This window comes from Archangium sp., assembly GCF_036277355.1.
GTDB lineage: Bacteria > Myxococcota > Myxococcia > Myxococcales > Myxococcaceae > Archangium.
Genome location: NZ_DASUNC010000097.1, coordinates 1 through 53,975 on the forward strand (window position 1 = coordinate 1; position 53,975 = coordinate 53,975).

The following is a 53,975-nucleotide window of genomic DNA, read 5'->3' on the forward strand; positions in this document are numbered from 1 at the left end:
CGTAGGCGATGGCCCTGTCACGGAGCGCCGTGGCCACCGTGGTGGAGAAGAGCGAGCGGTGGTAGCCGTGGGACATGGCGCCGTGGACGCGGCCCAGGGGCACGGTGTCCCCGGTGGGCGTGGCGCGGCGCTCGATCTTCATGCCGAGCCGTGACGCCTGCCTGTACACGTTGGTCTCATCGATGCCCGAGCCGTGGTTCCACAGCACGGTGAGGTAGTGGTTGGCCGGGCTGCGCTGGATACCCCAGGTGAAGAAGTCGATGGCGCACTGGGGATCTCCGGTGTTCGTCTCGCCGATCTCCTCGACGATGTCCTGATCGGCCGTGGTCCCCTTGCGGACGTGGTAGCGGCGCGTCTGCTGGTCGCCCATCCTGTCGAGCTGGACGAGGATGTCCACGTCATCCGTCGAGCCCACCTGTTTGAGCTCCTGGAGATCATCCAGGGCCGCGTCCTCGAGATTGTTGTCGCCGGCCATCCAGACCATGACCGTCCATTGCTTCTTCTGTGGCGCTGGCATGTGCATCCCCCTTGTCCGTGAGTCCAATGGGAAGGTGGAGTCCGGGGGGCTCCCCCGGACAGGGGCCCGGAGTGCCAGGAGGCGGTGGGGCCGGAACCGGCCGGGAGGAGGAAGGCCGGGGGAGCGGGGGCCTCGTTCCGAGCCGGGCCCCCATTCCTACCGCGTGGGGGAGGCCGGGGCCTCTTCCCGCCTCGAGGACTCGAGCAGCCGCAGCACCTCGTCGTCGGAGACCTGGGTGAAGTCCTCGTACCAATCGCCGATGGCCCAGAGCGCGGGCGAGGCCTCCACGCACACCACCTCGTCGGCCTCGGGCGCTATCTCCTCCAGGCTCTGGCTCGCGGCCACCGGCACGGCGAGGATGAGCTCCCCCGGGTGGTGCTCACGAAGGGAACGGATGGCGGCCCGGACGGTTCCTCCCGTGGCGATCCCATCATCCACGAGGATGACGGTCCGTCCGCGCAGCTCGGGAGGAGGCCCCCCGTGCCGGAACCGCAGGGCCCGCCTCGCCACCTCCCGGGCCTCCCGTTGGGCCGCGCCGGCGAGATCCTCCTCCTCCAGGCCGAGCCGCCTCATGAGGGGGCGGTTGAGGTACATGGCGCCGCCTTCCGCCACCGCTCCCACGCCCAGCTCCGGCCGGCCGGGCGTGCCAATCTTCCGGGACACCCAGACGTCGAGGGGCGCGCCGAGCGCCCGCGCGACTTCATGGGCCACGGGGATGCCTCCGCGGGGGAGTCCCAGCACCAGGGGATTCCGCCCGGCGTAGTGCCCCAGGAGCGACGCCAGCTGTCTGCCCGCATCCGTGCGATCGATGAACCTCATGTGCATCCTCCCCGAGGAATGCCGCGCACCCTCGCGCGGACGTGACACCCCGGGCGTCGTGGAGGCCGGCCATGGACAGGCCCCCGGCGAGCGGGGCTACACCGGGACGGTGCGGCGCGAGGCCCGCGTGCGGCGGGGCGGTGGGCGCTCGGACTGGCCGGTGCGGCCGTGCTGGCTCCACACGTCGGTCATCAGGGCGAGCACCAGCCCCACGATGGGCCAGCGCGTCCACTGCCCGCCGAACCAGTGCTGCACGGCCGAGTACCAGAGCAGCGTGGTGGGCAGGAAGATGAAGCCGAGGATGGGCCAGAGCAGCGTGTCGAACATGCCCCGGAACCAGCTGGTGAAGAACCACAGGACGAGCATCAACAACCGGGGGACGGCGAGGGCGAAGAGCGCGAACAGGACGGGCATGTTGGCCTCCTGGCTACAACCTGCGCAAGCACCCGGGAGCCCGCCAGGAGCCGGGCTCGGGGCCGTAGGCTAGGCGGGCAGCTCCTGCTGCGGGCGCTCCTTGGCGGCCTTCTCGCCGGGACGCACCGTCGAGCGGATGACGACGATCTTGTTGAGGATGTCGAACCAGAAGGGCGCGCCCAGGGAGACGGCGAGGCCCGTCAGCAACAGCCCGAGCACCTTCAGGACCCACCCCCCGAACGTCCCCGGCGGCTGGCGGATGTCGGCGAGCGAGGGCATGGACGTTTCCTGGGGCTCCTTGGGGGTGTCCTTGTGGAAGCTCCAGCCCAGCGGCAGCCCGATATCACCGAGCACGGTCAGTTGCGCTTCGAGCTGCTGCTCGGCCGCCATCAGGTCCTCCCCCCGCGACACGCCGGCCGGCCGCGCGTTCTCGGCGGCGGAGACCACGGCGGCGCGCAGGGTGTCATTGCGCGAGAGCTGGTTGACGACCTGGATGGTGTCGATGTTGTAGGCGGCGGCGAACAGCAGACCGATACAGAAGGCGATGACCTGGCTGCGGCGCTTGTACCAACCGGAGAGCCGCTCCATGGAGGCGTTGAACCAGTCGCCGACACCCGTCTGGAGTTTGCGGAGGTTCCCATCCGAGTCGGCGAGCAGCGCCTGGAGGGCCTGCTGGAAGCGAGCGGCCTGCGGGGGCAGCGAGGCGACCGTCCGCTCGAGATCCTCCACGGTGCCCCGGGCGCCCCGGTGCAGCACGCCCTCGAGCAGGGCGACCACGAAGGTCTGCGTGGGGATGTAGGAAGGCAGACGGCCTCCTTCCTTGTGGAGCGCCCGGATGAGCGCGTGCGAGTAGAAGTTGTCGGCGCCCTCGTTTCCCAGCATGCCCCGGATGGTTTCGTGGAGCGCCGACGCGCGCTTCTTGAGGAGGATCTCGATCACCTCCACCGCCGCCGAGCAGATGAGGCTCATCAGCAGGAAGATGAAGGTGACGCCGAGCAAGACATTCAGCATGCTGAACATGGTCTGTCCTTTCCTTCAAGGAAGGAGCATCCAGCCGTCATTGTGACAGCCCATGCCCCTGGAAATCTGTCCGCGCCTCGAGCCAACTCCAGTGCTCGCGGGATGGAGTGGCTGGTTCAGCAGCGCACAGAGGGATGCGCACGGCTGGAGTGCGGGCGAGTGCGGCTCACCCCGGATCGCTTTTCACGGCGACGAGGCCCGGAGCTCCACCTCCCTCCCCCACCACAACCAGTCGCCGCTCATCGGAACGCGCCCTCGATGTCCGTCTGCTGGGGCGGGAAGAGCTTGTCCACGAGCGCTTCACCTCCCTTGCGGCCCAGCCATCCCACGCCGATGGCACCGCCCACCCCGCCGATGAACGCGCCGATGGCCGCACCCGGTATCGCTCCCGCCCCGCCGAACCATGTGCCGATGCCCGCGCCAATCGCGCCGACAAGCTTCGCTCCCGCCCAGCCGCCCGCCGCCGCTCCGGCGACCCCGAGTCCCTCCTGGAGCGCCACCCGTGGCCACTCCACTCCCGCGGTCGCCACCCGGTAGGACGCGATGCCGATGTCGATGGCGATCAGGATCCGCCCCGCGATCCGAAGCCGGCCCACCCACTTGTTCACCTTGAGATTGGCCCTGGCCGCGCTCTCGATGATCTGCTTGTCCGTTTTGGGCGTGATGCCCCGAGCGTCTCCCGTGCGCAGTTTCTCGTAGGAGGGGCCGACCGGGTTCTCGTACTTGCGGAGGTTGCGCTGCTCGGCGAGCAGGCGGAGCACGTCGAGATCCCAGCGGCGGATCCTGACCTTGGCCTCGTTGCGAGCCGCGTTCGCCCAGCGCGCGACTTCCTCCACCGGCCGTCCCTCGGCGATCAGCCGCTGGGCCGTCTGGGAGATGGCCTGGTCCGCCTCGTCATAGAGGGCGCGCAGCAATCCCTCCACCTCGAGCACCGTCCCCCCTCCCGCCGTCACATCCGCCGGCTCGGGGCCGGCGTCCCGCTTCGCGAGGGAGGTGGAGCCGCTGGCCTGCTCCCGCACGCGGAAGGGCTCGCCCCGCAGGACGGCCTCGGAGGCCTGATCGGCTTCCCGCTCGTGGACTCCGCCCTGGCCAGGCGCGGACAGCTGCGGGGTGGGCGCGCTTCGTTGTTGCTGCACGACATGGGCGGCCTCGTGCGCCATCAGGCCGAGGTCGGTGGTCCGTTCACCCGGGCCCAGGAAGATATGACTCCCATGGGTCACGGCCCGGGCGGACAGACTCCTCGCCATGCTTCGCGCAGGGGTCTCCGTGTGCACGCGGACGGATTTCAGGTCCAGCTGGAGGCTTTGCCCGATGGCCGCCTGGACGGGCAGGGGAAGGGGTTCTCCGCCACGGGCGGCCGACGGAGCGCTCGCCACTGCCGGCTTCCCGTTACTCACCGCTCCCTGGTGGAGATTCTCCAGCAGCTTGCGGAAGCGGGGGTCCTGCTGGGGATTGCCTCCGAGCTTCACTCCCGTGCTCACCGGGGGCATCGCGAGTTGCCCCGGGCTCTTCCCGGCGGCTGGCGTTCTCTGGAGGGCCCTGGCTCGGGTGCTCACCCGCTCGCGCTCGGAGACCCGGGCAGAGGAGCGCGGTGGTGGTGTCCTGAGCAGGAGCGGTGCGGCCATGTCCCCATCCTCCAGTCCCACCCCTCACGTTGCGGCGCGCCGTTACCCCGCGCAACAGAGCGGCACCCACCGGCTCGCGCGTGCATCCGGACGCGGGCCGTGGGGCTGTTCGATGGAAAAGGGGGAGAGGGCATGCGACCGCTGGCCATAGCAGGCGCGTGCTCGACACGCTGTCCTCGGTTCTCCACAACTCCTGGCCGTGCTGCCGTGGATCGTCGAGCTCCAGGTTGTCCCAGGCGGCGAACAGGACCGTGTCATCCACCGCGAACAGCTCCGGGATGGACCCCTCGTCACCGAAGGTGAGCCGCTCGGTCAGGATGCCTTGTAGACCATGCTCTTGGAGCCTGTCCGCGCACCGGGTCGGCTCCAGTGCTCGTGGGGTGGAGCGGCCGGTTCAGCAGCGCACAGAGGGATTCGCACGGCTGGGGGGGAGCGAGCTGGGCTGTCGGACTCCGTTACATTAGGAACGGACCGTCACATTAGGAACGGAGACGACACGTCTTCAGCCGTCCCTGACACTGGGAGCGACATACGAACATCGTCATGACTCGAACCGTGGCGAATTCTCATCTGCGCGGAGCGAGGATATGAACGAGGCGAAATCACTGGCCAGGAAGTGGAGGTTTTTCTCGCTCGCGCCAGCATGGCCATCCCAGTAGAAGATTTCGCCCGACCGCTCACCCGAAACCGCCAAACAAATCTTGTCGACGCCTTCCGTCGTTGCGATCGGAAGCATGGTGTCGGGAATGCGATCTCCAAACACATCCAGGTTCCAATCGAGGTTACACGACTCGACAGGATCATTTAATCCAAAGAAAAAATGGATTCGGCCGAATGGGTTATTTGCAAGGCCTGTGATCGCAAATAGATCTCGTTCAGGCCGTCCTCCATTGGTTGTCAACAAGAAGGCCTTGTAGGCAACAGGGAATGTAAAGCCATTCTTTATTTCAAATGACCTGAGTTCCTCCTCATTGAGGGGAGGTCCTCCTTCGGTAGTATGAAGCAAGTAGCTCATTGTTATCGACCTCCAGAGAAGCCGCCGGTGTGTCCCGTTTTAGCGTGGATGTCTGTAGGGACAAGTTGCATGGTCTTTCTGTCTTGGTGATGATGCCATGTCTTGCCCTTGGGTGTCTCTTTGAGTCCAGCCTTTTTGTTTGCGGCGGTGAAATCACTAGACCGGGAGCCAGTGTATGTAATCTCTACTTCTTTTTCAACTTTACCAGCAGCCCTGAAATCGGGGTAGCCCTGGCTGTCGAACGGGACACCGGTAATCGGATGCTTTTTTCCCGCGAGATGGAAGTTCCGGATTGGAGGAGTGTCTGAATATCCAGCGGTACTCTCATCAGTTGGTTTGGTCTCTTTGTTGGTCTTCTTGCTACCCTTCGGATTGAGCTGACCTTCGATCCACCAAACGCCGTCCTGTTCTACCGGCCGAAGTGCCTGGAATCCGTATCTAACTCGTACGGCTCCAAGTACACCGTCGATTACGGGCGCTGCAACCCTCCCGCGAAGGGCATTGACCGCTGTGGCAGCGGCATTCAGTCCGAGCCGTAGCCGTTCGTTCGGATCCTGCGGCACTCCGGCTTGTGCAATGAACCGTCCCAGCCGCTTTGCCTGCGCGACGATCCAGTCCACCACCCGATCCAGCGCCTTTTCGACCGCCGCGCGGACGCGGTTGACCACGTTGAGCACCGCATCGCTCACGCGGCCCAGTCCGGCGATGCGCGCCAGGAAGCTGATCACCAGCGTCAGCATCCCGGCCATCGTCTGCTCGACTCGGGTCGCCGCGGCTGCGATGACGCCGCCCGCGATGGTGGGCAGGGACTCGAGGAAGGAGAGTGCCACCTGCTTGATCTGCTGCAACCTCTCCACGAAGAACATCACCGTGTTGTAGATGCCGATGATCGCCTGGATGAACGCGCCCACCGGGTTGAGGCTCGTCACCAGCCGCATGATGGCCGCCTGCACTACCCGGTCTCTCACGAAGGTCATGATCTGCTCCATGACCATGTCGCGCAGATTGCCGAGGCTCTCCTTGATCTTCTCCCACGCGGCGGCCGGCCCCTGGGTGACCAGCGTCTTGACGAGCTCGAAACCCGTCTCGAGCGCTTGCACGGTCTTCTCGCCGACCACCCGCACCAGCTTCTGGCGGAGGAACTGCCAGGTCACGCGCATCACGCTCAGGACGAACTTGACGATCTCGCGCAGCTCGAGCGCCTGCGGGATGTAGATGCCGGCACCGCTCATCGCTCCCATGAGCCAGTCGATCAGCGATTTTCTCAGGTGGGTGAGGAACCTGCCCGCGAACTGTTGCAGCCCCTGGATGCCCGCGCGCACCAGCTTGCCGGCGAAGCCGATCGGATCGCGCAGGATCGCCCGGAAGGCTCCCGCGGCGCGGCGCAGGTAAGGCATCACGCCCGGCGCCACCACCGAGAAGATGATCTCCAGGAGGCCCCAGACCGTGTTGCCCGCCCAGCTCGTGAAGCGGCCCATGAAGTTGCCGAAGGCGCCCGCCACCTTGGCGAACGCTCGCGGCAGCAGCACCAGGTCGGCGATCTCCAGTGAGCGCAGGGTTCGCATGAAGAGCCCTGGAATCTCCTGGACGAAGCCGAGCAGCTCGCCCAGCGCTCCCTGGAACCACGCCCAGGCCTTGCCCACCGCGTTGGCCTTCTTGAGGTTGTTCCAGACCTCCTCCTGGCCGATCAGCTTCATGAAGCCGCCGATCAGGGTCTCGGCATTGCGCGGGACCGCTTCGCCCGTGATCGGATCCCTGCCCAGTACCGCCTTGAGCAGGTCATAGCCGCGGGTGCCCTCCGCCAGCTTCGCCAAGGGCTTCAGGATGGCGTCCTTGACGATGTCGGTGATGCCGCCCACCAGCCCGCGCACGAAGCGGGTGATGCGGCCAATGGGCTCGGTGAAGATGCCCTGGGCACGCTCCCACACACCGCCCAGGTTGAAGATGTCCTTCCAACTCAGCGTGTCGAGGAAGCGGTTGAGCGCCTCCCGGAACGTGCCCGCGGCCATCCCGAGCGAGCGGAGCTGCTCTTCCACCCACCCGCCCACGCGCTCGAAGATTCCATGGTTCTCGAGCGCCTGGGTGATGAGCCCACCCCCGGGGATGAACTCCACCACCGCCTTCATGACATTGGCGGCGCTGCGCTCCACCCGGCTCATGTTGATGGGGTTCACCCCCAGGACGAGGGTGAGCAGCCGGAAGCCGGGCAGCGCATTCGCCTTGTCCGCGAAGAAGTTGAGCGCATCCCCGATACCCAGCCGCTGCATCCGCGAGCCGCTGGTCCGCTCGCGCACGGTGAAGGACTCGCCCCGCAGGACGGCCTCGGAGGCACGGTGTGCTTCCGCCTCGTGGGCCCCTCCCTGGCCCGGTGCCCACCGCTGCGGTGTGGGCGCGCCTTTCTGTTGCACGACGTGGGCGGCCTCGTGCGCCATCAGCCCCAGGTCGGTGCTCCGCTCTCCCGGGCCCAGGAAGATCTGGCTCCCGTACGTCACGGCCCGCGCGGACAGGCTCTTCACCGCGCTCTGCGCGCGAGTGTCCGTGTGCACGCGGACGCCTCCCAGGTTCACCTGGAGGCTTCGCCCGAGGGTCTCCTGGACTCGTGGAGGCAGGGGCTCTCCGCCACCAGGGGCCGCCGGAGGGGTCAGTGGAGGCGCCGCCGCTCCCTTGCTGAGGTTCTCGACGAGCCTCTGGAAGCGGGGGTCCGTCTGGGCATCTCCCCCGAGCTTCACTCCAGTGCCCACCGAGGGCACGGCCCCCACGGGTCCTGGACTCGCCGTGGGTGCCGGGGCCCTCCCGTAGCTCAGGGGCCTCGCCGGTGTCGTGCTTCGAGCACCCACCAGACCCCGCTCGGAGGCTGGCGCTGGAGGACGCTGTGGTGGCGTTCTGGATCGGAATGGTGCGGCCATGTGCTCACCCCCTCGGCGACTGCGTCCCCACGCGCCGCAGCGGGCACACCGCGCCCAGCTTGCGGTACTCCCGCTGCACCCCGGCCTCCACGTGCCCGAATCCCACCGTCCCTCCGTCCTCCAGCGCCAGCATCGTCGCGTGCAGCACCGCGTTGCGGATCTGCCCCCCGCTCAGGTTGCAGCGCGCCGCCACCTCGCGCAGCTGCTCCTCGTCCACCGCGTGCCTCTCCGGCAGGTGCAGCTTCCAGATGCTCCAGCGCTCCGCCGGCTCCGGCGCCCGGAAGTCCACCACCACGTCCATCCGCCGATGGAACGCCGGATCGATCGCCTCCGGCGCGTTCGTCGTCACCACCACGATTCCCTCGTACGACTCCACCCGCTGCAGCAGGTAGTTCGTCTCCAGGTTCGCGTACCGATCGTTCGAGCTGCCCACGCCCGTGCGCTGCGTGAAGAGCGCGTCCCCCTCGTCGAACAGCAGGATGACGTCCAGCTCCTCGGCCAGCGCGAACAGCCGGCTCAGGTTCTTCTCCGTCTCGCCGATGTACTTGTTCACCACCGCCGACAGCTCCACCCGGTACATGTCCATCCGCAGCGCCGTCGCCAGCATCCTCGCCGCCAGCGTCTTCCCCGTGCCGCTCGGCCCCTGGAAGATCGTCCGCACCCCCGGCGTCAGCTGTCTCCTCAGCGCCTCGCCCACGTGCCCCGCCAGGTGCTCGCGGTGCCGGCACCGTGTCTCCAGGTTGCGCAACTCCCTCAGGGTCTCCGCCCCCACCGCCAGCTGGCTCCAGTCCCCCCCGCCCGTCAGCCTCACCGCCAGCGTGTCCAGCGTCTGCCGGTGCAGCGCACGGCTCGCCTGTCTCACGTCCTCGGGCTCCACCTGGCTCCGGCCCGCCAGCGCCGCGTGCGCCCTCGCCAGCTTCGCCGCCCTTCGCAGGTTGCCGCTCGTCATCCGGAAGCTCGCCGTGAGCGTGTCCAGTCCGGGCACGGCCCTCCCGAGCCCCCGCTCCCAGTGGCTCCGCCGCTCCTCGGGCCCCGGCACCCCCAGCTCCAGCGTCAGCGATTGCTCCACCCCCGCGCCCCCCACGCCTCCCTGCCGGCCCAGCACCACGCCCAGTGGCGCGTCCCCGCCCTCCAGCTCCGGGAGCTCCACCGTCTCGCCCGGGCCTGGATCCAGCACCACCACCGGCATCGCGTGCAGCAGCGTGGCCAGTGCGCCCACGCCCCGCCACCGGGACTCGTCTCCCGGGCCCCGGCCCTCCACCTCCAGCACGCTCCGCCCGAGCTCCCTCGCCACCGCGCGCAGCAGCGTGCGGCGGCCGTTGTGTCTCGGGCCTCGCACGATGAGCGCTCGCGCCTCGCCGGACTCGAGCAGCTCCGGCACCCGCGACAGCGCCTCCTTCGAGCCCTCCGGCAGGATGAGGGGCTCGTCCGTCCGCAGCGTCTCCCACGTGAAGTGCCGCAGGCCCGGCGCCAGGTGCTCGTGGGCCTCGCCCCTCAGCGCGTCCCAGAGTGGGCCGGGCACGTGCAGCGCCCGCTCGGTGCGCGGTGCCTGCGCATCCACCACCTCCACGAGTCCCAGCTCGCCCAGCCGGCGCAGCCTCGCGCGCACCTCGCCCCGGTCCTCCGCCGGGCGCCACCAGGCGTTGAGCAGCCCCTGCGTGGGCCGGTGCAGTCCCGGTGTCCCCTGCATGGCCGCGAAGAAGGGGCCGAAGCGCGCGTCCTCCTCCACCAGCCCCACCGCCATCAGCAGGGTCAGCGCGTCGTGGTCCAGCGCCGCCGCCTCCCGCAGCGCCCGCAGCGGCAGGTGGGCCGGTGCGTCCTCCTCCCAGGCGGCGATGGCCTCGCTCCAGGCTCCCGCTCCCGCCTCCGCGTCCAGCGCGTCCAGGCCCAGCCGCCCCAGCTCGTCCCGGTATTCCGCCGCGAAGGGGAAGCGGGTGAGCAGCGCTTCCCTCGACTCCAGTGCCCGCACCGCCTGCGCCAGCAGCCGCGAGAGGGCCGCGAAGAGGTAGAGCTTGAAGTGCTGGAAGGAGTCGGACATGGGGCCTTCCTTCAGTCGAAATGGAACAGCACGTGCCGGCCGGCCGCCGGTATCCAGCCGATGTCCCGGTCCAGGCCGGCGAAGCGCACGGGCAGCGGCAGCGACGCGAGCGGGAAGACGACGTCCACGTGGCTCTCCGTCACGTGCACGCGGGCCTCGTGCTCCAGCAGCACCCGGGACAGCTCCTCCGGCCCCTCCGTGCCGAGCGCCCGCGCCAGCCGCGCTCGCACGTACGGGACGAGCCAGCCGAGCCAGCGCTCCAGGGGCGAAGGTTCGGCCTCCCCGGGGGCCCGGGTTTCCGGAGCCAGTGAGAAGGGGGTGGAGCCGGCATGGGGCCCGGTCTCGCGGTGGAGCTGTGCCTCCGGCTCCTCTTGCGTCCGCGCCACGTCCAGCACGAGGAAGCCGGCGGGGTGCCGCACGTGGAGCCGCTCGACGGAGGATTGCCGCACCGTGCTCCAGTGCCAGGTGCCCGGCTCACGGAAGGCCTTCAACCACGCGGGGGAGAGCCGCCACTCGGAGGGTGGCTCGAAACCGTCTCCGGCGGGGGTGCCGGGCGGACGCCCCGCGAGTCTGGCCAGGAGCGTCCAGAGGGGATCCTCCGGAGAGGGCTTGGCCAGCAGTTCGTCTCCGAGCAGCGTGAGGAAGTCCCAGACGGGCAGGCGCAGTCCGGGAAAGGCCGGTTGGGTGAAGTCCCCGTAGAGCTCGAGGGCCAGGGCCAGGTTGAGCAGGTAGAAGGTTCCTCCGAGCCGGGTGTGGATGGGCTCTCCCGTCCAGGAGAAGGGCTCGGGAAGCGGTGGGGCGGGGATGCGCGCTCCGGCGGCGGAGGTGGGCTCCCCGGTGCCAGGGGGGGCGGCGCTCCCGGCCGCCAGCGAGGTGGGCAGGGGAAGGCGCGCGGGCTGTTCCCCGATGGGAGTGGACGAGGGGTGTTCGGCGCGTGGCTCCTCCGTGGGTGAAGGGGAGGGCGCTCGCGTGTGCGAGCTGGCTGCGACCCATGCCTCCGCTGGCGTGTGGATGTCTGTCTCCGGGGCCGTGCCGGTGGGGGGGGGCCGAGCGTGTGCCGTGCCCTCTGAAGCGAGGGCATCTGTCTCGTGGGGGGCCGCGTGAGGCGGACGCGCGGCAGGGGCGTCCGTCGCGGCGTGGGGCACCGCATCGAAAGAGGCAGCGGTGTGGTCGTGCCGAGCGTGGTCGATGTCCGATGGAACGGCGTGGGTGTCTGTCTTTGGGGCTGTCCCGGTGGGGGAATGCTGGGAGTGTGCCGTGCCCTCTGGAGCGAGGGTGATGCCCGCTACCTCGGCGTGGGTGTCTGTCTTTGGGGCTGTCCCGCTGGGTGGATGCCAGGCACGAGGCGTGCGCGCTGGAGCGAGGGCCTCCGCCTCGTGAGTGGCCGCATGAGGCGGACGCGCGGACGGGGTGTCCGCTGAAGCGAGGGGGACTGTCTTGATGGGAGCAGCGGGAGCCCGTGAGCGGGTGATGTTCTCCGCTCCGGTGCGGGTGTCCGCCTCCGCGGCTGTCGTGGTGGGGAGCCGCGGGGGTGTTCCCGCTGGTGCGTGGGCCCTGGCCTCGCGAGTGGCCGCACGAGGCGGATGCGCGGAAGTGGCGTCCGCTGGCGCGTGGGTCTTCGTCTCCATGACGAGCGTGTCAGGGAGATGTTGGGAAGGGGCGGCGCCCGTTGGGTCAGGTGAGCCATCCGGCCGCGAGCTGTTCCAACTGGTCCGACCATCGGACCAGTTGCTCGAGTCCGCGCCCGGAAGGTCCCCCGTGTGGTCATGTCCTGGCTCGAGTGCATGCACCGGGAGCGGATTGCCGCGAAGCGCCGGGCCAGCACGTCCTCCCGAGGGCACGGCCGCTCCGCGCTGGCGCATCCGCTCCCGCCACCTGGCCACCGCCGTCGCGGTACGGGGCAGGTCCACCACCCCGGGCGCACGCCGGATCATCAACGCCACCCCGAGCAGGGTCCGCGGCTCGAGCCCCAGCGCCGCCGCGTCCGCCTCGGGGAGCCAGCTCGCCCAGGGAGGCGCCTCCTCCCCGGGCTCCACCGCGTGCGTGCGCTGCTCCGCCAGTGCGCGCTCCAGGGCCCCCAGGCCGAAGCGCCGGTTCACTCCCGCCAGGAGCTCTCGCGCCTCCCGCTCTCCCATGCGCCGCAGGAAGGCCTCCGCACGGCCCCAGCGCGCCAGCAACTCCAGCGAGGCCGGGACGTACTCCGGCGCCCGGTTCCACTCCGTCAGCAAGGCCCGGTACGGGTCCGCTCCGAGGAAGCGGCCCGTCCACCACCAGCGCGAGGTGGCCACTCCGGAGCCCACGTCGTTCGCGAGGCACGCGTACAGCTCCGCCGGATCCGCGAAGACGACCGCCCCGGCCCCCTCGGGAACAACGCCCCGGGCGGGCCGCGCGGCACGGGAGATCCGGGCCCTCAGCGACTCCCGGAAGGCCCGCTCCCATTCGGCGGGAGGGCGGAGCTCATACCGGTGCAGGCGCAGCGTGCGGGGCCTGGGATCCTCCAGCTTCTGGATGCAGACGATGGCCGAGGGCGGCAGGCCCCCGGGGAAGAAGTCCAGGCAGCCCAGGAGCCCCTCCAGCCGCAGCCGGGCGGAGAGCGGCTCGCAAGCGCTGCTCCGCACGCGCAACTGGCCGATGAGGGCTCCGTCCGCCCGGCCTCCCTCACGCCTTGGCATTGCCCTTCCCCCGCTTGAGGAGGCCGAACACGAGCGCCCCCAGCGCCGCGACGATGGCGGCCACGATGCCCAGGAGCCCTCCACCACCGCCGCCGCCGTTGCCCCCCTGCGCGAAGCGCACCTCCCGGGTGGCGCTCCGGCGGGTGATGTACGTGCCCGAGCCCGGACTCGCGTCCAGCTCCACGAGCACCACCTGCTTCGGCTGCCGCGCGTAGACGCCCTGCTGCGCCTCCGTCAGCGTCCATTCGCCGGTGGCCAGGGTCTCCGTCGCCTCGGCCGGGAGGGTCATCGGCGCCGTGGGGTTGCCCGGCGCCGGGAAGATCTGCCAGCGCTCGTAATCCGGGTCGGTGATGCCCTCGTTGGAGATGCGGAACGTGGCGGAGAGCCCCTCGGCGGCGGCGGCGATCCTCGCGGCGTCCACCGACTTGTTCTGCACGGTGGCGGTGAACCGGTTGGACTGCTCCTGGCTGACCTGGGCGCTGGCCTCGGTTCCGACCAGGAGGCGGAGGCCGTCCGCGGCCAGGGTCACGCCGCCGCAGTCCTCTTCGCGGAGATAGGCCCGGCCCCAGGTGGTGGAGGGCGGGGTGCTGGTCAGCGGATTGTCGATGTCCGGAGCCGGTGCGCCCCGGGGCCAGACGAGTGCCGTCCCCTTCGAGCCCGGGGTGCCCGTCATCGCCACGAACGCGGCGACGTAGAAGTCGAGCTCCTCCACCCCGGAGAGCGTCAAGCCCTCCTGGGACGCGCGGGGCAGACGCACCTCGACGTTCCAGGCCTTGCGCGCCGTCTCCGCTCCGGACGTGGCCGTGCGCACCTGGAGCCACGGGGGATTGGCGCTGGCGGTGGTCTGGCTCCAGTCCACCGAGGGGGTGGTGCTCGTCGCCTTCCAGGCCAGCACCTCTTGGGGCGCGCTGTTGGTGGCGTCCCCCACGCCGGGAGGCAGGGGTCTGATGTGGATGCGCCAGTACTGATCCGAGCCCACGGCATGGAGGGCCAGGACGACGGTGTCGTCCTCGTCGAAGCCCGTGTCGCCGTTCACCTCGATGGAGAGGAAGAAGTCGGAGGGGGTCCGCAGCCCCTGCAGGGCGCCGTGGGGTCCCGGGGAGGCGTTCTCGAAGACATAGCGGAAGGCGCTGCTCCACCCCATGTCTCCTTGCACCTTCCCGTCCACGGTGGGCGTGGCCGGCTCGCCGGGGAGCGCGGTGGCCTCCGGGAAGCAGAGGCGTTGTTGCGCGAGTGCGCGTTCCGGGAGCAGCGCGAGCCCCACCACCAACAGCAGCGCCGCCCGTTTCATCGAAGCCCGCGTCGAAGCCTGTGTCGAAACCTTCATGGAGGTGTCTCCTTCCTGTGGGGGCTGGGGGCTGCCTCACTCCAGCCGGATGCGGTGGGACACCTCGCCCGCGACGCCGGGGCGGGTCTCCGAGACGATGCGCAGCACCAGCTCCGCCCGGGTGGCCATGTTGTCGGCGGACAGCCGGGTATCGATGGTGACGAAGCCGGGCTGCTCCACGCGGATGCGATCGCCGAGGCCCACGGTGAACGTCCAGTGTCCACCCGGATCCCCCTTCACGGACGGCTCGAAGCGGTAGTCCCCCTTCTCGAGGAACTGCGCCTGGTAGCGCAGCCGGGCGACGCGCTTCGTGGCGTCCACCACCACCTCGCTGCCCGCCACGGTGGCCCCGTCGCGCGCGGACGCCAGGGTGAGCTGGAAGTCCGAGTGCACGGGGGGCGGGCTGCCCACGGTGACGAGCTGCTCGCCCGAGGAGCCCTTGAGCTCCGGATTGCGCCGCGAGGTGGCGATCAGCCGCAGCCGCGCCGAGGTGTTCTCGGGCAGGTTGGGCGGGATGGCCAGCCGGACGCGCACCTCCTTGAAGGTGCCCTCCGGTGCCTTGCCTCGCGGCAGCAGCAGCTCGGCCGGCTTCAGCGCATGGCCCTCGGCATCCACCACCTCCACCGTCCACGCCGGCTCCACCACGGGCGTGAGGGTGAAGGTCTCGTCCATGTTGGTGAGGACGGTGAGCGTGTAGGTGAAGTCGTAGCTCTGGCCCGCCTTCAGCGTGGGCGCCTTGGGCGCGCCGGTGAGGCTGATCATCACCTGGCCCGTGGGCAGGGCGGGCGCCGGGGGCGAGACGATGACGGTGGCGGAGGCGAAGCCCAGCGGATTGCTCACCGTGAGCGTCACCGGCCGCGTCTGCTCGGACTCACCGGGAAGCGGTGGCACGTCGAAGAGCAACTGTGTGTCGCTGCTGCCGGGCTTGAACTGATCCACCCGGACGCCCGCCACCGTGACGACGTTGTTCATCGGCAGGCCGAAGTTGCGGCCCACCAGGCGCAGCTCGTCGCCTACCCGGACAGGGCCGGAGGGGAAGAGGGCGGTGATGGCCACCCCGGCCTTGCCGCCGGGCAACGCGGACTCCAGTTGCCCCAGGCGCTTCTCGTGCTCCTCCAGCCGCTCGAGGATGCCGTTGAGCAGCTCGGCGGTGATGAGGCTGCCAGGGAGCACCCTGGGAGATGATGGTGACATGCTCGGCTCCTTCCTGCGCGGTGGGTGGCGCTCCTCAGGGCGTGGGCGGCTCCTCGCCGGGCCTGGGGAGGGCAAGGTGGGCGAACTCCACGCGTCCGACGTCCAGCCGTGCGTCGCCCTGGTAGGGGAGGTGTCCGCTCGTGAAGACCAGGTAGGGCTGGGCCTTCCGGGGGCCGGTCAGCGCCTGCTGGTTCTCGCGGATGAGGTAGACCCAGAGCATCTCGCGCTCGGCCAGCTCGATGGGCGGGTAGGCCAGGGACTGGCGCAGCAGCGGCTCCAGGCGGGCCCCTTCGATCACGTGCTTGCGCCAGGTGAGGCCCTCGAGGAAGCGCTCGGCGCTGAAGCCGCGCAGGGAGCCCAGCTCGAGCGGCACCACGCCGGCCGGCGGCAGGTAGTCGAAGTGGTCCGTGGCCCTCACCTCTTGCGGCTTGTCCCCGCGCAGCAGCGCCTCGAGGTGCTCCTGGAACTGGAGCAGCACGGCCTCGGCCTCACTGGCGCGCCGGGCGCCCAGCCACGGGGCCCAGCGCCCGGCGTGCGGCGGCGGCGTGGGGTGGCGGCGCACCGAGCCCATGTCCACGAAGCGCAGGCCGGTGAGCTCCCGCCAGTGCAGCAGGGCCAGGGGCACCTCCTGATCCGTGAGCCGATCCGGCCGGAGCCCGTCCAACAACCCGTAGCGCTCCAGGGGTTGCCCGAAGGGGTGGACGAGCGCCTCGCGCCAGCGCGGCTCCCCCGTGCCGAAGCACAGGTGGGCCACGCGGTTGCGCAGGCGGGTGTCGTCCTCCTGCAGCCCGGCCTCGTCGAGCGGCACGCGGAGCAGCCGGAAGCGGACGCCCTCCACGACGTGCCGGAAGTTGCAGGCCGCCGTGTTGGGGCCCAGGCCGCTCACCGGCGCGCGCCCCGTCAGGTCCTCCACCGGGGCGAGCGTCAGCAGGTAGAGCCCCGTGCCCGTGATGGGGACGCTCGGGGGCTGGAGGCAGTCATGGAAGCCTCCCGAGCCCGGGGCGGCCTGTGTCCGGGGCTTGTCGGCCCGGGCCAGCGACACCTCCACCACCTGGTGCAGCTCGAGCGTCTGGCCCTGGCGGTTGAGCGCCAGCCCGGGAGCCACCGTCACGGTGGGCTCCGTCGCCGAGCTGCCTCCGAGGGTGGCGTTCACCTCCAGCCCGTGGACGATGCCCTCGCCGAGCGCCCGGCCGAACCGGGTGAGCCACGCGCGGCGGGCCTCCTGCTCCTGGCGCAGATCCTCTCCGGACAGCAGCCGTCCGTTGAAGAAGTGGGTGGAGCGGATGCCGTCGTCGAAGTACGGCGTGTCGAGCATGAGGCTCATGGCTTGCCTCCGAGCGGGAACCAGCTCACCTCGATGACGAAGCGGAGCTTCTGGATGACCTCCGCTTCCACCGGCACGCCCTGGTGATCGAAGACGTAGACGGAGAAGCCCTTCGCCTCGAAGCCGCCGAAGACGACGGTGGGCACGCGGACCTGCTCGATGCTCATCGGCAGCACCTTCACGACGTAGCCGGACTGCCGGAACTGCGGATCCACGTAGCCGTCGAAGGTGAAGAGGACCTCGCCCTTCCCGGCCCGGAGGGCGCGCAGGTTGCCGAACGTGTCCTCCATGCCGGGCTCGTCCACGCCCTTCACGACGCCCGCGGCGACGACCTGGTAGACGGCGGGCTGGGGCGGCGGAGGCTCCGGCGGCTGCGGGCTCGTGGTGGCCGCCGGGGTGGAGATGCCACGCACCAGCCACTCCTGGAGCAGCCTCTGGCTCAGGAGGAAGGGCCGCTGCTCCTCGTCGACGCGGATGTTGCCGGGCTCCGTGGTGGCGAGCTCCCAGGCGGCCTGCTCGCTGGCGCGGGTGAGGGGCAGCCACAGCGCGGCGAGCAGCACCCCGTCCTCGGCCTGCTTCTCGCCGGGCTTCGGGTCGTGCCAGTCCGGGCGCAGCTTCGTCACCCAGAGGCGGAACGCCGCGCGCAGGTACCGGGGCAGCTCCTCCGGAGGAATCACCTGCGGGGGCGCGGTGTGGGGCGATCTCCCGGCCCCCTCCGGGGTCGGCCACTGCTTCCGGGCCTCGGGCCACTCCGTGCGCAGCCGCTCGAGGAAGGCCTGGAGGGTGGCGTCGTCGGTACCGCCCGCGAAGGGCGTGGGGTCGAGGTTGTTCTTCAACCAGAGGATGAGCTCGCGTACCGCCAGCTCCTCGCCCGTGGGAGGCGGCTCCAGGCGCAGCTCCAGGTGGAAGCTGTCGGCGATGCGCGACTCGGGGTGGGCCTCCTCCTCGGAGCGGCAGGGCTCGCCGGGGATGGGGATCGGATCCGTCCGCTGCTCCTGGTAGCCGAGCACCACGTGGAGGGGCAGGTGGGCCTTGTTGGCCGCGCCCACGTCCTTCAGCTTCTCCTTCAGTGCGTCCGCGTGGTTGGCCACCCAGCCGGGGAGGGAGGCGCACTGGGCGGGTTGCACGTGGATGAACTGGCCGCTGGGGCTCACCGCCATGCCCGGGGCCACCTCCACCTCGAGGCCCCCCTTGCCCGTCCGGGTGCTCACGGCGAGCCCCCACGCCGTGCCGTAGCCGAGCAGCTCGCGCACCACCCGGCGATCCCTCTCGGACAGGTAGGCGAACTCCTGGGTGAAGTCTTCCGCGCCCAGGATCATGCCCAGCACGTAGTTGACGTGTTTGGTGGGATCCGCCGGCTTCTGTGGCACGGATGTGGATGCGGGTCCGAATGCGGTGCTCATCGGATGTCCCCTCCGGGGGTGGAATGGTGGGTGAGGCGATCCCTCCCGATGCACCAGCGCTCGGTGGCGGCCCGTGCGGGGTTGGGAGTGAGGAAGGCCTCGGCCAGGTACGCGCTGCCCAGCACCAGCGCGCTCCGGGCTTCCGGTGCGCGGGCGCCCAGGCTGACGTGCGTGTCCACGCCCAGGCGGGCCTCGCCCACGCGGAACATGGCCCAGTAGAAGCGCACGTCGAATACGGTGTGCGCCGGCTTCTCCTGCTCCACCAGGCGCCGGGCCTGCTCCAGGCGCGTGCCGAGCTGCGCGGCGTGCGTCCCCCGGGGCACGGGAAGGAAGACGGTGAAGCGGTGGGCCGCGCCAGGCCTGTCCTGGGCGCCCTGGGCCGAGCGGAAGTGCTCGATGATGCGGATGGACGCGCGGAGCGGATCCTCCTCCTCCTGGAAGAGGGCGTCGCCGGGCGGCTCGTCGAGCACCAGGCGCAGCGCCATGCGCAGACCGCGAGGGGTGCCGCGCCAGCGGAAGAAGTCGGCGGCGTGGCGCAGGAGGAGCCGGCGGCGCTGCTCGTCCCAGGAAGGATCCAACGCCAGGCCGAACCAGCTGGCCAGCCACTCCAGGGCCTCGGCGGGGGCGGTGCGCGCGTCGAGCAACACCTGCGCCGCGGCGATGCGATCCTCCACGTGGGTGTAGAAGCCCTCCATGTTGGCGAGGAAGCGCTCCAGGAAGCTGGCCGAGGCGGGCTCCTGCCGGTAGATGGCGGGCAGGTAGCGCTCGGGGTACGAGGGGCGTGGGTAGTACGCGCGCAGGGCGTGGAGGCGCGGCGTGGCGCCGCCCGGGCCGCGCAGGGTGAGCTCGAGCTGGAGGTAGCGGCCGCGGGGGTGCTGGAAGAGCAGCTCCCAGGTGCCGCGGTGCTCGCCGGAGGGGCGGGGCGTGAAGGGCAGCTCCGAGCCGCTCGTGCGCAGGTAGGGCTCCGGCTCGAGCTGGAAGGGGGTGCGCTCCACCTCCTGGGGCGTATCGGCCGCGCGGCTGCGCACCTGGACGCGAGTGCCCTCGGGGATGTGGGCGTCGAGGAAGAGGCGGTGCCAGACGCAGCCGGGCAGGCGGCTGTCGAAGCACTCGGTGAGGAGCACGGCCTCGGGCTCGTAGCGGGGCAGCCGCTGGGCGACGAGCGGGATGTAGCCATCGGCCAGGTCGTAGAAGAGCCGTCCCTGGCCCGTCACCAGCCCCCGGCCGCTGAACAGCCGCATGGGCAGGTACTCGGAGAGCGGCGAGAGCCCGGGCACGCCGTCCTTCACCTTCAGACGGAAGATGAAGGTCTGGTTGCCATCGGCGGAGACCACGTAGAGGCGGCCGGCCACCTCGGACGTCCCCTCCGGCACGAAGGCGGCATCGTGGGCGCGCAACGTGAAACGGTGGGACTCCTCCTGCTCCTCGAGGATGCCGCTCACGGACAGGGGGAGGGCGTCGCCCCGGGGGACGCCGTCGCGGTACAGACGGAGGTGGCTCGCCTCCGGCTCCGCGCGGCGGTCGAGCACGAGGACCTGCCCGTCCGGGAGCGCCTCCACGGCGATCGGATCCACCTCCTCGAGCAGAAAGGCATCCTCCTCCGAGAGCTCCGGGACGATGGGGGAGGGCGCGTCCTGCGTGCCGACGGGCTCCGGCCCCACGGGGTGGAAGAGCGCCTCGCGCGGTGGCGGCCTGGCCCGGGTGCCGGTGCGCACCACGCGGAAGGTGGCGTCCAGCGTCCAGCAGCGGCGGTGCTCCCGGTCGAGCACCAGCACTCCGCCCTCCGGCGTGGGCGACAGATCGAACGGGACGAAGGCCACTCCGGAAGGCCAGAGGAACCGCAGGGGTGGGCTGCCCGTGTGCAGATCGAAGACGAGCAGCCCGGCGGGCTCCAGGGAGCCGGCCACCAGGTAGTGGAGCGGGGTGACGGCGAGCCCGCTCAGCAGCTGGCGCGAGGTGGATTGCCGGACGGGCACCGGGCCGAAGTCACCGGTGGTGGCGCGAGGGAGCGGGGGAGCTTCGAGGGACCAGAAGGTGCTGCTCTTCCCCGTGCCGCTGGACTGCACCCGGATGGACGTCCGGCTCTCGTCCACCCAGTAGATGTTGCCGTATTGATCCCTCCCGGCACCGCGGCGCTCGTCCACGTCCAGCGCGGGGGCGGACACGGGCGCGGTGAACCGGAACAGGAGCGGCCGCAGGGTGAGCGCGGCCCGTTCGTCATCCCAGCGCACCGGGGTCCGCTGCTCGCGCTCCTTCCAGCGCTCGTCGAGCGCCTGGCCTTCCTGGCGGCAACGCCCCCAGTCGTCGCGCCCGAGCAGCAGGTGGTAGCGGGTGCCGTTGACGTCCACGTTACAGGTCCTCCTCGGGGTCGACGGGGACGGCGAGGGTGGAACGCGCGGGGGCGGGAGCGGTGGTGCCTCGCAGCTCGTTCACCGGGGCCGGCTCTCCCACGGCCACGCCGATGCCGGCCACGCTCGGCAGCTGCAGGCCCTTCATGGGCACCTCGTCCTGCTCGGCGCTGGTGCCCTGGGCCAGCCGCACCTTGCCGAAGGCCACGCCCTCCACGCGGCTGACCACGGCCGCCAGCTCCAGCGCGAGCACGGACTTGCGCAGCGGCCAGCCCCGGCGCGCACCGGGCTTGTCCGTGTCCTCCTCGGGCAGGGGCGAGAGGAAGTCGCGCAGCGCCTGCTTCACCCGCTCGGTCACGGCGACGAGCTGCATGCCGGCCACCACGGTGATGCCCACGGACACCCAGAGGGGGACGTAGCGCGGCCGCCGGATGAAGAGCTCCGTGGTGACGAGCCGCCGGGGCCCGAGCCAGCAGGCGATGGTGTCCAGGAAGGCGTCGGGCGCGCCCGGCGCGGGGGGCTCCTGCTCGGTGCGGGGGATGACGAGCACGGTGACGGCGCCGGGCGCATCCCCGGGCGCGTCGGTGGAAGTGCCCGGGTGGAAGGCGGGGAGCACCTCCACGCGGCCCACGTCCACGCCGGGCGTGCGCCGGGTGAGCGTCTCGAAGTCCTGCAGGCTCACCAGCCGGTCCCGGTGCTGGAGGTAGCTCGGAATCTGCTTCTCGCCCTCGGCCACCGTCTCCGCGTCCGCGCCGCCCCAGGTGCGCAGGGGATTGGTGACCTTGAGGCCCGCCGGGAGCGTGGGCGCGCTGGTGATGGCGCCCGGGCCCACGTTGCCCGCCTGGCCCACGCCATGGTCATAGTCCGCGCGCAGCACCGCGCCGCGCGGCGGCCGGGCCCCACGCAGCCCGTCTCCGAAGCGGATGAGGCCCGCCTCGGGATCCACCGCGAAGACGCGTACCCGCGGGTTGCTCGGGGGCGTGGTGCCCGGGGGCTGCCGCGGATCCGGCACCACCACCTCCGGGCCCGCCGCCGACAGATCGTCGATCTCCTCCCACGTTTGCGTCTCGCCGTTGACGGTGACGGAGAGCCGCACGCTGCCCGGCAGCACCGGCGCGTGTGCGAGCTTCACCTGTTGATCCGGCTCGCCCGTCCCCTCCGGAAGCGGCTCGCGGCGCACCTGGGCGCGCTGCGTCACCTCCGACACGTTGATGCCCATCCACATCAGCTTCAGGCGCACCTCGCCGGGGGCGGTGATGCGCAGCCAGGTGATGACACGCTCCTTGTCCTTGTCCTCCTCCAACGCCGGAGGGAAGTCCCGCATCCCCTTCTCCAGCGGCTCCAGGTTGCTCCACAGCTTCAGCGCGCCGGAGTCCGAGGGCAGGGGCACCTCGATCACCGTGGGCTCCAGGGGCACCTCCACCGTGGCGAGCGTCTGGTAGGTGGCGTTGCGTTGATCCGGCTCGTCCGGGAGAAGGCCCCCCGAGGGCAGGCGCGGAATCTGTACCTGGATCAGCTTCGACTCCCGGCCCACCGCCGTGCTTCCCGGGAGCAGGTGCACGCCCTCCTCGCCCATGGCGGGGACGAGTCCGAGGCTGAGCGTGCGGCCCTTGAGCGCGTTGCGCACCTCCTCGAGCGTGTCCGAGTAGGGCTTGTCCACCGTGCGCACCATCAGGGCCACCCAGAGCGATTGATCGATCGCATCGGCGCCGAGGTCCACCGGCTCGTTGCCGCGAGCGGGGAAGGGCGTGGCCTTGTACAGGGTCAGCTCGGGCGGGGTGGGCTGGGTGCGGAACGAGGCGTAGAGCTGCTCGTAGTAGTCGCGCTGCTCCGGCCCCGGGCTGACGCGCTTCTTGTAGTAGCCGCGGGCCTCGATGGGGAGCACGTCCAGCGAGCGCAGGGTGCGGAAGGGCACCTGTCCGGCGAGCACCTCCACGCCCTCGCCGAGCGTGAAGACCTGGCGCGGCCCGCGCTCGTTGGTGACGGTGACGAGCCCCCGCGCGGCGGTGGCCGGCTGCAGCGGCACGCCCAGCAGGGAGAGGAACTTGCGGCGGTTGCGCTCCGGGATCTGGTTGGCGCGGTAGAGGAGGCTCTCCGTCAGGAAGGCGAAGAGCTCGATGAGGGTGACGCCCGGATCGCTCTTGTTGAAGTTGGTCCACTCGGGGTTGTGGATGGGGATGCGCGCCAGGGCCTCGTCGAGCAGCTGCTGGTAGCGGCGGTCATCCAGTGTGGGGACGGTCAGTGGCATGGAGGCGCCTCATCCGGCGAGCGACACGCTCAGGCTGACCCGCTCGCGCGCCTGGGTGGCGACGAGCCGGTAGGTGATGGTGGCCAGGGCGGTCCGGGCGTCGGCGGGATCGGGCTCGACGAGGACGGACTCCACGGTGATGCGGGGCTCCCACAGGGCCAGCGCCCGGGTGATGCGCTCCTCCAGCCGGTGGCGCGTGGCCACGGTGTTGGGCTCGAAGAGGAAGGAGCCCAGTCCCCCGCCGAAGTCGGGCAGCAGGAGCCGCTCGCGCTGCTCGGTGGTGAGGATGATCTGGATGCACTCGCGCACGTTGCGCTCGCCCTCGGACCAGCGCAGACGTCCATCGGAGCCCACCCTGGGTGGGAAGCCGATGCCTCGTCCCAGCAGACTTCCAGCGTCCATGCGATTCACCTCGCGGCCTGGGCTTCGGGGGGAAGGGGCCGCTTCGGCGCCTGCGGATCCGCGAAGTCCGCCAGCAGGAAGGCCTCCGAGCGGTCACTGAGCACGGGCGGAGGCAATGGCCCCTCGCCGGTGCGGTGCAGCACGAAGCGGAGGGCATACAGGCCGCTGCCCGGAGGCTCCGCCGCGACGAACCTGCCGGTGGCGCCCGTGGGGACGGAGCCCACCAGCAACCGGCGGCGCCGCTCCCGGGGGCCGAAGGTCAACGGGAACACGGGCGTGGGCACCTCGTCGGGAGCCAGGGCCTCCGCGCCGCCTCCGGGCACCTCGAGCCAGGAGGGCTCCACGTCATCCCGGGGCGGGGACACCCAGGCCTCCTCGCCGCCATCCGCGCGGAGCCGGCGCAGCACGAAGCCCACCTGCTCGTCCAGGCCGGAGTCGGGCAGATAATCGGTGTCCACGTCCGGCGAGGACACCAGCCGCGCCATCACCAGGTAGTAGCGCCCGTGCACCGGCTGGTACAGCTTGAGCGCCTCGGAGTTCTCCGGGCGGGCGACGAGCGCGGAGAGATCCGGTGCCGGCAGGGCCTTGAGCCGCGAGCCCAGGTCGTCCATGAAGCGCTCGGAGACGAAGCGCAGCAGCAGCGGGGCGCCGCGCTTCACCGGATCGTCCTGGACGGTGGCATCCCAGAGGGTGGCGGGGTTCAGCCACCGGGGCGTGGACGTGCTCATAGCGTGTTGCCTCCGCCCGGCGTGTACGTGGGACTGATGACGGTGTTGGTGTTGATGATGTCCGCGCGCAGCAGCCCGGCGAACTGGGAGATGCCGGCCGTGGCGGAGATGGTGCCGGCGGTGAGGCTCAGGGTGCCGGCCGTCACCTTGAAGGAGGCGGTGTTGAACTCCACCGAGGCGGCGGCGTTCACCGTCAGCTTGGACGCGGAGGTGACCTCCACGGTGTTGGCGGTGGCCGACACCTTCCCGGCGGAGGTGACCTCCACGGTGTTGGCCGTCACCGACAGCTTGTTGGAGGCGGTGACCTCCATGGTGCCGGTGTTCACCACCAGCCTGGCCGAGGACGGGGTGGTGATGGAGATGCCGGCGGCCTCCAGCTTCACCGTGTTGCCGTTGGAGTCCTTCACCTCGATGGAGGCGGGCGAGTCCAGGAGCGTCACCTTCTGGCCCGCGGGCGTCTCGAGCAGGAGCGTCTCCTTGCCGTCCGAGTCGTCCAGGGTGATCTTCACCCCGTTGCGCGAGCGCAGCACCTTGCGCGCGTTGAGCCCCTGGCCGTCCATGGCGTCCGGCGGCGCATCCGTGCCATTCCAGAGCGCGCCCAGCACATAGGGGCGGCGGGGATCGCCGGCCTCGAAGCCCACCAGCACCTCGTCGTTGACGTCCGGGATGAACCAGGAGCCGCGGTTGTTGCCGGCCATGAACGTGACGAGCCGGGCCCAGGCCTCGTAGCGAGCCCCCGCGGTGTCCGGGGCCCAGGGCAGCACCACCTTCACGCGGCCCTGGTTGTCCGGATCCTTCACGTCCGTGACGAGCGCCGGGTAGAGGCCGTACATGCGCCCGCCGAGCCCTTCCGGCACCCGCTCGTCGATGATGGCCTCGAAGGCCTGGTGCCCCCCCATGTGCTACCTCCCCAGTCCCGGGCGCTCGGCCGTGAATTCGGTGCGCAGCCCATTCGTTGCGTCGAAGAGATGCTTCACCCCGGTGACGTAGTACTTGCCGCTGAAGAGCTTCCCCAGGCCCTTCAGCTCCACGCGGACGCCCACGCGCAACCCGGGCGTTGGCCAGGCGGTGCCGCGGCCGGTGACGAAGCGCCGCGCCCCCAACCGGAAGAAGGACTCCGCGCGGGCCCTGGCCTCCGCGAGTGACAGCGGCACCGTGTGGACGAGCACCTCCTCGCGGTCTCCGAGGGTGGAGGAGAGCAGGCTCGCGCCACTCGTCCCCCCGTCCAGCTCCGCGCCGAGCACCGAGTCCGTGGCCGTGTACTTCAGCGCCGTCTTGGCCCGCACGTCCCAGCCGCTCACCGACACCGAGGTGCGTTGCCCGGCCAGGTCCGCGAGCACGGTGAACTCGCGCAGCTCGCTCCCATGGGTCAGCGTCAGGGGCGTGCCGGAGGCGCGATCCGGGCGCGCCTGGGCGTGCAGCGTCCCGTCCTCCACCCACACCTCCGCGCCCACCGCCCGGCACCGCTCGCGCAGGAAGGCCAGGTCGCTCTGGTTCACCTGGGCGAGCACGTCGTACTGCGGCCCCTGCACGTCCACCCGGGCTCCCAGCCCGTGCTTCGAGGCGAGCTGCTGGAGGACGTCCGCGTCGCTGACCTTCTCGAAGGTGCGCGTGCGCCGCGTCATCCGCAGATCCTGGAGGCGATCCTCGGCGAGCACCGCCACCTCGGGAGGGCCGTTCTCCTGGAAGCGGCCCTCGAGCGCGGAGATGCGCCCGTCGAAGAGCGTGTCCCGGCCGAGCCTCACCTGGAAGCCCTTGCCGAAGTCGAGCGTCTTCCGGTCGAAGTAGAGGAAGCCGATGCCGCCGCTGACGGCGCCCCAGTTGCCGAAGGTGGCCTCGCACCGGTACAGGCCCCCGGTGTCCTCCTCGATGGTGAGCGCGAGCAGCCCGCCGCCGAGCGTGGCGATCTCCTGACCGCCCACGTGGAAGGTGGGGCGGGAGGGACGCAGGGGTGTGGAGTGGGTCCCGTCGGCCATGGCGATTCAGTACGCGCGCAGGCGCAGCTGGCGCTCCCGGCCGCGCGTGAGAAGCCGGTGGAGCTCCGTTTGCCTCTGGATCTCGGGGACGGGCGCGGGGCCCGGCTCCGGCTTGCCGCCGTTGGCGGAGGCGGGGGGTGTTTCGGGGATGATCTCGAAGTCGTTGATGACCACCGGCATGTGCCGCTCCTCCTGGCCTGGCCTTTCAGCCGCCGGCCTTCAGGTTGATCAGCTGTCCGGTGGGGAGCCGCAGCGGATCCTCGATCCGGTTGGCCTTGGCGATCTCCCACCACTCCGCTTCCCGGCCCACGTTCGCCGCCATGCCCTGCAGGGTGCTGCCCGCGGGCGCGGGCGTGAGCCGCTCGATGCCGGTGATGCGCGCGCCCGGCCCGACGACGGGCGACTTGTCCGTGCGGATGACGTAGGGGTCGATCTTCTGCTGCGACAGCCCCAGCGTCACACTGGCCCGGAGCGGCCGGCCCTCGGGGGAGAAGAGCTCCAGCGACTCCTCCATGGACTCCACCACCCCGTCGAACTGGAACGAGCCCCAGACGAAGCGCACGGCCGGTGGGATGTACTGGCCCTCCTTCACCTTCTCCGTCGGGGAGATGAAGAAGGCGACCTTCCGGGTCAGCCGGCGGACGTCGTTCTCCTGGGAGTTCGTATCCGGGTCGGTGACGTCGAACCACAGCTGGAGCGAGAGCTTGGTGGTGCCCTCGCCCACGTACTGCCGGCCTCCGGTGCCTTTCTGATCTCCCGAGAGCTGGTTGGACAGGGAGACCTTGAGCGTCTCCGGGTTGAACTGGACCATCACCCAGTTCTGTTCGTTGACCTCGTTCTGCCGCTCGTCGAGCTGGCGCAGCTCGGCCTTGGCGAGTGCCAGGGGCAGGGGCATGGCTAGGCTCCTCCTCGGGGCTGGACGCGGGTGAGGGACTGGTAGGCGAGCTGGAGCTCCTCGATGGCCACCATGCCGTCCTTGGCGTGGAGCGCCGGGGCCTTGAGCTTCACGGGGATGCACCGGTCGAGGAAGAAGCGCGCCTGGATCGTCTTCGCATCGGAAGAGAGGAGGAGCACCTCTCCCTGGGCCCGCTTCGTCCGGGGGGAGGCCACCACCGTCTCGAACCACAGCCAGAGATCATGGTTGGGCGTCATCCCGCGCCGCAGGGTGAGCTGGCCGTAGCTGACGGGACCGAAGAGGCGGATCTGCTGGCCGTTGTTGCCGCCCTCGCGAATGGTTTTCACGTCCAGGGTCATCTCCAGGCCGTCGCACTCGGCGAAGGAGGCCTCGCACAGGGAGACAGGGGAGTCCCCGACGCGCAGCTCCACCCGGAAGTTGAAGGCGGTGAACAGGGCGTCGCTCATTCAGCGCTCCTCCGTGAAGAGGCCGCGGTCCTCGCGTTGGACCAGGCGGACGTTGAGGAAGGTGAGGGGCGAGGAGGGCGCCACGCGCAGCTCCACGACGAAGCGGCCCTGCCCGGAGCCGGTGCCGGGATCGGAGGCGAGTACCACCTGGAAGGCCTCCTCCCGGGTGCTGCCGGCGAAGGCGCCGCGGGTGAGGAGGCCGCTGAGCAGTTGCTCGAAGCCGCGCTGGACGGAGCGGCGGAGGTCCGGGGAGTCGTTCTCGAAGACGTAGGTCCTGCCGGCCCGGAGCGCGGCCCGGCGCAGCAGCGCGAGCAGCCGCCGCACGTGGATGGGCTCCAGGTCCGGATCCGCCGTCAGCGTGGAGGCGGTGAGGGACACGAAGCCCCGGGGCTCCTGGAGCAGGGTGTTCACCTGGGCGTCCCGCAGCGTCAGCCACGTCTGGCGCTCCAGCTTGTGCGCGAGGGCCACCACGTCGTTCCAGGGCTCGTTGGCGGGCGTCACCCAGGCCCCGCGCTCGTTCGCGCGCCGCGCCAGCACGCCGCAGGCGGCCCCATCCGGTGGAATCCAGCGCGGCTCGAGGAGCGCTCCCGCCTCGGAGACGAGGGGCCACGGGTGGTAGAGCGCGCCGTGGCTGGGGGCGTTGGTGCCCACGAGCGAGGAGGCCGCGTCCCCCTCGAGGGGGAACTTGCGCCGCAGGCTGTCGGCGTGGCCGGTGGCGTCGTCCTCCCGGAAGTGCGCGGGCAGCGAGAGGACGGCGAGCAGATCCCCCCGCGCGGCGCACATCGTCAGGAGCGCGCCGTGGATCGCCTTCAGGTGATTCTTCTCGGCCTCGCCATACGTCTCCGCGGGGCGCAGCCTCCAGCCGGGCTGGCCGGAGATGGAGATCGTCCGCGTGGGAGACCATGGGCCCGGGTAGATGCCGCGGCGGGCGCGGACGCGGTAGTGGTACGTGCCCGCGTTCTGCGCGAAGAGCGTCATGCGCTCGGCGGGCCCCTCGTAGAGGACGACCGCGTCCTGGAACTCCGGGAAGGTGGCCACCTCGAGCGTGTAGACGACGGGCTGCTCCTGCGCCTCCTCCAGGGACCAGGACAGCTCGAAGGCCTGGCCGAGCGCGGGTGATGCGGGCGTCACCTCGAGCCCGGTGGGCTTGGGCGGGGCGAGGTAGACGCAGTCATGGAAGGCGCCCGGGAGGGCCTCCGGCGGCGGAGTGGGAGGCGCCAGGGGGTGAAGCGTGTTCTCGGGCGCCTCCGGCCACCGCTCCTGCTCCAGGCTCCACGGGCGGTGGACGGCGTCCGGCACCGCCACGAGCGTGACTTCCTCCTTGGAGAGCAGCGAGTGGATGCCCTTGAGCGGGCGAGGCTGGGGGCTCTGGTATTGGATGAAGTGGGCCTGCGCCAGCAGGGCCAGGGTGCCCACGCCCTCCATCGCCTCGTCGAGGAAGGGCACCGCCGTCAGGCGCTCCAGGCCGTCGCGGACGAGCGCGGGCTCGGCGGACGGGACGCGGCCGAGGTACGGCTCGGGCAGCAACGCCATCCCGAGCGGCCAGTAGAAGGCCTCATCCTCGTCCTGGGGGGCCGCGAGCGGGAAGCGCGGCTCGAGCGCGCTCTGGCGCAGCGCCTCGTGGAGCTCGGGCTCCGAGTAGGGGAGGGCGGGCCCCTCCTGCTCGGTGCCCTGGAGCCACGCGAGATCCGTGGGCAGTGCGCCCCAGTAGCGTGGATGGGAGGGGCAGAAGCCCAATCCCTCCAGGCGCTGCGGGGCCTCGCCTCCGCGCCGGACCCAGAGGCCGAAGGTGAGCCGCTCACCCCGGCCCTCCTTCAAGGGTCCGAGCTCCGCGTCGGTGGGCGGAGTGGGCAACAGCTCCACCCACTCACCCGACATCGTCACCCCGGGCTTCTCCGGATGGAGCTCCCCGACGATGAACCAGTGCCGCCGCACCCGCTCGTCGAGGCACAGCAGCGAGCCGGGGCGGGGTTCCGCCATGAGCGGTGGCTTCTGCTCGAGCTCGAGCTCGCCGGTGTCCGCCACCCGGGCGGTGAGCCGGAGGGGCGGCTCCTCGCCGGGGCCCACCCACAGCAGCGGGACGGGCTCGTTCCCCTGGAGCGCTTCCGGACGCGTGCCCGTGCGCAGCCACTGGGGGTGGCTTCCGGAGCTCCGCCACGCCACCGTCCGCTCCGGGTTCTCCTCGTCCTTCACCGCCTCCACCGTCTCCACGGGGAGCAGCAGCGTGTACCCCGCCGCCTCGAAGCGGACGCGGAGCAGATCTCCGGCGAGGGGCTCCAGGGGAGGCGCCACGTCCAGCGCGAGCGGCGCATCCGTGCCGGAGCCGCCCAGGAGCGCGAAGGGCTCGGCGGAGAGGCTGGCCGCGAGCAGCAGCGGATCCGACCAGCTCCCCTCCGAGCGCGCGCGGGCGTGGGCGGGAGCGGCATCGCCCGAGGCGGTGGTGCGCAGCAGCCCCGGGAGGGGGAAGACATTGGAGCACGCGCCGGGCCCCGCCACGCGCACCACCCAGCAGCGCCGGCCTCCATTGCGGAAGAAGGCCCGCACCGTGGGGGCCAGGTACGCGTGCACCCGCTCTCCCCGCTCGACGTCCAGGGCGATGGGCAGGTCCTCCCCGAAGAGGGCCTGGAAGCGCGCCACGTCCTCCACCAGCACGGGCTGATCCAACGGCCCCGAGGCCGCGAAACCCACGAAGGCCGCCACGTCCATGCGCGGCAGCTCGTCCGGCGCGGACGGCGGCTGCGCTTCGAAGCGGATGCCCGGTGGGCGTCTGGTGGAGGCGCGAGGCACGTTATTCCATCTCCAGGCGCTCGTAGGACAGCGTCAGCTCCTCCATCGCCACCTCCGTGCCCTTCGCGTTGAAGGGGCCGCTGACGTGCTTGATGATGCGCGCGCGCAGCAGCTTCCACGTCTGGACGACGGCGGTGTGGTCCTCGTTCTGCAGCTGGATGGTGACGGTGCGCAGCGCGTTCTGATCGCCGTTGCGGATCTGATCCAACCACTTGTAGAGCGTCAGCGAGCCGATGACGCCCCGCTTCAGCGTGACGTCCGTGGCCTTGTTGAGGCCGGTGATCTTCCGCACGGCGTTCTCCTTCTCGTTGCCGTTGCGGTACTCGGCGACGGTGACCTCCATGCCGACGTTGCTGACTTCCTGGAAGCCGGCATCCGCCCCGTCGGTGGTGCCGGTGCCCAGGTCGACCAGGAAGTTGAACTGCACGTAGGGACGCTCTCGAAAGGTGGCCATCTCGGCTCCTCCTGTGTGGGGTTACTTCCGGTCACCGGTCCACTGGCCGATGCGGATGATGACGAACTCGGCGGGACGCAGCGGGGCCACGCCCACCAGGCAGACGAGCCGGCCGTTATCCAGATCGTTCTGGGTCATCGTGGAGCGGTCGCACCGCACGAAGTAGGCCGCGTCCGGGCGATCTCCCAGCAGCGCGCCGTTCTGCCACTCGTTGAGCAGGAAGTCCTCGATGGTGCGGCGGATGTTGGCCCACAGCTGCGCGCCGTTGGGCTCGAAGACGGCCCACTGGGTGCCCTTGTCGATGGAGCGCTCCAGGTAGGCGAAGTAGCGGCGCAGGTTGACGTACTTCCACTCGGGATCCGAGCTGACGGTGCGCGCGCCCCACAGCCGGAAGCCGCGGCCCTCGAAGAAGCGGAAGGCGTTGATGCCCTCGGGGTTGAGCGCCTCCTGCTGGGCGGTGTTGAGGATGGACTCGAAGCCGATGGCGGAGACCACCACCTCGTTGGCCGGCGCCTTGTAGACGGCGCGCTGCACGTCGTTGCGCGCGTAGATGCCGGCCACGAAGCCGCTGGGCGGCAGGACGATGGGCTGCCGGGTGACCGGATCCATCACCTTCACCCACGGGTAGTAGAGGGCGGCGTGGCTGGAGTCGAGCTTGGCCCGCATCTCCCGCACCTTCTGGACCGTCTGCCCATCGCCGCTGTCCAGCACCGCGATGCGGTACTTCATCCGCTCGCAGTGGGAGATGAGCGAGTTGACGATGGTGGCCGCGTGCGGGCCGTAGCCGGTCTCGTAGCCGAAGGTGGCGCCCGGCGCGGCGACGATGGAGATGTCCTCCAGATCCTGGAACTGCCGCAGGCCCGTCTTCCGGGTGGTGTCCGGCACCTCCCGGCCCTCGTAATCACCGGAGACGGGCCGCATGCCGTCGTTGCCGCCCCGGAGGAGGGTATCGGCGGAACGCTCCTCGTCCGAGGAGGTCAGGTCCCTCAGGTTCGCCAGGCGCGCGCCCATGAGGGTGCGCAGCAGGGTGAGCCCGTCGGGGATCTCCCGCGCCTCGAGGACGAGGGGGATCTCCCGGTTGCGCGAGGGAGTCCCCGGGTCATGGATGAAGCGGGCGGTGAGGGAGTCCGCGGTGCCCGCGCGGGAGTGCTGCGGATCCAGTGCGAGCCCGTCCCAGACCAGGAATGCATCCGAGTCGTTCGTCGGGAGGATGCTGGCCGTGACGGTGATGACGCGGAGCTCGAACCGCCGCCTCTTCGCCTCTCGCCCGCCGCCCCCCTCGCCTTCCTCCGCCTCGCCTCCACGCCCTCCGCCTCCACCCTCTCCGCCTCCACCTCCGCCGCCCCCCTCGTTCAGGGGCGGGACCTCGCCTGCCTGGATGTCGGCGAGCGTCAGCGTCTTGCCGGTGGAGGGCTTGAAGGTCCACGCGCCGGTCGCGTCCTGGAGGGCGAGGAAGAAGTCGCCGGAGTTCTTGGCGTCCACCACGTTGATGAGGACCACGTCCCTGTCCAGGAGGGCACCCACGCGCACCTCGCCGGCCTGGTTGTAGGAGAGGACGTTCTGGCCCACGCGCAGGGTGAGGCGCAGCGCCATGTTGCCGGACGAGCCGGGGTAGCGCGCGTGGAGGAAGAGGGAGGGCGCATCCGCCGCCGCGTCGGCGGGAAGGAGCGCGCGGGCGTGCCCATCCGGGTAGGGCGCGTCGACAGGGACCACCGCGGCCTTCGTATCGAAGCCGGTGTACGCCTCTTTGTCCTGGCGCCGGAAGACGCGGCTGACGTAGAGGCGCTTGCCGCCCTCCTCGAAGAAGGAGCGCACGGCGTGCCACAGGTAGTTGTGGAGCCGGCCGGTGTCACTGAAGTTGAGCTGCAGGCGGCTGCCGTAGGTGCGCTCGAACTCACCCAGGCTGGTGATGAGCTCGTTCTCCAGCTCGATGGGGCCGTACCGGGTGGGGCCGATGAAGCCCGTGGTGGTGGTACTGACGCCTTCGATGCTCTTGGAGCGGAATGAGACCTCTTCGACGAATACGCCGGGAGCGAGATATTCGGGCATCGGTGGTTCCTCGCTTAGGAGCCGGCGGGCGTGAGCCGGAGCCGGGAGTGGGTGTCCTGCTGGGTACGAACGACGAGTGGCTGGCCGTAGTGCAGCGTGAGCTCGAGGTGCGGCTGGGCGCCGGAGGTGTCGGGCCAGAGGCGGGCGGCGGGCTGGCGCAGGGTGCCGCGGAGATCCGGGGCCAGGGGGGGCACGGGCCCGGCGGGCGTGTAGAAGGCCTCGAGCCGGAGCGTCCAGGACTGCTCGCGCAGGGGCGCGTCCTGGAGGATGGCGGGGGAGTCGAAGAAGAGCGCGGCGCGGCCCTGGGCGTCCGCCAGGCCGCGCGCCACGAGCTCGTCCTTCACGCGGACCTCGAGCCGGGCCCAGGCGGCGGGCGCCTCCGCCTTCACGTCCCACAGCTCCGCGCGCACCACCGCCAGCAGGGGCGAGGCGTGGCGCGAGGGCGCGGAGAAGAGCGGCAGGGCCGGCTCCGGTGGCCACAGGGGCGAGGGCGGCGTGTCCGGAAGGCACTCGAGCGTCAGCAGCGTCCGGGAGGGCAGCTCCACCTGGAAGGAGCAGGGAAGGAAGCGTCCCTCCGTGTCCCGCACCTCGACGGAGAAGCGCTTGCGGGGGCTTCCGGGCGGGAGCGCCCGCAGTCCGGGGAGATCGCTCAGCACCCAGACGCTGGAGGGGTTGACGGACGCGCGCTGGCGCAGGGCGGGCCGGGACTCGGGCCAGACGCTCACCACCAGCCCGTCGCCGATGTACTGGCCCGTGGCCGCGTCGCGGAAGCGCACGCCGAAGCAGGCCTCGCGCGACACCAGGTGGTACGAGTGCACGGAGGGGCTCATGACTCGCCGGGCCTTCCCTGCCGCACATCGCGCTCGCCCACGGGCGGGTGCTCCTCCTCCACCACCGTGGAGTCGATGGCGATGAGCCGCACGAGGTAGGTGGCGGACACCTGGAGGTTGGGCTTGCCGACTTCCCAGACGTTGAGGAAGTCCTGGATGCCGAGCGGATCGAAGACGAGGGTGACGCTCTCGTCGGGGAGGAAGGGATCCGTCCCCTGGAGGCCGAAGTGGTTGAGGACGTTGGCGGGGATGCTGGAGTTGTCCTCGAGGAAGCGCAGGGCCCAGCCGAGCAGCTTGTGTTGCTGGGCGGCGGTGCGGGCCCAGGGCGTCAGCAGGTAGTGGAGATCCAACGCGAGGGGCCGGCGGAAGCGGCGGCCCTTCGCGTCCACGCGGCCCGGGAGGTTGCGGCGGGCGGTGCTGGGCGTGACGCGGTAGAGGAAGAGGGAGATGCCCTCCTCCATGGGCTTCTTGAAGTTGTTGGCCTGGTAGAGTTCGAAGCTGGCGTTCGCGAACTCGGGCTTGGGACAGGACTGCTTCAACAACCCGAGGAGTGCCTGCCCGATGGCTGGGATTGCCGCGTAGGTTGCCACCGAACACCCCTCCTCTCCTCGCCTCTTGTCGAGCAACGTCCGCGCCAGCCCGCCTGGCGCCGGGCGCGGTGTGATTCCAGGGGGTTCGTGTGTGTGTTTGTCTTCAGGGGGTGGAGGCGTGGGACGAAATCATCCACCCGCGCGGGACAACCGCGTGCGCGCCCGAGGGAGGAGGGTGGATGGATTCGTCCAGGGGGGAGGGCGCGCGGAAGACGCACGCACCCGGGCTCCTCCCCGCGTGGAGAGAGGCCCGGGCCCGGGGTGGCTACCGTGGAGGGAGGCTCACTGCTCGCGGGTGAGCCCGTGCCGGCGCATGAGCTCGAAGAAGGCGCGGCGGTGCTTCCCGCTGGCGCGCGCGGCGGCGGCGATGTTGCCGTGGTGGGCCTGGAGCGTGCGCTGCAGGTACTGACGCTCGAAGGCGGAGACGACGCGGCGCTTGGCGGACTGGAACGTCTCCTGGTGGAGCGCAGCGGCGGACTCGGGGGGGGACGCGGCCGCGGTCTCCTGCTCCAGGTGGCTCAACAGCGGGAGCTCCTCGGGGTGGACGGTGCCCCCGCTCCGGGTGCACAGCAGGTAGCGGACACAGTTCTCCAGCTCGCGGATGTTGCCGGGCCAGTCATAGGCATACAGGTGCTGGAGGGCCTGGCGGGAGAAGGAGACGGGGGGCTTGCCGTACTCGGCGGCGTAGCGCCGCAGGAAGTGCTCGAGGAGGGCGGGGATGTCCTCGCGGCGCTCGCGCAGGGGCGGAACCACGAGCGGCAGCACGCGCAGGCGGAAGAAGAGATCGGCGCGGAAACGCCCTTCACGGACCGCGGTGACGAGGTCCGCGTTGGTGGCGGCGATGATGCGCGCGTCCGAGTGGCGCAGGCGCGGGTCGCCGAGGGGCCGGTACTCCTTCAGTTGGATGAAGCGCAGCAGCTTGACCTGGCTGGCGAGGGGGAGGGAGTCGATCTCGTCCAGGAAGAGGGTGCCCTGGTGGGCTTCGGCGGCGAGCCCGTTGGAGCGGGTCCGGGCCCCGGTGAAGGCGCCGTGGGCGTGGCCGAAGAGCTCGTTCTCGAAGAGGTCCGCGGGGAGGGCGCCACAGTTGACGGGGACGAAGGCGGCCTGGGCGCGGGCGCTGAGCTCGTGGATCCTCCGGGCGTAGAGCTCCTTGCCCACGCCACTGGGGCCCTGGATGAGGACTTCCGCGTCGGAGCTCGCCGCGGAGGCGACGAACTCCAGCAGCTGGGCGTGGGTGCCGCTGGTGCCAAGGATGGGCGTCGTCATACGTCGGGGCAGGCAGACTGGGCCACACGGCGCCCGGTGGGCATTGAACCGCGGGACGGGGAAAGTGTGGTTTTGGAGACAGGTTTGAGGGGTTCCCCTGAGCCGTCCTCGAATCGTCCGTTCAGCCCGGGACGTAGCGGCGGAAGAACCAGCGGTTGAGGAGCTCGGCGGACAGCAGGTAGCCCACGACGAGCACCGCGAGCGCGCCCAGCAGGGCGAGGGGTGGGGGCTCGAAGCCGAACCAGGCGCCCAGCGGCGTGAAGGGCAGCACGTTGGCCACCAGCACCACCCCCAGCGAGCTGGCCACCAGCCACCGCGAGGGCCGGCTGCGCAGGGGATTGCGGCGGGTGCGGATGACGAAGATGACCAGCACCTGCGTGGTGAGCGACTCCATGAACCAGCTGGTCTGGAAGAGCGCCGCGCCCGCGTGGAAGAAGAGCAGCAGCACGCCGAAGGTGGCCGCGTCGAACACGGAGCTGAGCGTGCCGAGCACCCCCATGAAGAGCCGGACGAGCCGCAGATCCCACCTCGTGGGCCGCTCCAGCAGCTCCGGATCCACCTCGTCCAGGGGGATGGCCAGCTCCGACACGTCGTAGAGGAGGTTGTTGAGCAGGATTTGGATGGGACGCATGGGGAGGAACGGCAGCAGCACCGAGGCCCCGGCCATGCTCAGCATGTTGCCGAAGTTGGAGCTGGTCCCCATGCGGATGTACTTCATCACGTTGCCGAAGGTGCGCCGGCCCTCGAGGACGCCGTCGTACAGCACGGCCAGGTCCTGGCGCAGCAGCAGCAGATCCGCCGCCTCGCGGGCCACGTCCACCGCGCTGTCCACGGAGATGCCCACGTCCGCGGCGTGCAGCGAGGGCGCGTCGTTGATGCCATCTCCCAGGTAGCCCACCACGTGCCCCCGCCCGCGCAGCGCGTGGATGACGCGGCTCTTCTGCCCCGGAGAGACGCGGGCGAAGAGCGTGGTGCGCTCGGCGCGGACCCGGAGCGCGGGCTCGTCCATCGTCCCCACCTCCGCGCCGGTGAGCACCCCCTCCACCTCCAGCCCGAGCTGGCGGCAGACGTGCAGCGCCACCCGCTCGTTGTCGCCCGTCACCACCTTCACCATCACCCCCGCGCGCACGAGGGCCTCCAGCGCGGGCCGCGCGCTCTGCTTGGGCGGATCCAGGAAGGCGGCGAAGCCCGCGAACACCAGCTCCGTCTCGTCGTCCAGGTGGGCCACCCGCATGTCCGGGGACTCCTCGCGCCAGGCCACCGCCAGCACCCGGAAGCCCTCCGCGCCCAGGGCCTCGAAGCGCGCCCGCACCCGCGCCCGGGTCTCCGCGTCCAGCGCGCGCGGCGCCCCGTCCAGCTCGTACCGGGTACAGCGGGTGAGCATGTCCTCGGGCGCGCCCTTCACCACCAGCACCCGGCGCCCCTCGTGCTCCAGCAGCACGGACACCCGGCGGCGCTCGAAGTCGAAGGGCACCTCGTCCACCTTGCGCCAGTCCCGTGCCTCCACCTCCGAGTGGGCGAGGATGGCCTCGTCCATGGGGCTGCGCAGCCCGGACTCGAAGTGGCTGTTGAGCCAGGCCCACCGCAGCACCTGCTCGCTCTGCTGCCCCGTGGCGTCCTCGTGCTGCTCCAGGTGGATGCGGGCCTCGGTGAGGGTGCCCGTCTTGTCCGTGCACAGCACGTCCATGCTGCCCAGGTCGTGCACCGCGCTCAGCCGCTTGACGATGACATGGCGCGCCGCCATCCGCATGGCCCCTCGCGCGAGCGTCACCGACAGCACCATGGGCAGCAGCTCGGGCGTCAGCCCCACCGCCAGCGCCACCGCGAAGAGGAAGGACTCCAGCAGCGGCCGGTGTGCCTGCACGGCCGCCAGCAGGACGAAGAGCACCAGCAGCACCGTCAGCCTCATCAGCATCAGGCCGAAGTGGCGCGTGTCCCGCTCGAAGGCGGTGGAGGGCGTGGGCTCGGCGAGCGCGCGGGCGATGTCCCCCATCGTGGTGCGCCCCCCCGTGGCGAAGACGAGCGCCCGCCCCGTGCCGCTGATGACGGCGGTGCCCATGAAGACGGCGTTGCGCGCCTCGGTGGGCTCCCCCCCCACGGCTTCCTCTCCCGGCTGCTTCTCCACCGGGTAGGACTCGCCGGTGAGCATGGCCTGGTTGACGAAGAGATCCCTCGCCTCCAGCAGCCGGGCGTCCGCCGGCACCAGGCTGCCCGCGGACAGCAGCACCACGTCCCCCGGGACGAGCTCCCGGGCGGGCACTTCCCGCTGCGCGCCGTCCCGGAGGACGGTGGCCTTCAGGGCCACGGAGCTCCGCAACCGCTCCGCCGCGTTGTCCGCGCGCCACTCCTGGAGGAAGTCCAGCGTCACGCTCACCAGGACGATGCTGGCGATGATGGCGGAGCTCGTCAGCTCATGCGTGAGGAAGGACACCCCGCTGGCCACCAGCAGCACCAGCACGAGCGGGTTGGTGAAGCGCCGGAGGAATTGCACCCAGGCCGGGCGCCGGGCCTGCTGCCCCGGGGTGTTGGGCCCGTACCGCGCGAGCCGCTCCGTGGCCTCGTCCTGCGTCAGCCCCCCGGGCGAGCACGCCAGCCGTGACAGCAGGGCCTCCCGTGGCCCGCACCAGGCGGGCGGCTCCTCCGGTTGGCTCGTGGGACTCCGAGGCTTCATGGCCAGCTCCATGGCACCTGGCTCGGGGAGCCGTGCCCCTTATCGTGGGACTCGGGCCGCTGAAGCGGGAGCGGGGCTCCGGCGCGGGGACCGCTGCCCGGGCAGGGGGCCATGCACAGGGGCTTGCGCGTGCCGCTGGACGCGGGCCGGGACGGCTCCCCAGCTTCGAAGGTGGAGGAGAACCCCATGCCCGAGCCCGACAAGAACAACCAGGCATACGAGCGCGCGCACAAACGTGTCGTCACGTTGCGCGACTTCTACATGCACTTCATGTGGTACCTGGTGGTGAACCTCGGCTTGTTCGCCATCGACATGGCGACCCCCGGCGGGCCCTGGTTCTACTGGCCGCTCATCGGCTGGGGAATCGTCGTGATGATGCACGGCTTCTCCGTGCTCATGGAGGGGTCCTTCTTCAGCGAGCGGTGGGAGGAGCGCAAGACCCGCCAGCTCATGGAGCGCGACAGGGAGCGCACGGGCGGCCCTCCCCGGCCACCCCGGCCCCTGGCCCCTTGAGTGGAAGACATTGATTCCAGACTTCCGGGTCATGGCCTGGAGGGGGGCGGGTGCCCGGGCGGCTCCAGGAGCCGCACCAGCACCCGCCCGTGGATGGCGCCGACCACCAGGCCCGTGACGCCGCAGAGCAGGTACAGGCTGATCGCCACGAGCCCGAAGGGCCCCGTCCACGGCACGAGGTCCATCCCCAAGAAGATGACGGGCATTCCCACGGCCCAGGCCAGGGCGTTGGCCCACAACCAGCGGCCCGCCCGCGGCACCAGGCCGCGCAGGACCGTCCATTGAGCGAGGCCGAGGATGGGGCCGGTGACGAGCCCCAGCCCCATGGCCAGAGCGGACTTGAGCAGCGCTCCCGGCTCCTCGGGGGCCGGGCCCGAGGACGCCTGGGTGCCGAGAGCCATGATCGTGCTCGGCACCATCCCGAGCAGCCAGGCCAGCCCGGCCCCGGCGGCGGTCGCGAGGACCCAGGCTCCCCGGCGCAGGTCCACGAGGCGCTGACGCAGCACCCGCTCCTGGAGCACGCCCACGACCACGCCCTCGAGCAGGATGCCCAGGAGGACCGCGGCGAGCGCTCCTCCGAGGATGGCCGTCACGCCCGTCACCCGCTCGAGGTGGGGCGCCACCCACCGTCCCGCGACGAAGGTCGTTCCCAGCCCGGCGGCTTCCGCCAGGCCATTCGCGAGGATCCATCGCCGGTAGAACGCGGTGTCGCGGGCGTGCATGGATTCCGGCTCCATGTGAGTGGGCGGACAAGATGGCACGCGAGTCCCTGGCCGCCATCGGCCGGGTGGGAGGGGGGCGCGTCCACCCTTCAACCTTCCGTCCACCAATGAGCCAATGGTCTCCGGCTCCACGTGCGCCATCTTCCCGCGAGCACTGGAGGGAAGGATGACAATGATTGCCAAGAATCGAGCAAGGGTGTTCGTCTGGGTGTGGGCGGGTTGCCTGGGGGGGCTGGCGAGTCCGGCCCGGGCCGACTTCAACGAGACGAAAGCGGACTATTCCCGGCAGTTCACCCAACACCAGATGTTCTGGACGGCCGCCGAGGGCACGCCGGGCCAGTATCCCAAGACGAGTCCGCTGGACTCCGGGAGCTGGACGACCGTCGCCGCCAATGACCTCCCCGGCTGGACGCAGGGGTTCTTCCCCGGCCTGCTCTGGCAGATGTACGACAAGACCCGCGACCCCGCATGGCGGACGCGGGCGGAGACGTGGACCACGCCGCTGGCGGTGCAGCAGAACAACGCCACCACGCATGACATGGGCTTCAAGTTCTTCAACAGCTACGGCCAGGGCTACCGCCTGACGGGCAATACCGCCTACCAGGGCGTGCTGCTCAACGCCGCGCGCGCACTGGCCACCCGCTACAAAGCCGAGGTGGGTGTCATCAGCTGCTGCGATTGGAACGCGCCGCAGTGGGACGTCCCCATGGTCACCGACACCATGATGAACCTGGAGCTGCTCTTCTGGGCGGCCCGGAACGGGGGCGACGCGAGCATGAACGACAAGGCGCTCAGCCATGCCCGCAAGACGATGACCGACATGGTCCGCGCGGACGGCAGCACCTGGCACGTGGTGGACTACTCCAAAACGGGCGCCATCCGCTCCAAGGGCTCGTACCAGGGCTGTACGCGCTGTGCCGACCAGACGAAGGCCACCTGGGCCCGCGGGCATGCCTGGGCCATGTATGGCTTCACCATGGCCTACCGCTACACGACGGATCCCCAGATGCTGGCCACCGCGCAGAAGGTCACCGACTTCTACCTCAACAACCTGCCCGCGGACTTCATCCCCAACTGGGACTTCCATCCCCAGGCGCCCCAGCAGAAGGACTCCTCGGCCGCCGCCATCGCCGCCTCGGCGATGCTGGAGCTGAGCCGGTACGTCCGGGATCCGGTCATCTCCCAGCGCTACCGCAACGCGGCCCTCGCCACGCTCGATGTCCTCAGCTCGCCGGACTACCTGGTCATGGGCACCAGCAACAGCCCCGCGGTCCTCAAGCGGGGCGTGGGCTTCTACGAGAAGGGGCAGGACATCAACGCGGGCCTCATCTACTCGGACTACTACTTCGCCGAGGCGCTGCAGCGTTACAAGCTGCAGGCCGCGGGCGGGTGGGTGGCGTCCATCTCCTTCGGTCCGAGCGTGCAGAGCCTGGGCACCGCCAACACCGGCGTCCAGGTGGTCGAGTTCGACGTGACCCCGCTCACCGAGCCCGTGGATGCCGTCATCGGCTACACGGATACCTCCACCAACCCCACGTCCTACAATGATCTGCCCATGACCATCCGCCTGAACCGGAGCGGAACCTTCGACGTCCGCCGGGGGACCGACTTCGCGGCCATCACCCCGGTGCAGTACGATCCCAACAAGACCTACCACATCCGGATGCGGGCCGATCTCACCGCCAGGAATTACAGCGTCTGGATCACTCCTCCGGGAGGCGCGCCCATCCTCGTGGCGGATCGTTACGTCTTCCGGACCGGTGCGCCCGCCATCGATGACGTGGGCAAGGTGGCGCTCAAGAGCGCCATCTTCGACAACGAGATCCGCGTGCAGAACCACACCGTGAGGCCGGAGACGGCCGCCGCCCAGGCCCCGGCCGCCCAGCCCGCCTCCAAGGCGCGCACGCCGCGGCCCTCGCGCCGGCCGCCGCCTTCGGACAAGAAGTAGGCCCACCAGAGGGATTCCGGGAGGTGTTGGAAGAGCGGCTCTCCCCGACCCCGGCGGCCGATGGAGGGGCGGCGCGAAATGGCTCATAACGCAAGCCTTTGCAATGCCAGCCGCTCTTCCAGGAGCGGTGGGGGGAGTCATGACACGGATGAAACACGCGTTCCTCGCTGTCAGGCCGACTGCACGGCTGCTCGCGATCTTCTTGTCGCTGGCCGTGCTCCTGCAGGCGTGTAAACCAGACACTCCCGCGGAGGATCCGCCACCCCCGCCGCCCGCCCCGGCCCGCACCGCCTGGGTCTTCCTCCGTCAGCAGGCGGACCTGAGCCCGGCCTTCGGGATGAAGGATTGGAATGCCCGCGGACGCTTCGTCGTGGAGCAACTCCAGTCCGTGGCCCGCAGCAGCCAGGGTGATCTCCGCGACCAGTTGCGGGCCCACGGCCTGGACCACCAGTCCTTCTGGCTCGTCAACGCCGTCCGCGTGAAGGCGGACGATGCGGCCCTCAAGGCGTTGGCCAGCCGGCCCGACGTCGATCACATCCTCCAGGAAGGGGACTACCGCATCCCCACGCCCATCCCCGGCACTCGCTCGCCTCCGACTCCCTCGGACATCGAGTGGAACATCGCCCGCATCCGCGCCCCCGAGGTCTGGTCCACCTTCGGTACCCGCGGCGAGGGCATCGTCATCGGGAGCATCGACACCGGCGTCCAGTTCGATCACCCCGCGCTGGCCCGGCAGTACCGGGGACGCCTCGCGGATGGCAGTCTCGATCACAACTACAACTGGTTCGATCCCTCCAGCGTCTGTGGCAGCCCCTCGCTGGCCCCTTGCGACAACGTGGGCCATGGCACGCACACCATGGGCACCATGGCGGGGGACGATGACAGCGGCAACCAGATTGGCGTGGCCCCGGGCGCGCGGTGGATCTCCGCCAAGGGGTGCGAGGACCTGGGCTGCTCGACGGGGGCCCTGCTGGCCGCCGGCCAGTGGATGCTCGCCCCCACGGACCTGAGTGGCAACAACCCGCGGCCGGAGCTGCGGCCGCACATCCTCAACAACTCGTGGGGAGACGGGCCGTCGGATCCCTTCTTCCGGCCCATCGTGCAGGCGTGGGTCGCCGCGGGCATCTTCCCCACCTTCGCCGTGGGCAACCCGGATCCCGCCCCCTGTGGCAGCGTGGGCGTGCCGGCCGCGTACCCGGAGAGCTACGGGGTGGGCGCCTTCGACATCAACGGGAACATCGCCTCCTTCTCCGCCCGGGGCCCCTCGGCTTTCGACGGCCTCACCAAGCCCGACATCGCCGCGCCCGGTGTCAACGTGCGCAGCAGCTTCACGGGCGGCGGCTACGAAGTCTTGAGTGGCACCTCCATGGCCACGCCCCACGTGGCCGCCACGGTGGCGCTGATGTGGTCCGCCGCTCCGTCGTTGGTGGGAGACGTGGAGGCCACCCGTGCCCTGCTCGATGCGTCGGCGGTGGACCGGGAGGACCTGAGCTGCGGCGGCACCGCGGCGGACAACAACGTCTGGGGCGAGGGCCAGCTCGACGCCTTCGCCGCCGTGGAGCGCGCTCCCACGGGCCCCACCGGCATCGTGCGCGGCGTGGTGACGGATGCCTCCACCGGCGCCCCGTTGCCCGGCGCTCGCGTCCTGGCCGAGGGTCCCTTCTCGCGGGACACCCTCACGGATGAGGAGGGCCGGTACTCCCTGACGCTCCCCACGGGGACGTACCGCGTCTCCGCCACCTTCTTCGGCTACGAGCGCCGCGTCGTGGAAGCCGTGGAGGTGACCGAGGGCAGTGTCACCCCCGTGGACTTCGCGCTGAGCCCGGTGCCCTCGCATGCCGTCTCGGGCCGGGTGCTCGACGCCTCCGGGGCGCCCATCGCCTTCGCTCGCGTCACCCTCCTGGGCACCCCCCTGGGCACCGTCCTCACCGACGCGGCCGGCGCCTGGCGTTTCGAGCGCGTGCCGGAGGGCGAGTACGACGTGCGCGTGGAGGCGGACGGCTGCTTCCTGCCTCGCACCGAGCACCTGCTCGTGGACGGCGGCGAGTCGCTGGACCTGGTGCTGGAGTCCCGGACGGATGCCTACGGCTACTCCTGCCGGTACGAGGCGCCCGCCTATGTCGAGGCCACCACGCCCCTCCCGCTGGCGGGGGATGACAGCGTGGTCCAGGTGGGCCTGCCCTTTCCCTTCACCTTCTATGGCCAGACGTACGGCTCCGCCTACGTCTCCACCAACGGCAACCTGAACTTCCTCGCGCCCAACGCGAACTTCGCCAACGAGTCCCTGCCCAGCCCGAATCCGCCCAACGCCGCCATCTACGCCCTCTGGGACGATCTGCTCGTCGATGGGGAGTCCAGCGTCCTGACGCTGACGCGTGGCGAGGCTCCGGCGCGCGAGCTCGTCGTCGAGTGGCGCAACGTGGCCTTCCTCACCGATACGTCCCAGCGCGTCGACTTCGAGATCATCCTCACCGAGCGGGGCCAGGTCCTGATGCAGTACCGGAACCTCGCGGACACCGGATTGGAGCGGGGCGAGTCGGCCACGGTGGGCATCGAGAACGAGACGGGCACCGTGGCGCTGCAGTACTCGTTCAACAGCCCGGCGCTGAGGGATGAGCGGGCCATCCGCTTCGTCCTGCCGCCCAACGGCTTCGTCGAGGGCGTGGTGACCGACGCCAACGATGGGCTGCCCATCGCGGGGGCCACGGTGCGCGCGCTCGCGGGGGGCACGGTGGTGCGCCAGGTCACCACCGGCGCGGACGGCCGCTACCGCCTGCAGCTCTTCCTGGGCACGTACACGCTGGAGGCCTCCGCGCCCAACTACGTCACCGGGACGGACACGGTGACGCTCTCCACGGATGGCGAGGGGGTGACGCGCGACTGGGTGCTGCGCACGGCGCGTGCCGTCATCACCCCCACCGTGCTCGAGTTCATCGTGCCGCGGGGCGAGCGGCGGACCCAGTACCTGACGTTGAGCAACACGGGCTCCGCGCCCCTGGAGTGGAGGTTGCGCGAGACGGGCGGAGAGCGGGCGAGCGTCGTCCCGCGGCGCCGGCCCACCCCGGGCCTGAAGTTCGATCCGAACAGCCACACCACGCGGGACGTCTTCGGGGGCGAGCCGCTTCCCGGCTGGGGGCCGACGCTGGTGGGAGACGTCCTGCGCAGCTGGCCGACGGGGCTCGAGCTGCCCTGGGGGGTGGGCTACACGGGCAACGTCTGGCTCTCGGATCCGACCTCCCGGAGCAACCACGAGTTCACCGTGGACGGGGTGGACACGGGGCGCGACTGGCTGGCGACGTGGGTGGGGCAGTGGCCGGCGGACATGGCCCATGACGCGGGCCGAGGCCTCATGTGCCAGCTCGACGTCGGCGGTGACAACGGCATCCACTGCTGGGAGCCGGCCACGGGCGCCGTGATGGACGCCATCACGGGCGACTTCCCCTGGACGGCCACCTCGCAGCGCGGCCTGGCCTACCGGCCCGATGACGACACCTTCTACGTCGGTGGCTGGAACGAGGGCATCATCTACCACGTCAAGGGCCTGTCCCATCCGGACCGGGGCGCCGTCATCGGCCAGTGCAGTCCGGCGGATGGCAGCATCTCCGGCCTGGCGTGGAACCCGTCCTTCAACGTGCTCTGGATGGCCACCAACAGCCCCAGCGACACCCTCTACGAGCTCAACCCGGACACCTGCACGGTGCTGGCGACCCTGGCGCACCCCAACCCCGGTTTCAGCGGCGCGGGCCTGGAGCTGAACGAGCAGGGCAACCTGTGGACCGTCAGCCAGAACAGCCGCCAGGCGTACCTCATCGAGAGCGGCGTGCCGGTCTTCACGGACGTGCCCTGGCTCTCGGAGAGCCCGGACAGCGGGACGTTGGGCGTGGGCCTCAGCCAGCGGATCGCCGTCACGGCCGATGCCACGGGCCTGGAGCCGGGCATCTACCACGCCACGCTGTACCTGCAGAGCAACAGCGGGCGCGCGCCCACGCTGCAGATCCCCATCGTGATGATCGTCCCGGCGTACTACCAGGGCGTGAACGCGGGTGATGGCACCTATGTGGACCGCGCGGGCAACGTCTGGGCGGCCGATCAGCGCTACAGCCGCGGAAGCTGGGGGTATGTCGACCCGTCGCGGACGGTGCGGACCAGCTCCTCCATCAGTGGCACGGACGATGATCCGCTCTACCAGACGGGGCGGCGCGGCTTCTTCGAGTACCGCTTCGATGGCCTGCCGCCGGGCGTGTATCAGATCGATCTGCGCTTCGCGGAGATCCAGAGCGAGGATCGTCTGGAGCGCGTCTTCGACGTGGTGGGCGAGCAGACCCTCCTGCTGCCGGCGCATGACATCGCCGGAGAGGTGGGCCGGCGGAGGGCGGATGACCACAGCTTCTTCCTCGAGGTCACCGACGGCCAGCTCAACCTCCGGTTCGTCCCGCGCGAGGGGTATGGGGATCCGCTCGTCAACGCCGTGAGGGTCTTCCAGCGGCCGGATCGCTAGGCGGTCCGGGCACGGGGAGGCGGGCCGTCGCGCTGCCTCCCCGTGTGTCTCACGCGTGAGCCGGGGGATGGGCCTCGGCCGGACTCGCGGTGGGGAGCGTGAAGAAGAAGGTGCTCCCCACCCCGGGGCTGCTCTCGACCCAGATCTGTCCGCCGTGCGCGTCCACGAGCCCCTTCACGATGGCCAGTCCCAGGCCCGCTCCCTGCTTCCTTCCCGCGGAGGCCTGCCAGAAGGGCTCGAAGAGGTGGGGCAGATCCTCCTCGGGAATGCCGGAGCCCGTGTCGCTCACCGAGAAGCGCACCCGGCTCCCCACCGGCTCGGCCCGGAGGAGGATCCGCCCTCCCATGGGCGTGAACTTGAGCGCGTTGCCGAGCAGGTTCGAGAGGATCTGCAGCACCCGGTCGCGGTCGGCGAAGACGGGGGGCGCGTCCTCGGGGACGGCGACCCTGAGCTGGATGGACTTCTCCTCCGCGAGCGCGCGATGCAGCTCGGCGGCCTCCCGGACGAGGGGCGCGGTCTGTTCCCATCCCCGGTCCACGGACAGACGGCCGGCTTCCATCCGGGCGATGTCCAGCAGATCCAGGATGAGCCGGGTGGCCCGGTCCACCGACTTCTGGATGGCCTCGAGCGGCTTCGTGTCGGTGGCCCGCTTCTCGGGCGGATGTTTCAGGAGCACCTTCGTGCTCAGCGAGATGACGTTGAGCGGGGTGCGCAAGTCATGGGCGACGATCCGCAGCACCTCGTCGCGGGTGCGGGTGGCCTGCTCGGACTTCTCGTGGAGGCAGGCATTGTCGAGGGCGAGCGCGGCGCGTTGGGCCAGCTCCTCCGCCAGCGCCAGGTCCCGGGCTTCGTAGCGGCGCCCGGACTCGGACATCACGAGGACGAGCGCGCCCAGCGTACGCCCGCGGGTGACGAGGGGGATGATCAGGCCCGAGCGGGGCTCCAGATGGTGGAGCAGCTCCAGGTGATGGGGGTCCTCCGCCGCCGACTCGAGCACCGCCTCGGAGAGCTCCGGCAGGAGCGCCGGCTGCCCCGTCCGCAGCACCTGGGAAATGAGGTGTCCTGGATGGGAGGGGCCGCCCTGGGGAGGGGGCGTGAGCAGCTCGCGGAGGAGCCGTGACTTCTCCGGGGAGGCCGCCAGTCCTTCCACCCGCTTCACCCGTCCCTCCTCGTCGAGCTGCTCGACCAGGCACCAGTCCGCCAGCGCGGGAACGGCCAGGCCCGCCACGGTGGTGAGCGTGGTCCGTGAGTCGAGCGACGCCGCGAGCCGTGGGCCCGACTCGGCCAGGAAGCGCCACGCCTGCTCGAGCTGCTTGCGCTCGGAGATGTCCTGGATCTGCGAGATGAAATGGAGCGGCTCTCCCCGGGCGCCGCGGACCAGCGAGGCCGTGAGCAGGATGGTCACCCGGTGGCCGTCCTTGTGGATGTAGCGCTTCTCCATCTGGTACGAGCTGATCTCCCCCTGGAGCAGCCGGTGCACGTTGGCCAGGTCCAGCTCCAGATCCTCCGGCCAGGTGATGTCCTGGAACGTCTTGGTGAGGAGCTCCTTGGGGGAGTAGCCGACGATCCCACACAGCGAGCCATTCACGCTCAGGAACCGGCCATCCAGGCCCACCAGGGCCATGCCGATGGGGGCATCCTCGAACGAGGTCCGGAAGCGCTCCTCGCTGTTGCGAAGTCCCTCCTCGGCGCGTTGGCGCGCGGTGATGTCCCGCACGATGACGGTGAGCAGCTGCGTTCCGTCCACCCGCAGCTTCGAGATGCTGGCCTCCGCGGGGAACTCCTCGCCATTCTTGCGCCGGCCGGTGATGGTCCGCCGCTCTCCCATGTGACGGGCCGTCCGCTCGCTGGCCGCGAACTCCCGGAGGTGTTGCCGGTGGAGGGCCTGGAACCGCTCGGGCACGAGCAGATCCAGGGACTGGCCCAGGACCTCGCTCGCCGCGTAGCCGAAGATGCGCTCCGCCCCCGTGTTGAAGAGGGTGATCCGCTGCGCCTCGTCCACCGAGATGATGGCATCGGCCGCGGTGGAGACGATGCCGGCGAAGCGGGCCTCCGACAGCCGGAGGGACTGCTCCATGGCGTGGCGCTGCGCATCCAGCAGGGAGAGGGTGCTCGCGTTGCGCGCGATCACGAGCAGGAAGGCCACCATGGTGACGAGCACGAAGAGGGAGACTCCGAGGGTGGTCCCGAAGAGCCCCAGCCGCTCTCCCAGGATCCACACGCCGCCCACCAGCAGGGGGGTGAGGAGGAGGGCGGGCAGGAGCCGGCGCACCAGGATGCCCCCCACATCGTCCCGGAGGAGCACCCCCGTCAGCCCGTGCTCGGGATGGACGGACAGGATGCCGAGTGACAACAGCAGGAAGAGCGCCGCCGTATGCACGGCCATGGGCGTGAAGGGCGGCAGGAAGGAGAAGAGCCGCCTGGGCTCGGCCAGGCTCCCCTCCAGGTACAGGTACCCGATGAGGACCTGGGCGGAGGTGAGCGTGACGATCAGGGCAAGCGGCCGGGCGGCGAGCCACCCCCTGCGGGTCCTGACGTGCAGCAGGAGGAGGGCCAGCCCCAGGAGGCAGAAGTTCAGCGCCCCCATGGGCGAGGGCCGTCCCGGGAGCATGGGCGCCATGCGCTGGACGGTCTCGCCGAAGAAGAGGAGATCCATACCGGCATCGAGCCCGAAGAGGTACTCGGAGAGGACCAGGCCCCCCAGCAGCAGGGGGATGAGTGCCAGGGCCCTGCCCGACACGCGCCGCGGCCGGCTCGCTCCTTTCGGGTGGAGCAGCCAGAGCGCGGTACCACTCAGGGCGAGGCCGATGGCGGTGTTGGGCATCATGAGGCCCGCGCCCGGCAGGGGAAGGAGCTGGGTGAGGAACCTGCTCCCCAGGGCCCAGCCGAGCAGATCGACACCGGCGACCAGGACGGCGAGCGCACTGGCGATGGAGGCCAGCCGCGCGAGCCCCTGCTGGAACCGATGGAGGGAAGCCCGATGCGGCGACGTCGTCATGGCTCTGGAGGAGGGACTGCCCCTGTGGCGCTGCGAGTGGATACCCTGCTCAACATGAACAGGCGCCCGGCCCACGCCATGGGCCTGGGGGAGAGCACCCGGCGGGGCGCGGACTCGCCCCGCCTCCGGGTGGACGAGGCGGGAGATCCCTTCCTGCTTCCCGGGTCCCCGGGAGAGCGAGCCGCGCGGGGGTTGCGCCGGGTGCCCCACCGGAGCGCACGGTTTGCGCCGGATGACACCGCCGGGCCCTGGACGCACCGTTGGAACGAAGGTTGCTAGCGCGGCAGGACGGGAGGGCGCATGGACGCGCGGGACTGGCGGGAGCGTTACGCGGAGAAGGTGTCGACGGCGGAGGAGGCCATCCGGCTGATCCGGCCGGGGCGGCGCATCCTCATCGGCTCGGGGGCGGCCGAGCCCGTGGCCCTCGTCAAGGCCCTGGTGGAGAAGGGCGAGCACCTGGCCGACAACGAGGTGGTGCACCTGATGACGCTGGGGCCGGCGCCCTACGTGGAGCCCGAGTACCAGCACCGCTTCCGGCACATCGCCTTCTTCATCGGCGCCAACACGCGCAAGGCGGTCCAGGAGGGCCGGGCGGACTTCATGCCCGTGTTCCTCTCGGAGATCCCCGAGCTCATCCGGAGCAACCGCGTCCGGGTGGACGTGGCCCTGCTGCAGGTGAGCCCGCCGGACGCGCACGGGTACGTGAGCCTGGGTGTCTCGGTGGACGTGGTGCGCTCGGCGGTGGAGGCGGCCTCGCTGCTCATCGCCGAGGTGAATCCGCACATGCCGCGCACCCATGGGGACTCCTTCGTCCACGTGAGCCGGTTGCACCGCCTGGTGCCGGTGGATCAACCGCTGCTGGAGCGGCCCCACGAGGCGCAGGACGAGGTGTCGCGGGAGATCGGCGGCCACATCGCGCGGCTGATTCCGGACGGGGCCACGCTGCAACTGGGCATCGGGAGGATTCCGGACGCGGTGCTGGCGCAGCTCACGGGGCACAAGGATCTGGGGCTGCACACGGAGATGATGTCCGACGGGGTGATGCACCTGGTGGAGGCGGGCGTCATCACCGGACGGAGGAAGACGCTGCTGCCGGGCAAGCTGGTGACGTCCTTCATCATGGGAACCCGGGAGCTGTACGCGTGGGCGCACGAGCACCCGGCCATCGAGATGAGGCCGAGCGACTTCACCAATGATCCGGGGGTGGTGGCGCGGAACGAGCGGATGGTGGCCATCAACGGCGCGCTGGCGGTGGACCTGACGGGGCAGGTGGCGGCGGACACGCTGGGCGGGTGTTTCTTCTCGGGGATCGGCGGGCAGGTGGACTTCATCCGGGGCGCGGCGCGCAGCCGGGGAGGGCGGCCGATCATCGCGCTGCCCTCGACGGCGAAGGGCGGCTCGCTGAGCCGGATTCAAGTGGCGCTGGAGGCGGGCACGGGCGTGGTGACGAGCCGCGGAGACGTGCACTACGTGGTGACGGAGTACGGGGTGGCGGACCTGTGGGGGAAGAACATCCGCGAGCGCGCCAAGGCGCTGATCCACATCGCCCACCCGGACTTCCGGGCGGAGTTGATGGCGGCGGCGAAGGCGCGGCACTGGGTGCTGCCGGACCAGGTGGTGCCGAAGGCGCGCTATCCGTGGACGGAGGAGCGGGTGGAGCGCATCCTCTCCGGGCAGGAGCTGCTCATCCGGCCCGCGCGCATCACCGACGAGCGGGCGCTGCAGGAGCTGTTGTACGGGCTGAGCGACGACAGCACGTACCGGCGCTTCCTGTGCTTCAAGAAGCGGCACCCCCACGAGGAGGTGCAGGAGCTGGTGAACCCGGACTACGAGCAGAACATGGCGCTGGTGGCGAGCATGCCGGGCACGGAGGAGCTGGTGGGCGTGGTGCGCTACGACGTGGTGGCCGCGACGGGGCTGGGGGACGTGGCCTTCGTGGTGCGCGATGACTGGCAGGGCCGGGGCGTGGGCACGGCGTTGATGAGGCGCATCCGCGAGGCGGCGCAGGCGCGGGGGCTGCCGGGCTTCCAGGCGGATGTGCTGGTGTCGAACAAGCCCATGCTCGACGTCTTCCACGAGAGCGGGCTGCCCGTGCAGGCCCGCCTGGAGGGCAGCAGCTACCACCTGGAGCTGCTGTTTCCCGACCGCGTGCCGGGCGGGCTCAGGGCGCCGGGGGAGGGACCCAGCGCGGACCCGGCTCGGAGGACGACGGGCTCCGGCGCATGAAGATGTCCGTGGGCAACAGCTTCCCTGGCGAGCTGGTCGGCGAAGTCGAAGGAGGGCGCGGCCTCCTCCGGCTCCAGCATCATCTGGGCTTGCAGCTCCAGCCACCCCGGGCCGTCCCCCAGGCTCCAGTTCGCCGTGTACCAGGCACCGTGTCGTTTCGCCCGTCAGCCCCGGTGCCGCTCTGCCACGCGGTAGAGCCAGGTGAGGGAGTAGTCCAGCAGCGACTGCCGCGAGCGCATGTAGTTGCGGGCCCGGACGAAGGGAAGCCACACGCGGTTGCCCACGAGGACCTGGGCCTCCTCGAGCCTCTGGCGCGGAATCCACCGGCCGCCCAGGTTGCGCACCAGCACCTCCCCCAGGTACGCGCCAATGGCGGGCACCGCGTGCTCGTCGATGGCTTCCCGCAGGCGGCTCTTCGGGAATTCCTCGCACCAGAAGTAGAAGTCGGCGTCCGTGAGCGACTCGGGCGTCGCCTTGAAGACGGAGGGCACCTCCGAGTGCAGCAGCGCCACGAGGTGCTCGGCGAGATCGCTGTAATACTCGAGCGAGCGCTCCAGGTTGTCCACGTCCGGAGGTAGAGCGGAGTCGGCGGGGCGCCACTCCTCGGGCTCAGGAGGGCGCCACGCGTTGAGCTCGGCAATCCTCCGCTGGCGCTCGTAACTGGCGGCCTGATCCACCACCCTCGAAAGGAGGGGGGCCAGGTCCGGGTGGAAGCGGGGCTCCACGGGGGCGAGCATGGCACTGCGCTCATGCAGGGAGCGCAGCATGGTGTCGAAGTCGAGGTCCGGCCGGAGGTGGGCGTGAGCGCGGGCCTGTGCGAGCCGAGCCTCCTTGCTGGCAAAGTCCGCGACGGTGGGCCACGTCACCAGGAGGATGGAGCCGTTGGGCAACTCCTCCACCCGGTGAGCCGGAGTGGACAGCATGCGCTCGCGCCCCACGGTTTCCACCAGCTTGGGGCCGAAGACGTTGAGCCAGCACACCTCGTAGACTTTGTCGAAGCCGTCTCTGCGCCGGGTTTCATCATCGCGGCCAAAATTGGGAAAGTCCGCCAACTCCATGTCATCACTGCTGTGAGCCCAGGCATGCGAGACCGGGTAGCCGCAGGCCCAGGCGCGCACCATCTCGACGAATTTCCGGCAGCGCTCCGCCTCCGCGAAGAAGGAGAGGGGCTTCACGTCAATGTAGATTCCCAGCTTGGGAGGCAGCGGCGGAAACCAGAGGCTGAGCGACATGTCCAATGCGGGCCACGTGGTCCGATAAAGTCCGAGCCCCGATGTTCTTTGGCCGCGTTCCTCTTCCAAGGACTTCCAGACGGCGGCGCGGGAGTATTTGCGGCGCCGCTTGCCTTCAACGACGTCCGGCATCCACCCGTCGGAATAATCCTCAAGCGCCTGGACAAAGGGTTCCAACTGTCCCTCCAGCGCCGCTTGCTGGTCGAACACAGTGTCGAACTCGAGTCGGAGGAGATCCTCCGGCTTCAAAGCATGCACGCTCAGCCACTTCATTGAAACACCACCTCCACTCCCGGAACGGCTGCCATGGTTTCGGTCACGGCCGCCTTCAAGTGGGCTTTGTTCTTGGGCATAAGTTTGCCCCCCTCGTAAACAAGGCGGACCCGCTGGATGGGCACCTTGCCGTCTTCAGGGAAAAGGGACTTGAGGGAGTCCCGGCGGATGTCCAGCCTCTCGCCATATTTCTGTAGGGCCTCGCTGGCGTCCTCGATGATCTGCGCTCTCAGGGCTCTTCTCTCCAGCCCTGAGAGGTCACGGCTCTTGAAGCTGAACGCCTCCACGCGCCGTGGCCCACCGCCAATTCCCCCCTCTTCGATGACGAGCACATCCGCGAAGCGCAGGCCGGTACCCGGCTTGCGCACGCCCACCTGGATTTCAACGAGGGGCCTGTCGAAGTCCCCGAGGAAGCGGCGCTGGGCCCGAGGCTTCAGCGCGTCCTCCTGCAGCAGCTTCACCATGTCGCGCTCGAAGGCCAGCCCCCGGGCAAACCACCCGCGCACCTGCTCGTAGCCTTCCCATTTCAGGGGACCCTTGCTGGCCTTGCCCTGCTCCACCTCTCTCAAGCGCTCGTCGTAGTACTCCACGTACTCGCGCCAGCGCGGGTTGCCCCGGGCCTCGGGCGGCGGGGCGTCGAGGGAGGGGCGGTGTTTCTCGAGCACCGCCAGGTCCCTGGGCAGGCGCGGGCCCGCGGCCTCGAGCTCCGCCGCCGCCAGCTTCGCCTCCACCACCGGCAGCGTGTGCCCCACCCCCTCATCCACCAGCGAGGCCAGGGTGCCAGGGCGTTCCGTAGCACCGGCCTTCGTGACGGCGGGGCGTGCGGCGTCATCCACTGCGGCGGCCTTCCCGGCGCCCTCCCCGCTCTTGGCGGGTGGGGAGTCAGAGGCCCCGGGCTTCGCCTTGGACATGAGTGGCCGGGCACGGGCCACATTCCCCCGCGCCTCGTACAGCGCCAGCGCGGCGTCCATCCCCCCCACGGCCACGAAGCGGCCCGCCTCACGTCTGGCCTGGATGTACCGGGCCAGCTCCCGCAGGCCCTCCACGCCCGTGCCCAGCTGCGCTTGCAGTTGCCGAGTCCTCTCCGCGAGGGCACTCACTCGCGCCCGCACCGTCTCGAGTCCCCGCTGGAGTCCGGCTCCTCCTCCCCGGGCTTCGTAGACGGTGCGCACGCCCTTGCCACCCACGTACACGGTTGCCAGCAGCGCGAGGGGCGTCAGCTCGCGCACGGCCTGCTCGTACTCGCCCTGAGTCAGCGAGTACAGCCCGTGGCCCGTACCCGCCGCGAGGTAGTAGAAGCCCAGCGGCACGCCGAAGGTGACGTGGTCCACGCTGCCCAGCAGCACATTGCCCGCCGAGTAGTGCTGTTTCGCCGCCTCCTGTTCCACCTCGTCGAGGTCCTCCTGGTAGGACGGTGGGAGCTGGCCTCGTTGCCGGGTGTAGTGGGTGTACCAGGCGTTCTTCTCCTGCTCGTGGGTGAGCAGGCCGGAGACGGCGCGGCCTGCCCCCCGCAGCAGGTCTCCGGATTGGAAGTCCCTGTCCGGACGGGCCGAGAGCTTCAGGCCCCGCGCCTCCAACTC

General features: G+C 70.5%; 37 protein-coding genes. 4 read left to right on the top strand and 33 right to left on the bottom strand.

Features of this window, described 5'->3' with window-relative positions; translation table 11 throughout:
• The 29 genes from VFZ09_RS25070 to mgtA all read right to left on the bottom strand — a co-directional run.
• Window positions 1–517 (bottom strand): clostripain-related cysteine peptidase (locus VFZ09_RS25070; RefSeq protein WP_329730176.1); only part of this gene is annotated, 517 nt, incomplete at its 3' end.
• Between the two features lie 156 nt (window positions 518–673).
• Window positions 674–1,336, bottom strand: a complete 663-nt coding sequence (locus VFZ09_RS25075; RefSeq protein WP_329730177.1) for a phosphoribosyltransferase — start codon at window positions 1,334–1,336, stop codon at window positions 674–676.
• A 96-nt stretch (window positions 1,337–1,432) separates the two neighbouring features.
• Window positions 1,433–1,750: a hypothetical protein gene (locus VFZ09_RS25080; RefSeq protein WP_329730178.1), complete on the bottom strand. Its 318-nt coding sequence runs from the start codon at window positions 1,748–1,750 to the stop codon at window positions 1,433–1,435.
• A 69-nt stretch (window positions 1,751–1,819) separates the two neighbouring features.
• Complete coding sequence (locus tag VFZ09_RS25085; RefSeq protein WP_329730179.1) at window positions 1,820–2,770, bottom strand: hypothetical protein; 951 nt, start codon at window positions 2,768–2,770, stop codon at window positions 1,820–1,822.
• Between the two features lie 239 nt (window positions 2,771–3,009).
• Complete coding sequence (locus VFZ09_RS25090; protein ID WP_329730180.1) at window positions 3,010–4,395, bottom strand: DUF4157 domain-containing protein; 1,386 nt, start codon at window positions 4,393–4,395, stop codon at window positions 3,010–3,012.
• 541 nt (window positions 4,396–4,936) lie between these two features.
• On the bottom strand, window positions 4,937–5,410 hold the full coding sequence (locus VFZ09_RS25095; protein WP_329730181.1) for an SMI1/KNR4 family protein: 474 nt from the start codon (window positions 5,408–5,410) through the stop codon (window positions 4,937–4,939).
• Between the two features lie 2 nt (window positions 5,411–5,412).
• Window positions 5,413–8,316 carry an eCIS core domain-containing protein gene (locus tag VFZ09_RS25100; RefSeq protein WP_329730182.1) on the bottom strand — a complete coding sequence of 968 codons (2,904 nt, stop codon included), beginning with the start codon at window positions 8,314–8,316 and terminating at the stop codon, window positions 5,413–5,415.
• 4 nt (window positions 8,317–8,320) lie between these two features.
• Window positions 8,321–10,354, bottom strand: coding sequence for an ATP-binding protein (locus VFZ09_RS25105; RefSeq protein ID WP_329730183.1), 2,034 nt, complete (start codon window positions 10,352–10,354; stop codon window positions 8,321–8,323).
• A gap of 11 nt (window positions 10,355–10,365) precedes the next feature.
• Entirely contained in the window at window positions 10,366–13,026 is a 2,661-nt protein-coding gene (locus VFZ09_RS25110) for a hypothetical protein (RefSeq protein WP_329730184.1), read from the bottom strand.
• Window positions 13,013–14,353 carry a hypothetical protein gene (locus VFZ09_RS25115; protein ID WP_329730185.1) on the bottom strand — a complete coding sequence of 447 codons (1,341 nt, stop codon included), beginning with the start codon at window positions 14,351–14,353 and terminating at the stop codon, window positions 13,013–13,015. Before VFZ09_RS25115 ends, VFZ09_RS25110 begins: the two co-directional genes overlap by 14 nt.
• Before the next feature lie 36 nt (window positions 14,354–14,389).
• Complete coding sequence (locus VFZ09_RS25120; RefSeq protein ID WP_329730186.1) at window positions 14,390–15,547, bottom strand: hypothetical protein; 1,158 nt, start codon at window positions 15,545–15,547, stop codon at window positions 14,390–14,392.
• Between the two features lie 34 nt (window positions 15,548–15,581).
• A complete protein-coding gene (locus VFZ09_RS25125; protein WP_329730187.1) occupies window positions 15,582–16,871 on the bottom strand; it encodes a hypothetical protein in 1,290 nt (429 codons plus the stop codon).
• Window positions 16,868–18,274 (bottom strand): hypothetical protein, encoded by a 1,407-nt coding sequence (locus tag VFZ09_RS25130; RefSeq protein ID WP_329730188.1) that lies wholly within the window; start codon window positions 18,272–18,274, stop codon window positions 16,868–16,870. The genes VFZ09_RS25125 and VFZ09_RS25130 overlap by 4 nt, the downstream gene beginning before the upstream one ends.
• The gene (locus tag VFZ09_RS25135; protein WP_329730189.1) at window positions 18,271–20,622 is read right to left on the bottom strand and encodes a phage tail protein; all 2,352 of its coding nucleotides are present in this window, start codon (window positions 20,620–20,622) and stop codon (window positions 18,271–18,273) included. Before VFZ09_RS25135 ends, VFZ09_RS25130 begins: the two co-directional genes overlap by 4 nt.
• A 1-nt stretch (window position 20,623) precedes the next feature.
• A complete protein-coding gene (locus VFZ09_RS25140; RefSeq protein ID WP_329730190.1) occupies window positions 20,624–22,870 on the bottom strand; it encodes a baseplate J/gp47 family protein in 2,247 nt (748 codons plus the stop codon).
• Window positions 22,871–22,879: 9 nt separating this feature from the next.
• Complete coding sequence (locus VFZ09_RS25145; protein WP_329730191.1) at window positions 22,880–23,272, bottom strand: GPW/gp25 family protein; 393 nt, start codon at window positions 23,270–23,272, stop codon at window positions 22,880–22,882.
• A 5-nt stretch (window positions 23,273–23,277) separates the two neighbouring features.
• Window positions 23,278–24,000, bottom strand: coding sequence for a hypothetical protein (locus VFZ09_RS25150; protein WP_329730192.1), 723 nt, complete (start codon window positions 23,998–24,000; stop codon window positions 23,278–23,280).
• A complete protein-coding gene (locus tag VFZ09_RS25155; RefSeq protein WP_329730193.1) occupies window positions 23,997–24,899 on the bottom strand; it encodes a phage baseplate assembly protein V in 903 nt (300 codons plus the stop codon). Before VFZ09_RS25155 ends, VFZ09_RS25150 begins: the two co-directional genes overlap by 4 nt.
• A gap of 3 nt (window positions 24,900–24,902) precedes the next feature.
• Window positions 24,903–25,976 (bottom strand): phage late control D family protein, encoded by a 1,074-nt coding sequence (locus tag VFZ09_RS25160; protein WP_329730194.1) that lies wholly within the window; start codon window positions 25,974–25,976, stop codon window positions 24,903–24,905.
• A gap of 6 nt (window positions 25,977–25,982) precedes the next feature.
• Entirely contained in the window at window positions 25,983–26,156 is a 174-nt protein-coding gene (locus tag VFZ09_RS25165) for a hypothetical protein (RefSeq protein ID WP_329730195.1), read from the bottom strand.
• 25 nt (window positions 26,157–26,181) lie between these two features.
• Entirely contained in the window at window positions 26,182–26,871 is a 690-nt protein-coding gene (locus tag VFZ09_RS25170; protein WP_329730196.1) for a hypothetical protein, read from the bottom strand.
• 2 nt (window positions 26,872–26,873) lie between these two features.
• Window positions 26,874–27,338 carry a phage tail protein gene (locus VFZ09_RS25175; protein ID WP_329730197.1) on the bottom strand — a complete coding sequence of 155 codons (465 nt, stop codon included), beginning with the start codon at window positions 27,336–27,338 and terminating at the stop codon, window positions 26,874–26,876.
• Window positions 27,339–30,125 (bottom strand): hypothetical protein, encoded by a 2,787-nt coding sequence (locus VFZ09_RS25180; protein ID WP_329730198.1) that lies wholly within the window; start codon window positions 30,123–30,125, stop codon window positions 27,339–27,341.
• Window position 30,126: 1 nt separating this feature from the next.
• Window positions 30,127–30,579 carry a phage tail protein gene (locus tag VFZ09_RS25185; RefSeq protein ID WP_329730199.1) on the bottom strand — a complete coding sequence of 151 codons (453 nt, stop codon included), beginning with the start codon at window positions 30,577–30,579 and terminating at the stop codon, window positions 30,127–30,129.
• Between the two features lie 21 nt (window positions 30,580–30,600).
• The gene (locus VFZ09_RS25190; RefSeq protein ID WP_329730200.1) at window positions 30,601–32,628 is read right to left on the bottom strand and encodes a phage tail sheath family protein; all 2,028 of its coding nucleotides are present in this window, start codon (window positions 32,626–32,628) and stop codon (window positions 30,601–30,603) included.
• Window positions 32,629–32,642: 14 nt separating this feature from the next.
• The gene (locus VFZ09_RS25195) at window positions 32,643–33,458 is read right to left on the bottom strand and encodes a hypothetical protein (RefSeq protein WP_329730201.1); all 816 of its coding nucleotides are present in this window, start codon (window positions 33,456–33,458) and stop codon (window positions 32,643–32,645) included.
• Entirely contained in the window at window positions 33,455–34,048 is a 594-nt protein-coding gene (locus VFZ09_RS25200) for a DUF4255 domain-containing protein (RefSeq protein WP_329730202.1), read from the bottom strand. Before VFZ09_RS25200 ends, VFZ09_RS25195 begins: the two co-directional genes overlap by 4 nt.
• Before the next feature lie 282 nt (window positions 34,049–34,330).
• Window positions 34,331–35,314 carry a sigma-54 dependent transcriptional regulator gene (locus VFZ09_RS25205; protein WP_329730203.1) on the bottom strand — a complete coding sequence of 328 codons (984 nt, stop codon included), beginning with the start codon at window positions 35,312–35,314 and terminating at the stop codon, window positions 34,331–34,333.
• Window positions 35,315–35,435: 121 nt separating this feature from the next.
• A complete protein-coding gene (mgtA, locus tag VFZ09_RS25210) occupies window positions 35,436–37,985 on the bottom strand; it encodes a magnesium-translocating P-type ATPase (RefSeq protein ID WP_329730204.1) in 2,550 nt (849 codons plus the stop codon).
• A gap of 111 nt (window positions 37,986–38,096) precedes the next feature.
• On the opposite strand from mgtA, the gene VFZ09_RS25215 reads away from it, so the two are divergent.
• On the top strand, window positions 38,097–38,498 hold the full coding sequence (locus VFZ09_RS25215; protein WP_329730205.1) for a 2TM domain-containing protein: 402 nt from the start codon (window positions 38,097–38,099) through the stop codon (window positions 38,496–38,498).
• A 29-nt stretch (window positions 38,499–38,527) separates the two neighbouring features.
• Here VFZ09_RS25215 and VFZ09_RS25220 read toward each other — a convergent pair whose 3' ends face one another.
• A complete protein-coding gene (locus VFZ09_RS25220) occupies window positions 38,528–39,220 on the bottom strand; it encodes a hypothetical protein (protein ID WP_329730206.1) in 693 nt (230 codons plus the stop codon).
• 166 nt (window positions 39,221–39,386) lie between these two features.
• Here VFZ09_RS25220 and VFZ09_RS25225 point away from each other — a divergent pair, with 166 nt between their 5' ends.
• Both VFZ09_RS25225 and VFZ09_RS25230 read left to right on the top strand, forming a co-directional pair.
• A complete protein-coding gene (locus VFZ09_RS25225; RefSeq protein ID WP_329730207.1) occupies window positions 39,387–41,168 on the top strand; it encodes a glycoside hydrolase family 88 protein in 1,782 nt (593 codons plus the stop codon).
• A gap of 148 nt (window positions 41,169–41,316) precedes the next feature.
• Window positions 41,317–45,666, top strand: a complete 4,350-nt coding sequence (locus tag VFZ09_RS25230; RefSeq protein WP_329730208.1) for a carboxypeptidase regulatory-like domain-containing protein — start codon at window positions 41,317–41,319, stop codon at window positions 45,664–45,666.
• Window positions 45,667–45,715: 49 nt separating this feature from the next.
• Here VFZ09_RS25230 and VFZ09_RS25235 read toward each other — a convergent pair whose 3' ends face one another.
• The gene (locus VFZ09_RS25235; protein ID WP_329730209.1) at window positions 45,716–48,664 is read right to left on the bottom strand and encodes a PAS domain S-box protein; all 2,949 of its coding nucleotides are present in this window, start codon (window positions 48,662–48,664) and stop codon (window positions 45,716–45,718) included.
• 300 nt (window positions 48,665–48,964) lie between these two features.
• Here VFZ09_RS25235 and VFZ09_RS25240 point away from each other — a divergent pair, with 300 nt between their 5' ends.
• Window positions 48,965–50,890, top strand: a complete 1,926-nt coding sequence (locus tag VFZ09_RS25240; RefSeq protein WP_329730210.1) for a GNAT family N-acetyltransferase — start codon at window positions 48,965–48,967, stop codon at window positions 50,888–50,890.
• Between the two features lie 164 nt (window positions 50,891–51,054).
• Here the strand turns inward: VFZ09_RS25240 and VFZ09_RS25245 are convergent, their stop codons facing one another.
• Both VFZ09_RS25245 and VFZ09_RS25250 read right to left on the bottom strand, forming a co-directional pair.
• Entirely contained in the window at window positions 51,055–52,395 is a 1,341-nt protein-coding gene (locus tag VFZ09_RS25245) for a hypothetical protein (protein ID WP_329730211.1), read from the bottom strand.
• The coding region (locus VFZ09_RS25250; protein ID WP_329730212.1) for a hypothetical protein at window positions 52,392–53,975 on the bottom strand (1,584 nt) is incomplete at its 5' end. The genes VFZ09_RS25250 and VFZ09_RS25245, both read right to left, overlap by 4 nt.

What these genes read in the sequence shown, in the direction of transcription:
- VFZ09_RS25075 (WP_329730177.1), bottom strand. Translation starts at nt 1,336, where the DNA reads ATGAGGTTCATCGATCGCACGGATGCGGGCAGACAGCTGGCGTCGCTC.
- VFZ09_RS25080 (WP_329730178.1), bottom strand. Translation starts at nt 1,750, where the DNA reads ATGCCCGTCCTGTTCGCGCTCTTCGCCCTCGCCGTCCCCCGGTTGTTG.
- VFZ09_RS25085 (WP_329730179.1), bottom strand. Translation starts at nt 2,770, where the DNA reads ATGTTCAGCATGCTGAATGTCTTGCTCGGCGTCACCTTCATCTTCCTG.
- VFZ09_RS25090 (WP_329730180.1), bottom strand. Translation starts at nt 4,395, where the DNA reads ATGGCCGCACCGCTCCTGCTCAGGACACCACCACCGCGCTCCTCTGCC.
- VFZ09_RS25095 (WP_329730181.1), bottom strand. Translation starts at nt 5,410, where the DNA reads ATGAGCTACTTGCTTCATACTACCGAAGGAGGACCTCCCCTCAATGAG.
- VFZ09_RS25100 (WP_329730182.1), bottom strand. Translation starts at nt 8,316, where the DNA reads ATGGCCGCACCATTCCGATCCAGAACGCCACCACAGCGTCCTCCAGCG.
- VFZ09_RS25105 (WP_329730183.1), bottom strand. Translation starts at nt 10,354, where the DNA reads ATGTCCGACTCCTTCCAGCACTTCAAGCTCTACCTCTTCGCGGCCCTC.
- VFZ09_RS25110 (WP_329730184.1), bottom strand. Translation starts at nt 13,026, where the DNA reads ATGCCAAGGCGTGAGGGAGGCCGGGCGGACGGAGCCCTCATCGGCCAG.
- VFZ09_RS25115 (WP_329730185.1), bottom strand. Translation starts at nt 14,353, where the DNA reads ATGAAGGTTTCGACACAGGCTTCGACGCGGGCTTCGATGAAACGGGCG.
- VFZ09_RS25120 (WP_329730186.1), bottom strand. Translation starts at nt 15,547, where the DNA reads ATGTCACCATCATCTCCCAGGGTGCTCCCTGGCAGCCTCATCACCGCC.
- VFZ09_RS25125 (WP_329730187.1), bottom strand. Translation starts at nt 16,871, where the DNA reads ATGAGCCTCATGCTCGACACGCCGTACTTCGACGACGGCATCCGCTCC.
- VFZ09_RS25130 (WP_329730188.1), bottom strand. Translation starts at nt 18,274, where the DNA reads ATGAGCACCGCATTCGGACCCGCATCCACATCCGTGCCACAGAAGCCG.
- VFZ09_RS25140 (WP_329730190.1), bottom strand. Translation starts at nt 22,870, where the DNA reads ATGCCACTGACCGTCCCCACACTGGATGACCGCCGCTACCAGCAGCTG.
- VFZ09_RS25145 (WP_329730191.1), bottom strand. Translation starts at nt 23,272, where the DNA reads ATGGACGCTGGAAGTCTGCTGGGACGAGGCATCGGCTTCCCACCCAGG.
- VFZ09_RS25150 (WP_329730192.1), bottom strand. Translation starts at nt 24,000, where the DNA reads ATGAGCACGTCCACGCCCCGGTGGCTGAACCCCGCCACCCTCTGGGAT.
- VFZ09_RS25155 (WP_329730193.1), bottom strand. Translation starts at nt 24,899, where the DNA reads ATGGGGGGGCACCAGGCCTTCGAGGCCATCATCGACGAGCGGGTGCCG.
- VFZ09_RS25160 (WP_329730194.1), bottom strand. Translation starts at nt 25,976, where the DNA reads ATGGCCGACGGGACCCACTCCACACCCCTGCGTCCCTCCCGCCCCACC.
- VFZ09_RS25165 (WP_329730195.1), bottom strand. Translation starts at nt 26,156, where the DNA reads ATGCCGGTGGTCATCAACGACTTCGAGATCATCCCCGAAACACCCCCC.
- VFZ09_RS25170 (WP_329730196.1), bottom strand. Translation starts at nt 26,871, where the DNA reads ATGCCCCTGCCCCTGGCACTCGCCAAGGCCGAGCTGCGCCAGCTCGAC.
- VFZ09_RS25175 (WP_329730197.1), bottom strand. Translation starts at nt 27,338, where the DNA reads ATGAGCGACGCCCTGTTCACCGCCTTCAACTTCCGGGTGGAGCTGCGC.
- VFZ09_RS25185 (WP_329730199.1), bottom strand. Translation starts at nt 30,579, where the DNA reads ATGGCCACCTTTCGAGAGCGTCCCTACGTGCAGTTCAACTTCCTGGTC.
- VFZ09_RS25190 (WP_329730200.1), bottom strand. Translation starts at nt 32,628, where the DNA reads ATGCCCGAATATCTCGCTCCCGGCGTATTCGTCGAAGAGGTCTCATTC.
- VFZ09_RS25195 (WP_329730201.1), bottom strand. Translation starts at nt 33,458, where the DNA reads ATGAGCCCCTCCGTGCACTCGTACCACCTGGTGTCGCGCGAGGCCTGC.
- VFZ09_RS25205 (WP_329730203.1), bottom strand. Translation starts at nt 35,314, where the DNA reads ATGACGACGCCCATCCTTGGCACCAGCGGCACCCACGCCCAGCTGCTG.
- mgtA (WP_329730204.1), bottom strand. Translation starts at nt 37,985, where the DNA reads ATGAAGCCTCGGAGTCCCACGAGCCAACCGGAGGAGCCGCCCGCCTGG.
- VFZ09_RS25215 (WP_329730205.1), top strand. Translation starts at nt 38,097, where the DNA reads ATGCACAGGGGCTTGCGCGTGCCGCTGGACGCGGGCCGGGACGGCTCC.
- VFZ09_RS25220 (WP_329730206.1), bottom strand. Translation starts at nt 39,220, where the DNA reads ATGCACGCCCGCGACACCGCGTTCTACCGGCGATGGATCCTCGCGAAT.
- VFZ09_RS25225 (WP_329730207.1), top strand. Translation starts at nt 39,387, where the DNA reads ATGACAATGATTGCCAAGAATCGAGCAAGGGTGTTCGTCTGGGTGTGG.
- VFZ09_RS25230 (WP_329730208.1), top strand. Translation starts at nt 41,317, where the DNA reads ATGAAACACGCGTTCCTCGCTGTCAGGCCGACTGCACGGCTGCTCGCG.
- VFZ09_RS25235 (WP_329730209.1), bottom strand. Translation starts at nt 48,664, where the DNA reads ATGACGACGTCGCCGCATCGGGCTTCCCTCCATCGGTTCCAGCAGGGG.
- VFZ09_RS25240 (WP_329730210.1), top strand. Translation starts at nt 48,965, where the DNA reads ATGGACGCGCGGGACTGGCGGGAGCGTTACGCGGAGAAGGTGTCGACG.
- VFZ09_RS25245 (WP_329730211.1), bottom strand. Translation starts at nt 52,395, where the DNA reads ATGAAGTGGCTGAGCGTGCATGCTTTGAAGCCGGAGGATCTCCTCCGA.